The organism is Thioalkalivibrio sp. ALE17, from assembly GCF_000425605.1.
Lineage (GTDB): Bacteria > Pseudomonadota > Gammaproteobacteria > Ectothiorhodospirales > Ectothiorhodospiraceae > Thioalkalivibrio.
In genome coordinates, this window is record NZ_AUDT01000001.1 from 56,754 (window position 1) to 113,274 (window position 56,521).

Below are 56,521 nucleotides of genomic sequence, written 5' to 3' on the forward strand. Positions count from 1 at the left end.
ATTGTGTTCAGTCTGGTGATCACCCGCCGGCTGCGCCTTTTGAATCAGGGCGCGAAGGCCCTGCAGGTCGGCCGCCTGGACCATCGCATCCCGATGCGCTCGAACGACGAATTCGGCGACCTCGCGCGCACCTTCAACGACGTCGCCGCCCATCTCGGCACAACCCAGACCACGCTGGAACAGCAAAACCAGCAACTCAACCGCTCGGTCGCGCGCCTGGAATCCATGCTGGGCGGGGCCAATGCCATCCTGTGGGAGGCCAACCCCGCCACTCACGAATGGGAGTTCGTCGCCGGCGACACCCGCCACCTGCTCGGCTTTCCCGCGCGCAATCTGGGCCGTGGCGAACTGCGGGCCCGCCACATCCATCCAAGCGACCTGCCACGGGTCCAGAACGCCGCCCGCGAGAGCCGCAAGCAGTCGCGCACCGTGGACTACCGCTTTGCCCACCGCGACGGCCAGTGGATCTGGCTGCGCGACATCCTGTCCTGGGCCACGGACGGTGACGGCCGCGAGAGCCTGCGCGGACTGACCCTGGATATCACCGCCCATCGCCGCACCACCGATGCCCTGGCCGAAAGCGAGAATCGCTACCGCGATGTCGTGGACCACATCTCCGAGGTCATCTTCCGGACCGATGCGGACGGTCGCTGGACCCTCCTGAACCCGGCCTGGGAACACCTCACCGGCTTCAGCGTGGAGGAGACCCTGGGCCGCCCGATGTGCGACTTCGTGGCCCCGGAGGACACCGAGGACGCCCGCAGCTTCTGCGCCACCCTGCTGGAGGGCGGGTCCCATGCCCAGTCCGAGGAGATCCGCCTGCGCACCCGCGAAGGCGACATCCGCTGGGTCAGCGTCTATGCCAGTGCCCGGTTCAATGAGCGCGGCGAGGTCACGGCGACCTTCGGCACGATGACCGACATCTCCGACCGCAAGCAGGCCGAGGACGAGATCCGCCGTCTCGCCTTCTTCGACGGCCTGACCCATCTGCCCAACCGTACCCTGCTGCACGATCGACTGAGCCAGACGCTCGGGAACACCGAGCGCAGCCATTTGCACGGCGCGCTCCTGTTCATCGACCTCGACAACTTCAAGGACATCAACGACACCCTGGGGCATGCCGTGGGCGACGACCTGCTGCGGCAGGTCGCCGAGCGCATGCAGGACTCGGTCCGCGAGGCCGATACCCTGGCGCGCCTTGGGGGCGACGAGTTCGTGGTCATCCTCAACGACCTCCACCCCGACCCGGCGCGGGCCGCGACCCAGGCGGAAGCGGTGGGACGCAAACTGATCGACCTCCTGCGCGACCCCTTCGAGCTCGCCGGACAGAAACGCCATGTCACCCCGAGCATCGGCGCCACGCTGTTCAGCGGCCGCAGTCTGGGCGTGGAAGAGATCCTGAAACAGGCGGACCTGGCGATGTATCGGGCGAAGAACGCCGGGCGCAACACCGTCCGCTTCTATGACCCCGACCTGCACCGCGCGGTCGAGGCCCGCTTCGAACTCGAGAGCGAGCTGCGCCATGCGCTCGATCAGGACCACTTCAGCGTGCACTACCAGCCGCAGGTGGATGCCTCCGGCGCGGTCATGGGCGCCGAGATCCTGCTGCGCTGGATGCACGAAACCCGTGGCGCGATCTCCCCCGCCGAGTTCATTCCGGTCGCCGAACAGACCGGCCTGATCGTCCCGATCGGACGCAAGGTCATGCGCGCGGCCAGCGAGCAACTGGCCGCCTGGCAGCACCAGCCGGCCTTCCGTGACCTGACGCTGTCGGTCAACGTCAGCGCCCGCCAGTTCCGCCACCGCCACTTCGTCCGCGACCTGGCGGCGATCCTGGACGAAACCGGCGCCCCCGGGGAACGCCTGAAACTGGAACTGACCGAAAGCATGTTGCTGGAGAACGTGGAAACGGTCATTGCCCACATCGAGGAACTGCGTACGCTCGGGATCGAATTCTCCCTGGACGACTTCGGCACCGGTTACTCGTCGCTGGCCTACCTCAAGCGCCTGCCCCTGGCCCAGCTGAAGATCGATCAGTCCTTCGTGCGCGATGTGCTGGATGACCCGAACGATGCCGCGATTGCCCAGATGGTGGTCAATCTGGCCCACACCCTGGACCTCGACGTGATCGCCGAAGGGGTGGAGAACGACGATCAGCGCGCCTTCCTGTTCGGCCTGGGCTGCCGTCATTTCCAGGGCTACCTGTACGGTCACCCCGACACCCTGGCCGTCCTGGAGGCCCAGGTCCTGCGCCAGGCGGGAAACCACCAACCGGCCGCCCACCGATAACCGTTCGATTTAAACGAACGTTAAGGGGCTTTTTTCGGCATTTTCTTTCGTATAAATCGGATCTAGGCTGACGGATATTCGATTCCCGACAAACGGAGGCCCGTCGACCATGAGCACCAAGATCCTGATCCTGTACTACTCCACCTGGGGCCACATCGAGCAGATGGCGGAGGCCGTGGCCCGGGGGGCCCGCGAAGTCCCGGATACCGAGGTCACGATCAAGCGTGTCCCGGAACTGATGCCGGACGAGGTGGCCCGCAACGCCGGCGCCAAGCTTGACCAGGCCGCACCCATCGCGAAGCCGGAGGAACTGGCGGACTACGACGCCATCATCATCGGCACCCCGACCCGCTTCGGCCGCATGGCCGCCCAGATGGCCAACTTCCTCGACCAGACCGGCGCCCTGTGGTTCGGCGACAAGCTGGTCGGCAAGGTCGGCAGCGTGTTCGGCTCCACGGCATCGCAGCATGGCGGCCAGGAGACGACCCTGGTCTCCACCATCGTCAATCTGCTTCACTACGGCATGACCGTGGTTGGTCTACCCTACACCGAGAAGCGCATGCTCGACGTCAGCGAGGTCTGCGGCGGCACGCCCTACGGTGCCACCACGCTGGCCGCCGGCGACGGCTCGCGCCAGCCGAGCGAGAGCGAACTGGGCATGGCCGCCTCCCAGGGCCGGCACGTTGCGGAGGTCGCCCGCGCCCAGCGCCTTGGGCGCGAGGCCGGCTGACCGAACCGGTCCATTTTCCAGGGCCCCCTCGTTCTGGCGGGGGCCCAGCCGAATCGGGCCCGGCGGCATCGCCCCGGGCCCCAACGCGGGCCACTGCCCGCCCTGCTACAAGGAGAGTATCGACATGGACCACACCCTCGACGACAGCGGCAAGCTGATCCTGCGACTGGCGCTCGGCATCATGATCCTGCTGCACGGCATCGCGAAGATCACCGGTGGCATCAGTGGCATCGAAGGCATGCTGGCCGACGCCGGACTCCCGGCCATCCTGGCCTACGGGGTGTATATCGGCGAGATCCTGGCGCCGATCCTGGTCATCCTCGGACTCTATGCACGCATCGGCGCCGTACTCATCGCGATCAACATGGTCTTTGCCATCGCACTGGCGCATGCCCACGAGGTCTTCCAGCTCACCGGCCACGGCGGCTGGGCCCTGGAACTGCAGGGTATGTTCCTGTTCGCGGCCATCGCGCTGGCCCTGACCGGCCCCGGCCGTTTCGCGATCAACCGCCAGTAGTCCTAAAGGAGACGCTGATTGAATCGCGCGTCCGCGTTGGTGCCCCCTGTTTTCCGAGACAAGGCGCGTCGTGCAGCGGGTAGTGGTTCTACCCGCAAGTGGCGCAACGCTGGCTCGGGGAACAGGGGGCACCAACCCGACAAGTGATTGAAAGAGCGGGCTCGGCCGCCCGTTGTTGATCGAAAACGGGCGCGCACACGGCGTTGCGGCTCCCTTGTGCAGAATGACTGCACGGCGGTCACCGCGCCTTGTTCGCACGCAAAAGCGACTCGAGCGCGGACGCGCGATTCAATCAGCGTCTCCTTACCGCCCCGGGGCGGCGCAACGCCGCCCCTTTCGGGTACCATGCGCGACCCTGTATCCCGCGCAGACCGTGTCCCATGAACCAGAGCCACACGCTGATCCTCGGCGCCCCCCAGATTCTCCCGGTCATCCCCCGCGACACCATCTTGCGGGATCACGCCCTGATCATCCGCGACGGCGTCATCCAGGCGATCGAGCCCACGGAGACCGCCCGCGCCCGATACCCCGATGCGGAGTACCGCGACCATCCCGGGCACGCCCTGATTCCCGGCCTGGTCAATGCCCATACCCACTCGGGCATGAGCCTGCTGCGAGGCATCGGCAGCGACCACACCTTGATGGACTGGCTCAAGCGCTACATCTGGCCGGCCGAAGGCAAGCTCCTCTCGCCCGAGTTCGTGCGGGCCGGCACCCGGCTCTCGGTCGCGGAGATGCTGCGTGGCGGCACCACCTGTTTCAGCGACATGTACCTGTTCGTGGAGGACGCGGCACGAGTGGTCGACGAGACCGGTATCCGCGCCTCCCTGGGCCTGACCGTGTTCGATTTCCCCACCCCCTGGGCGAGCACGGCCGACGAGCACTTCCAGCGCGGCGCCGACGTGGTGACCGCCTGGGGCCGACACGAACGGATCGCCTTCAATGTGGCCCCGCACGCGCCCTATACCGTTGGCGATGCGAGCCTGGAGCGCGTGGCCGATCGCGCGCGCGAACTCGACGCGCCGATTCACATGCATGTCCACGAGACGGCCAGCGAGGTCGCCGACGCCGTCCGTGACCACGGCGAACGGCCCCTGGCGCGCCTCGCCCGACTCGGCATGCTGGACCAGCCCTTCATCGCTGTGCACATGACCCAGGTGGACGAATCCGATCTGGACCAGCTGCGCGACCGGCCGGTGTCCGTCGCCCACTGCCCGGAATCCAACCTGAAGCTAGCGTCCGGGTTCTGCCCCGTCGCGCGTCTGCAGGAAGCCGGGATCACCGTCGGCCTGGGCACCGATGGCACCGCCTCCAACAACGATCTGGACATGATCGGCGAGATGCGCACCGCCGCCCTGCTGGCCAAGGCCGTCAGCGGCGACGCCGCGGCGCTGCCCGCCGCCTCGGCCCTGGAGATGGCGACCCTCGGCAGCGCCCGCGCCCTGGGGCTGGCCGACCGCATCGGCTCGCTGGAGCCCGGCAAGCAGGCCGACGTGGTCGCGGTGGACCTGCAGGCCCTGGAGCTGCAGCCGGCGCACGACCCCAACGCACAAATCGTGTATGCCACCACGCGGGATGCCGTACGCGACGTCTACGTGGCCGGACGCCCGTTGCTGCGCGACCGGGAACTGCTTACGCTGAACGTGCAGGACCTCCGCGCCGAAGCCGATGACTGGCGCATCCGGGTGCTGGAAACCCAGCAGCCCATTGCCTGAGGGAAACGCTGATTAATGTACACGCTCGCGTTGGTACCCCAGGTTTTCCGAGACAAGGCGCGGTGCGCAGCCGGTAGTGGTTCTACCGGCAAGGGCCGCAACGCAGGATCGGGAGACCTGGGGTACCAACCCCACAAACGATTGAAAGCGGGGGCTCGGCCGCCCGTTGTTATCGAAAACGGGCGCGAGAACGGCGTTGCGGCTCCCTTGTGCAGAATGACTGCACGGCGGTCACCGCGCCTTGTTCGCACGCAAAAGCGACTCGAGCGCGAACGTGTACATTAACCAGTGTTTCCCTGAGCGAGACCGATCCCATGAGCCCGCAGACTCAATCCCGTTCGCAGACGCACGCCAACGTCGATAGCGCCGAGATCCACAAGTTCACGCACCGCGCCCGCGAGTGGTGGGACCCCAGCGGCCCCTTCGCCACCCTGCATGCGATCAACCCGCTGCGTCTGGAGTGGATCGACGCCCAGGCCGACCTGACCGGCAAGAAGGTGCTGGACGTCGGCTGCGGTGCCGGCATCCTGTCCGAGGCAATGGCGGTGCGCGGCGCGCACGTCACCGCCTTGGACGCCGGTGCCGAACACCTGGAAGTTGCCCGCGAGCACGCCCACGAGGCCGGGCTGGAGATCCACTACCTGCATACCACCGCCGAGGCCCATGCCGAACACCACGCCGGCGACTACGACGTGGTCACCTGCCTGGAGATGCTGGAACACGTGCCCGACCCCGAAGCGGTCATCGATGCGCTCGTGAAGCTTGTGCGTCCCGGCGGCTGGCTGTTTCTGTCCACGATCAACCGCACGCCGCGGGCCTTCGCCGAGGCGATCGTCGGGGCCGAATACCTGCTGAACATGCTGCCCGCCGGCACCCACGAGTACGGCCGCTTCATCCGGCCCTCGGAACTGGGCGCCGCGCTGCGCCGCCATGGGTTCGAGGTCACCGCAATGACCGGGCTGACCTATTCGCCGCTCAGCGGTCGCTACCGCCTGGTGGGGCGCACCGACGTGAACTACCTCATGGCCGCCCGCCGGGGCGACGACACCACCGCATGACGCGCGATCTGGGTTCGCTCCTGTTCGACCTCGACGGGACGCTGCTGGATACCGCGCCGGACATGCATGCGGCGCTGGTCACCCTGATGGCCGAATACGACCGCGCGCCACTCCCTTTCCAGGCGGTGCGCAACCATGTCTCCCACGGCTCGCAGGCCCTCGTCGCGCTCGCCTTCCCCGACGCCGATGCCGCCTTCACGGAGCACCTGAAGAAGCGCTACCTGGAGATCTACGCCCGCGACCTGTGCCAGGCCACCGCCCTGTTCCCCGGGCTCGCCGAGCTCCTGGACCGCTGCGAGGCCCGGGGCTGGTCCGTCGGCGTGGTCACCAACAAGCCGGGCTGGCTCACCGATCCACTGCTGGAGGCGCTCGGCCTGCGGGCACGCATGGCGGCCGTTGTCAGCGGCGATACCCTGCCCCAGCGCAAGCCTGACCCCGAACCCATGTGGCTGGCGGCGCGGCAAACCGGCCTGCCCCCGGAGCGCCACTGCTACTGGGGCGATGCCGAGCGCGATATCGCGGCCGGACGCGCCGCCGGAATGCCCACCCTGATCGCCAACTGGGGCTACATCGGCGCGGAACAGCAACCGGATCAGTGGGGCGCCGACGGCGCCCTGGAGCAGCCCGACGATTTCTGGGCCTGGTACAACGGCGCCCCCGCCCCGGAGCGCAGCCTTGCCGGCTGATCACGCCCGCCACCCCGCGGGGGCTGATGGTTGATGGAACCCCGGATCCGCCAGGCCTATCGCCACTGCCGTCAGCGTGCCACGGCGCACTACGAGAACTTCCCTGTGGCCTCCTGGTTGCTGCCCGGCCGCCTGCGCGGCCCGGTGGCGGCGATCTACTGCTTTGCCCGCGACGCCGACGACCTGGCCGACGAGGACCCGCGCCCGGTGGAAGAGCGCCGCCTGGCACTGCTGGCCATGCAGGAACGCGTGCAGATCCTGGAGGACCCGGCCGCGGAACACGATCCCGAATGGATCGCCCTGGCGGATGCCCGCGCCCGTTTCCACCTGCCGGCGGCACCGTTCTCCGACCTGATCGATGCCTTCCTGCAGGACCTCGAGCAGACGCGCTACGCGACCTTTGGCGAGGTGATGGACTACTGCCGGCGTTCGGCCAACCCGGTCGGGCGGCTGCTGCTGCATCTGAACGGGAACCCGACCGAGGAAATGCTGGGCCATTCCGACGCCATCTGCTCGGCCCTGCAACTGATCAACTTCTACCAGGACCTGCAGCAGGACCTGGAGGAGAACAACCGCATCTACCTCCCGCAGGAAGAGATGGATCAGTACGGCGTCACCGAGGCCATGCTCGCGGCCGGAAAGACCACCTTCCAGCTACGCAATCTGATGCAGTTCCAGTACGCCCGCGCCGATCGCCTGCTGCGGGCCGGCGCGCCCCTGGGCGGGATGCTGCGCGGGCGCATGGGGCTGGAAATCCGCGCCATCATCAATGGCGGCGCCCGCATCCTCTGGCGCCTGCGCCAGCAGGAGGACGTCTTCGCCCGCCCGCGCCTGCGCACCCGCGATGCCTGGATCATCCTGAGCCACAGCCTGCGCCCGCGTCGGCGCCCCCGAGCCCGCTAAACCACCTTGCTGTACCGCGGCTGGCCTTCGGTCGCCAGATAGGCGTCGAATGCCATGGCCACATTGCGCAGGAGCAGGCGACCGCGCGGCAGCACATCCAGCCGGCCCTGTTCGATCCGCACCAAGCCGTCGTCCTGCATACCCTCGAGGCGCCCCAGCGCATCCGCGAAGACCTCGCCGAACACGATCCCGTGGCGCGCCTCGATCGCGGCAAAGTCGATCCGCGAGTGGCACATCAGCTCGCTGATCACGTCCCGCCGCAGGCGGTCGTCGGCACTCAGTTCCAGCCCCCGAAAGACCGGGAGGCGGCCCGCATCCAGGCGGGCGTAGTAGGCATCCAGCTCGCGCAGGTTCTGGCTGTAGGTCGCGCCGACCTTCCCGATGGCCGTGGGACCCAGCGCCACGAGGTCGTACTCCGCACGGGTGGAATAGCCCTGGAAGTTGCGCTGCAGCGTCCCGGCTCTCTGTGCCTCGGCCAGCTCGTCGTCCGGCAAGGCAAAGTGATCCATCCCGATGTAGACGTAGCCCGCCGCGGTCAGCCGCTCGATGGTCGTCTCCAGGATCGCGAGCTTCTCGGCCGCATCGGGCAGGTCCGCCTCGCGGATCTGGCGCTGCGTCTTGAACATCTGTGGCAGATGGGCGTAGTTGTAGATCGCCAGGCGTTCGGGGCGCAGTTCGAGGGCACGTTCCAGGGTGCGGGTGTAGGTCTCCACCGTCTGCAGCGGAAGCCCGTAGATCAGGTCGAAGTTGGTGGACTCGAACCCATGGGCCCGGGCCTGCTCGACGGCGCGCGCGGTGACCTCGAAGGGCTGGATGCGGTTGACCGCCCGCTGCACATCCGGATCGAAGTCCTGCACCCCGAGGCTGATGCGGTTGAACCCCAGTTCGCCCAGCAGCGGTATCGTCCCGGGTCGCACCGCGCGCGGGTCGATCTCGATGGAGAATTCGCGCGCGGCACTGCCGTCGAGGCGGAAGTGGCGCCCGAGCAACGCCATCACCGATCGCAGGTCCTCGTCCCCGAGATAGGTCGGCGTTCCCCCGCCGAAGTGCAACTGCCCCACCGTGCGCTCCGCGTCAAACAGCTCGCCCTGCAGCGCGGCCTCGCGTTCCAGATACGCGAGATAGCGCTGCGCCCGCTGGTAGTTGCCGGTAATGACCTTGTTGCAGGCGCAATAGAAACAGACCGTGTCGCAGAACGGGACATGCACGTAAAGCGACAGCGGACGCGCCGGGTTCGCCCCATTGGTGGCCTGCGCCGCCTCGGCATACGCGCGGTCGTTGAAACCCTCGTGGAACTGGGGTGCCGTGGGATACGACGTGTAGCGAGGTCCGCTCACGTCATAGCGACGCAGGATCTCCGGATCAAATACCAGGCGCTGCTCCATCGGGTCCCCCTCGAGCGTGTACCGCCCATTTTAGGCATCGGATCATCACAGGCTACGACCACGACCCGGTAGCGGGCTTGATACAGGTCAACAATCCGCCTTCGGGGGCAATCTCCCGCCTCGCGCACTGCCTGTGCTAGCCTTCCCGTCCCTGTTCGACACCCGCCACGCGAGAGCGCATGTCCCCCGACGAGTATTGCGAGGAGAAGGCCGCACAGAGCGGCTCCAGCTTCTACTACGCCTTTCGCTTTCTGGAGCCCGACCGGCGCCGCGCCATCACAGCGCTGTACGCCTTCTGCCGGGAAGTGGACGACATCGTCGACGAGGTCCGCGAGGAGAGCGTCGCCCGGACCAAGCTGGACTGGTGGCGCCAGGAGATCGAACGCCTGTTCGCGGGCGAACCCCGTCATCCCATCTCCCAGGCACTGCAGCCCCACATCGCCGCCTTCGACCTGGGCCGCGAATATTTCGACGAGATCATCGACGGCATGCAGATGGATCTCGACTACGACAGCTACCCGGATTTCACCACCCTGTCGCTGTACTGCTATCGCGCCGCCAGCGTGGTCGGCATCCTCTCCGCCCACATCTTCGGCTACAGCGACCGGCGTACCCTGAAGTACGCCCACGACCTCGGCATGGCCCTGCAGCTCACCAACATCCTGCGCGACGTCCACGAGGACGCCATGCGCGGCCGCGTCTATATCCCGCTCGACGAGCTGCGCAAGCACGGGGTCAAACCCGAGGAGTTCCAGGTCAACATCACCGATGACCGTCATCGCGCCCTGTTCGCGGAACAGGCCGAACGGGCGCGGCGCTACTACGACAGTGCCGAGGAACACCTCCCCGCTGCCGACCGCTATCCCCAGCGCCCGGGCCTGATCATGGCGGCGATCTACCGCACCCTGCTGGACGAGATCGAGGACGACGGCTTCCGTGTTCTGGAACACCGCGTACGCCTGACCCCGATCCGCAAGCTGTGGATCGCCTGGCGCACCGCCCGGCGCCTGAAACGCGAGCATCGCCGCCGCGCGGCCTGACGCCATGGCCTCCAGCCCTCCCGCGAACCCTGTCGCCGTGGTCGGCGCGGGCTGGGCCGGCCTGACCGCAGCCCTTGCCCTGGCGCGCGCCGGACAGCCCGTACACCTGATCGAGGCCGGCCGGATCCCCGGCGGGCGCGCCCGCAGCCTCGAGCTGGACCACACCCCACTGGACAACGGCCAGCACATCCTCGTGGGGGCCTGCCAGCAGACCCTGGAACAGATCCGCGCGGTCGGTATCAACCCCGACTCGGCCTTTCACGCCGTCCCGTTCGGCCTGCGGATGTTCGACCCCGACCGCCGGCCAGCATCCCCGGCCTTCGCGCTCGAGCCCCGCTCGCCCCGGCTGCCGGCCCTGGCCACGGCCCTCTATCGTTCCCTTCCCGGCCACGCCACCGGCATCCGGCTGCGCGCCCTGATCGGCGCGGCGGCCCTGCTGCACCGTCCCCTGCGACACGACCTGCCGGTACTCGACTGGCTGCGGCGCCGCCACCAGCCGGAAGCCCTGATCGAGCGGCTGTGGGACCCCCTGTGCCTGGCGGTGATGAACACTCCGACCCGCCTGGCCTCCGCGCGGATCTTCCAGAACGTGCTGCGACGGGCCCTGAATCACGGGCCGGAGGCCGCCCGCCTGCTGATCCCTGCGCGGCCCCTGGGCGAGGTGTTCCCCGACGCCGCCATCCGCGAGCTTCGGGCCCGGGGTGCGCGCGTGGACCTTGGCCGCCGCATCACGATGATCCAGCGCGACGCGACACGCCCGGATGCCCCTTATCGACTGCACGATCGCCAGGGCGACACCAGCAACGCCCGCGCGCTGATCCTGGCCACCACGCCCACCGCCACCGCCAGCCTGTTGCCAGCGGACGCTCGATGGGGCGCCACGCATCAGGGGCTCAAGGCCATGGGCGCGCGCAGCATCTGCACCGTCTACCTGCGCTACCCGCGGCCGTTGACGGACCGGCCCCCTCTCCAGGGGCTGCTCGGCCAGCATGGCCAGTGGCTGATCCCCCGGCACGTCGCGGGCGCCCCGCACTGGCTGGCTGTCGTGATCTCGGCCGCCGACGACCTCGAACCGTTGACGGCGGATGCCCGATGGCGCACCGTCGCCCGCTCGCTGGCACGGACCTTTCCCGAGCTGGGGGAGCCCGCAGCCGGTCACTGCGTCTGCGAACGCCGCGCGACGGTGGACGCCCGGGTCGATCTGGATCGGCACCGTCCACCGCCCCGCACACCCTGGCCCGACTGCTACCTGTCAGGGGATTACCTGACCCACGCACTGCCGTCGACGCTCGAAGCCGCCGTACAATCTGGACTAGAATCGGCGCACCTGTTCCTGGAGGACCATCCTTGACCGACCTCGATATCCCTCGCCTCCTCGCCTACCGTCCCGAACCGGGCGCCTTTGACCAGCGCGTGATCCTCGTCACCGGCGCCGCCGACGGCATCGGCCGGGCAGTCGCCGAGGCCTGCGCCGCCGCCGGCGCCACGGTGGTCCTGCTGGACAAGGACCTGAAGGGCCTGGAGGCGGTCTACGACCGGATCGAACAGGCCGGCCACCCGCAGCCCGCGATCTACCCGCTGAATCTCGAGGGGGCTACGGTCAAGGATTACGGCGACTTGGCGGAGAACATCCGTGACTCGCTGGGTCGCCTCGACGGCCTGGTGCTGAACGCCGGCTGGGCCGGGGCGCTGATGCCGATGAAGAACTATGACCCGGAGCTGTGGTTCAAGGTCATCAACAGCAACCTGCACGGCCCGTTCTTCCTGACCCAGGCGGTGCTGCCCCTGCTGGAGGCCAGCCCCACCGGCAGCCTGGTGGTCTCCACCCAGAACGCGCGCAAGGCCTTCTGGGGGGCCTTCGGGATGGCCAAGGCAGCGCAGGACGCCCTGATCGACATCCTGTCCCATGAGCATCGCAACGAGCCGCGCTTCATCCACGTCAATGGCGTGGACACCGGTCCCGTGCGCACCCGTTTCCGGGCCGGCCACTATCCGGGTGAGAACGCGGAACTGCTGCCCGAACCCGAGGCGGTGGTGGGCCCCTACCTGTACTTCCTGGACCCCGGCGACCGCACCACCACCGGCCTGAATCTCAGCCTGGAAGGCCAGGTACCGACGCCCGACGCGTCGGCCTGAGCCACTGCGCCGTCAGGCGCGCGGCCGCTTGCCGGCCGGGCGCCCCTTCTTGCGGAGCTTCCCGGCACCAGCCCGCGGCTTGCCACCGTGGGGCGCCGGCGAACGGCCGCCCGCCTTGCCCGCCGACGCGGCCTCGGCCTTTGGTTTCGCCCCCGGACGGGCCGCGGCCTCCACCCCGTTGTGCTGGGTCTGGAAGGTCTGGCCGCGCTTTTTCAGAGCCTTCCCGCCGCGGGTCATCCGCCCGCCCGTGGATGGGCGCGCCGCGCCCTGCCCCGTCCCGGCCGGCTGCCAGGTCGGCACCAGATGGTGCTTCCCGTTCCCGATCAGATCGGCCCGCCCCATGCGCTGCAGGGCATCGCGCAGCAGCGGCCAGTTGTTCGGGTCGTGGTAGCGCAGAAAGGCCTTGTGCAGGCGGCGGGCGCGGAAGCCCCGGGCGACCGGCACCCGTTCGCTCGACTTGCGGCGGATGCCACGCAACGGATCCCGGCCCGAGTGCCACATGGCCGTGGCGAGTGCCATCGGGCTGGGCAGGAACGCCTGCACCTGGTCGGCGCGAAAATCATTGCGCTTGAGCCAGAGCGCCAGTTGCAGCATGTCCTGATCGGTGGTCCCCGGGTGCGCGGCAATGAAATACGGGATCAGGTACTGCTCCTTCCCTGCCGCTTTCGAGTATTTCTCGAACATGGCCTTGAACCGGTCATAGGTGCCCATGCCCGGCTTCATCATCCGGGATAATGGGCCCTTTTCCGTATGTTCCGGCGCAATCTTCAGGTAACCACCCACATGGTGGGTGACCAGCTCCTTCACGTACTCCGGGGACTCGATCGCCAGGTCATAGCGCAGCCCCGAGGCGATCAGGATCTTCTTGATCCCCGGTAGCGCGCGCGCCTTGCGGTAGAGACGGATGAGCGGGGCGTGATCGGTATCCAGGTTGCTGCAGATCCCCGGGTACACACAGGACAGCCGCCGGCAGCTCTGCTCGATCTTCGGGTCCTTGCAGGCCAGGCGGTACATGTTGGCCGTCGGCCCGCCCAGGTCCGAGATCACACCGGTGAACCCGTCCACCTTGTCGCGGATCTCCTCGATCTCGCGCAGCACGCTGTCCTCGGAGCGGCTCTGGATGATCCGCCCCTCGTGTTCGGTGATCGAACAGAAGGTACAGCCACCAAAGCACCCGCGCATGATGTTCACCGAGAAGCGGATCATCTCCCAGGCCGGGATGCGGGCATCGCCATAGGACGGATGCGGGGCCCGTGCATAGGGCAGATCGAACACCGCGTCCATCTCGGGGGTGGAAAGCGGGATCGGCGGCGGGTTGAGCCAGACCTCCTTGTCGCCATGGCGCTGCACGATCGCCCGCGCGTTGCCCGGATTAGTCTCCAGATGCAGCACCCGCGAGGCATGGGCATACAGCACTGCATCCCCCTTCACCTGCTCAAACGCAGGGATGCGGATCACCGTCTGGTCGCGCGGCGTACCCCGCGGGATCTGCCGCTGAAAGCGCACGACCTTTGTGCCCGGCTCGCCCTGTACCGCCGAGCTGTCCTGCCCTTCGGCATCGGCACAGGTTGCCGGCGAGACCATCGCGTAGGGGTCGGGGTTGGCATCCACCGGCCCCGGGGTATCGACCTCGCTGGAGTCCAGTTCGACAAAGCCGGCGGGGACCGCATCCCGCAGGAAGGCCGTGCCCCGCAGATCCGTGATCTCGCGCGGGTGCTCGCCCGCGGCCACGCGATGCGCCAGCTCCACCAGGGCCCGCTCGGCATTGCCGAACAGCAGGATGTCCGCGCGCGAATCCAGCAGCATGGAGCGGCGCACCTTGTCCTGCCAGTAGTCGTAATGCGCGATCCGGCGCAGGCTGGCCTCGATACCGCCGGCCACCACCGGCACATCCTTGTACGCCTCGCGGACCCGCTGGGCGTAGACGATCACCGCCCGGTCGGGGCGCTTGCCGTGCACGTCCCCCGGGGTGTAGGCGTCATTGGAGCGGACCTTCCGCTCCGCGGTGTAGTGATTGACCATCGAGTCCATGTTCCCGGCGGTCACGCCAAAGAACAGGTTGGGCCGCCCCAGGGCGCGGAAGGGCTCGGCCGACGTCCAGTCCGGCTGCGCGAGAATGCCGACCCGGAACCCCTGCGCCTCCAGCAGCCGCCCGATGATCGCCATACCGAAGCTCGGGTGATCGACGTAGGCGTCGCCGGTGACCAGCACGATGTCACAGCTGTCCCAACCGAGCGCGTCCATCTCCTCGCGCGTGGTCGGCAAGAACGGTGCCGTGCCAAAGCGCTTGGCCCAGTAGGGCTTGCGGGCAAACAGGGTCTCGGGGGCTGCGGACATCACCAGGCTTCTTCCGGCGGGCGCCGGCAACGGGAAAACCCCGCATTACACGCCCGGGAGGCACCGAGATCAACAGGGCATGCCCACGGGCGGGGCTTCGTCCTTCAGTCCCCGCCGGGTACGCGCCTGGCGTCAGTAGCGTTCAATGAACAGGTCGATGGCCGGGCTCAGCGCCCCGCGCCAGCGCTGCGCGAGGGATTCGTCCCAGCGCGGGTCCACCTCGCGGGCCGTCTCCACCATGCAGTCCAGCCACACCCCGTACAGCTCCGGCGGGACCGGCACCCGGCCATGGCGGCTGTGCACCTCGGCCATCTTTTCCATGGTCGGTGCCACGAAGCTCTCGCCCTCCGCGTAGCTGATCGCGGTGGAGACGGCCTGCCCCAGGGCCCGCTTCTGCTGCGACCAGTTCGTGGTCGCAAAGGCCTGCGCCACCCGCTCGTCGGCCGCGAGAAAGCGTTCATAGAAGCGGTCCACGAAGTTGCCGGCCCGGCGGCAACGCCCGTAGCTCTGGTGCACATCGGAGTAGCCCATCCAGATCCCCCAGTCCCGAAAATGCGCGAGTGTAACGGGATTGCGCCGGCGGGTGCTGATCCAGATCAAGCTCCGGGCAGTACCATCTGCTATCGACTGCCTTCTAGGGAGACGCTGATTGAATCGCACGTCCGCGTTGGTGCCCCCTGTTTTCCGAGACAAGGCGCGTCGTGCAGCGGGTAGTGGTTCTACCCGCAAGCGGCGCAACGCAGGATCGGGGAACAGGGGGCACCAACCCCACAAGCCATAGAAAGCAGGGGCTCGGCCGCTTTTGCGCGGGAACGGCGTTGCGGTTCCTTTGTGCAGAATGACTGCACGGCAGTCACCGCGCCTTGTTCGCACGCAAAAGCGACTCGAGCGCGGACGTGCGATTCAATCAGCGTCTCCCTAGCACACCCGCGTACTGGATACCGGCCAGCCGCGCCAGGTCGCGATCGAACGTGGTCAGGTCATTGGGCCCGAAGTCCTCCAGGCTGGCATGCCCGCAGGCCCGCGCCAGCACCTTCATCAACTCCGTGGAGCCCTCCAGAAACCGACCCAGACGTTCCGCTCCTTCCTGCGGATCCAGCCGGGCGCGCAGGGCGGGATCCTGCGTGGCCACGCCGCTGGGGCACTGATTGGTGTGGCACATCCGCGCGCCCACGCAGCCCACCGCCTGAATCGCCGAATTGGCCAGGGCGATACCGTCGGCCCCCAGCGCGAGGGCCTTCACGAAGTCCGCCGGGGTGCGCAAGCCGCCCGTCACCAGCAGTGTCACGCGACCGGAGACCCCGTTCGCGTCCAGGAATCGACGCGCGCGGGCCAGCGCCGGGATGGTCGGAACGCTAATGTGGTCGCGCAGCAGGGCCGGTGCCGCGCCCGTGCCACCTCCGCGGCCGTCGAGGATCAGGTAATCGGCCCCGGCCTCCAGGGCAAACGCCAGGTCCGCCTCGATGTGGTTCGCCGAGAGCTTGAAGCCCACCGGCACGCCGCCGGTCTTCTCGCGCACCGCGTCGGCAAAGCGACGGAAATCAGCCGGCGTCTGCAGGTCCGCGCTCGCCGCGGGTGAATGGGCATCCTGGCCGGCCTCGATCCCGCGCACCCGCGCGATCTCGTCGCTCACCTTGCTCCCCGGCAGGACACCCCCAACACCGGTCTTCGCCGCCTGGCCGGCCTTGAAGTGAAACGCCTGGACCTTGTCCAGTACCGCGTCGGAGTAGCCAAACCCGGCGGGACCCAGCTCGAACAGGTAGCGGGAATTCTCCGCCTGCTCCGCATCCAGCATGCCGCCCTCGCCAGAGCAGACGCCCGTCCCTGCGCGCTCGGCCCCGCGCGCCAGGGCGATCTTCGCCTCCCGCGACAGCGCGCCGAAGCTCATGTCGGACACCAGCAACGGGATCTTCAGCTCCAGCGGCCGCTTCGCCTCCGGCCCGATCACCAGCGATGTCCCAATCTCGGCCCCCTCGTCCAGCGGCCGCGTGGCCAGTTGTGCCGCCAGCAACTGCATCCCGTCCCAGCTCGGCAGCCGATCCCGCGGGACCCCCATGGCGACCGTGGTCCCGTGTCGTCCCACACCCTCCAGTCCATCCCGCGCCAGCGCGTGGATCCACTCGACATGCGGCTCAGTCTCACTGTTGTGCGGGCTCGGCGCCCGATCCCCGGGCTCGGCTTCACGTGCTTCGCCCTCGGTGTCAGCATCCGCGGCACTCGCCGGCCCGCCGACTGCATCGGCCTCGAACTGCGCATGGGTCCCGTCACAGTACGGCAGGTTCCCGGACTGCTTGCACTGACACAGGTAGGCCTCGCCATCCTCTTGTGCGGTGAATACCAGAGGCTCGATGCCCGTCCCCTGGTGCGAACCGTCGCAGAACGGCTGATCCTGCGAACGCCCGCAGCGGCAGAAGGCGTACTCCTCGCCCTTTTTCAGCTCCACACCCCGGGGTTCCACTGCGGCGATAATCGGCTCGGCCATCGTATGCTCCTTGCGTTCTGTGATCGTCCCCCAGTGTGACAGCGAAACCGCGACAAATTTCCGAATCCGGCGCGCCGCCGTATGATGGGCGCCTCTCGCTCAAGCACGAGGCCCCTCATGACGACCGCCGACCACCGCCACACCCGCCGCGACTACACCCGCGCGGAACTGCGTCGCAGCGACCTTCAGGCCAACCCGCTCGGCCTGCTCAACGACTGGCTGGAGGCCGCGCGCGAGGCCGGAAACCCCGACCCGACCGCCATGATCCTCGCCACCGCCGATGCCGATGGCCAGCCGTCCGCACGTACGGTCCTCCTGAAGCATGTGGATGCCGACGGACTTGCGTGGTACACCGACTCGCGCAGCCGCAAGGGCCAGGACCTCAACGAGAACCCGCGCGCCGCGCTCCTGTTCTACTGGCCGGAAACGGAACGCCAGATCCGCGTCGAGGGCCCTGTCGCCGCCCTGCCCGCCGATCTCGCCGACGAGTATTTTCACCAGCGTCCACGCGGCAGCCAGCTCGCCGCCGCCGCCTCCACCCAGAGCCACCCGGTCGCGAACCGCGATGAACTGGAGCAGCGCGTACGCGCGCTGGAACAGCAGTATCCGGATGGCGACATCCCGCGCGACCCCGCCTGGATCGGCTATCGCCTGCAACCGGAGCTGTTCGAGTTCTGGCAGGGGCGCGCCAATCGCCTGCACGACCGGTTCCAGTACCACCGCGTAGGGAGCGAGTGGGAGATCACCCGCCTGATGCCATAGACATCCCCGGCAGCCGCTACCGTTCCCCCGGCCGAATCTGCTAGGATTCGCTCCGCCGTGGCGGCTCGACCCCGCCCGGTTCAGCAAATACGGAGAGGTGCCGGAGCGGTCGAACGGGGCGGTCTCGAAAACCGTTGTACTCTCGCGAGTACCGAGGGTTCGAATCCCTCCCTCTCCGCCAGATTCAAGCACAGGGGGCCCGAGTGGCCCCTTTTGCATGTATAGCCCCAACTTGCATGTATAGCCCCAACGTTCTGGGATTCGAACCCGAGGAATTAGAGAAGATGGTTCGACCGGTGGCGCGCAGCGACACCGGAACGCCGCAGCGCAGCGAAGGCGGCCCGGAGGGCGGCGACCACGTCGCCGTAATCCCTCCCTCTCCGCCAGATCAAAGCAAAGGGGCCTGAGTGGCCCCTTTCGCATGTCTGGCCCCTGAGGTTTCAGGATTCGAACCCGAGGAATCGAAAACGATGGTTCGACTGGCAGCGCGCAGCGATGCCAGAACGTCACCGCAGGTGACGACCCGAAGGGCGAGGCACCTCGTGCCGAGTAATCCCTCCCTCTCCGCCAGATTCAAGCAAGGGGGCCCCAAGTGGCCCCTTTCGCGCGTCTGAATACCCCCAATTACGGCGAGAATCGAAACCGACCATCCGACTGGCAGGCCACGGAAATGCCGGAACGTCGCACCGGGGAGACACGGCGCACCGGAGTCACGGCAGGCGCCTGTGCCAGCCCCGGACGATCCGGCCTCGGGCCCTCCACGCGCACAAAAAAAGCGGCCCGGTTTCCCGAGGCCGCTTTCCTTTGATCCGAATCTGGTGGGCGGTACTAGGTTCGAACTAGTGACCCCTGCCGTGTGAAGGCAGTGCTCTACCGCTGAGCTAACCGCCCGGAGCGCGGACAAGATTAGGGTTCGCGCGAGCGAACGTCAAGCATTGTGTGTCGCATTTCCCCGTGATCCTCGGCTCCACCGGGCGGCTCACCCGCCTCCGGGCGTTGCCGCCAGGCAACGCCCGGAGGCTGAGGCCCACAGGGCCGAATCCATCCCTCCCTCTCGTGGCCGCCAGGCCACGCAGCGCGCCCACCGGTTGCCAGCCCGGGCCCTGTACCAGACAATGCCCAACCTCGGAGAGGTGGCAGAGCGGTTGATTGCACCGGTCTTGAAAACCGGCAGGGGTGAAAGCCCCTCGAGGGTTCGACAAGGCGGCGCAGCCGCCGCAGGACGTTGCCGCCAGGCAACGCCCGAAGGGTGAGGCCCGCAGGGCCGAATCCATCCCTCCCTCTCGTGGCCGCCAGGCCACGTAGCGCGCCCACCGGTTGCCAGCCCGGGCCCCGTACCAGACAATGCCCGACCTCGGAGAGGTGGCAGAGCGGTTGATTGCACCGGTCTTGAAAACCGGCAGGGGTGAAAGCCCCTCGAGGGTTCGAATCCCTCCCTCTCCGCCATTCCCCCCGGCCCCGCCATTCCCCCACCCCACTCGCCGCACCCTCCCCGCACCCCACACATAGCCCATCTAACATGTTTCACATAGAACAAGTTAGATAGAAGAAAATGACTGAAGGCACTATAATCGGCGCCGTTTTCCCGCTTGCGCCCGCGAACCTCCAGCGGGCCCAGCTCCGGCTGCCAGTTCTGTGACGACGGCCCTGGCACGCCCTGGCCCGGAATGCCTTCCGGCGCCCCAGCCCTGGTTTGGGCCGTCGTCGTTTCTCACGAACTGGCCAAGCGAGTGACCCGATGAATCCGATCCTGCTGCGAGTGTTTCCCTTTCTCGGCTGGCGCCCGACCAAGCAAACCCTCAACGCGGATCTCATCGCCGGGATCTCGGTCGCCCTGGTCCTGATCCCGCAATCCATGGCCTATGCCCAACTGGCGGGGCTCCCGCCGGTCTACGGCCTGTACGCTTCTCTGCTTCCTGTCATGGTGGCGGCCCTGTGGGGCTCTTCGAATCAGCTGGCGACCGGCCCGGTGGCGGTAGTTTCCCTGCTGACAGCCTCGGCTCTGATACCGCTGGCGGCCGAAGGCTCTTCCGAATTCATCATGCTCGCCATCGCCCTGGCGTTCATCGTTGGCGTGATCCAGTTGATGCTGGGGCTGTTCAAGCTGGGTGCGCTGGTCAGCTTCATATCGCACCCGGTGATCGTAGGATTCACGAATGCGGCCGCGATCATCATCGCCCTGTCCCAGGTAAACAAGATTCTGGGCGTGCCGATCGATACCAGCGGCCATTTCATGCTCGGTCTCTGGGGCGTGCTCATGGAACTGGGCAGCGTGCACTGGCCAACCCTTGCGTTCGGGATAGGCGCGATCGCCCTGATGGTCGCGATGAAGCGTTTCACGCCCAAGATCCCCGGCGTGCTGGTCGCGGTGGTCGTGGCGATCGTCGCCAGCTGGGCGATCGGCTACGAACAAAAGGCCGAGACCTCCATCGAGCAGATCGCCCCGGCCGAGGTCCTGACCCTTGCCCAGAACATCGAGCGCGAAAGTGCCCGCCTGGCCGAACTCGACGACCAGATCCGACGCCTGGAGGCCGAACTGCAACAACAGGAAGGCGCCGAGGCCGTCCGCCTGCGCCACGAGGCCGACCAGCTGCGCCTGGAGCGCGAGGAACTGCGCCCAGAACTGGCGACCATGCGCGACGAGATCCGCGACCTCACCCTGCGACGGGTGCCCGGCACCGATGACGAACCCGCCCGCTTCCTTGCCGACGAACACCTGACCGACGCTGAGCGCGAGCGCGCCGACCGGGCTGCCTGGCGCATCGAGCGGGTGGGCGACGACACCGTGCACCTGAACGGGGGCGGAGCCGTAGTCGGGAATGTGCCTCAGGGCCTTCCCGGCTTCTCGATTCCGGAGATCAGCTTCGGCACGTTCACGACACTCCTGACCACCGCCTTCGTCATTGCCCTGGTGGGCTTTACCGAAGCCATCGCGATTGCCAAGGCCATGGCCGCCCGGACCGGCCAGCGGCTGGACCCCAGCAAGGAACTGATGGGCCAGGGCCTGGCGAATATCGCGGGTGGCTTCACCCAGGGGTACCCGGTCAGCGGCTCGTTCTCCCGCTCGGCCGTGAACCTTAATTCCGGCGCGAAGACCGGACTCTCGTCGGTCTTCACCGCCGTGATCATTGGCCTGGCGCTGCTGTTCCTGACTCCGTTGATCTATCACCTGCCGCAGGCGGTCCTCGCAGCCATCATCATGATGGCGGTGGCCGGCCTGGTGAACTTCAAGGCGATCAAGCACGCGTGGGTGGCCAACAAGCACGACGGCGCCGCCGCGATCGTGACCTTCATCGCCACGCTCGCCATGGCCCCGAACCTGGACTACGGCATCCTGACCGGTGCCGGCCTGGCCATCGTGCTCTACCTGTACCGCACTATGCAGCCGCGCGTATCGGAGCTGGCCCGCTACGAGGACGGCACCCTGCGCGAGGCCCAGCGCTATGGCCTGGAGACCAACGAAAAGGTTGGCATGATGCGCTTCGACGGGTCGCTCTACTTCGCCAACGTGCCGTACTTCGAAGACGCAGTGCTCGACCTGGTCGCACGGCACCCGCAAGCCAAGTACCTGATCGTGGTCGGCAAGGGCATCAACGAGATCGATGCCTCCGGCGAAGAGGTCATCCATCAGCTGGTGCATCGCCTCAAGGCGCGCGGGATCACGCTGGTATTCGCCGGGGTGAAGGCGCAGGTCATGGAGGTGATGCAGCGCACCGGGCTGGACGAGATCATCGGCGAGGACAATATCTTCAAGTCCACCGATCACGCCGTGAAGACGATCTCCGAAAAGGTCGGCGAACCCATCAAGTAGGGGACGCCAGCGCCCGTTGCCCCACGGCCGGCCGGATCTCCCGGACCGGCTGTGGAAACACTGCATCCGGGCGCGCTTGTCGCTACACTGTGGCTCATTCGAATGCATTGAGGAGTTGACCCGTGTCCAGAGACCAGATCGTCCGCTCGAGTCGCAACCCGTCCAGCACTGGCTCCATCAGCGAGACCATCTCCACCAACAAGGTGATCCGGCAGACCTACATGCTGCTGTCGCTCACCCTGGCGTTCAGCGCGGTTACCGCGTTCATCGCCATGGCGGTCAATGCGCCGCCGGTGCACTGGATCATCATGCTGGGCGTGCTGATCGGCGGCCCGTTCGCCATCCACGCCGCGCGCAATTCGGCACTGGGCATCGTCCTGACCTTCGCCTTCACCGGTGTGCTGGGCTTCTTCCTCGGTCCGATCCTGAGCATGTATCTGGGCCTGCCCAACGGCCCGCAGATCGTCGGCAACGCCTTCGCCGCCACGGCCATCGCGTTTGTCACGCTCTCCGGCTACGCCCTCGCCACCAAGAAGGACTTCAGCTTCCTCGGCGGCTTCCTGGTCGTCGGCCTGATCGTGGCCCTGCTGGCCATCGTCGCCAATCTGTTCCTGGCGATCCCGGCGCTCTCGCTGGCCATCTCGGCCGCGGTCGTCCTGCTGCTGTCCGCGGCCATCCTGTTCGACACCAGTCGGATGATTCACGACCCCGAGGCCAACTACATCGTGATGACCGTCTCGCTGTACGCGAACCTCTACGTGATGTTCCTGCACCTGCTGAACCTGTTCCACGCCTTTATGGGTGACAACTAAGGGTCCAGCGCCAACCGCAGGAACTCGTTCAAGGGCCCCGCCGCGCGGGGCCCTTTTCGTTGGACACCGCTTACACAGACTCCCGGGGACTTCGGCCCATGACCCAGCTCCAGCGCGGCGTCTTTCTCGACCTGAACACGGTTGACCGGGACGACCTCGACCTCACCGAACTCCGCGCCTGCCTGCCCGAGTGGACCTTCCACGACCGCACGCGACCCAACCAGTGCGCCGAACGGATCGCGGACGCCGATGTCGTGATCACGAACAAGGTCGAACTGGATGCCGATCTGCTGGCCGCCGCGCCCCGCCTGCGACTGATCTGCGCCGCCGCGACCGGCTTCAACAATATCGACGTGGCCGCCGCCCGCCGACAAGGCATCGTCGTCAGCAACGCGCGCGACTACGCCACAGACTCCGTGGTGCAGCATGTCTTCGCCCTGCTCCTGACGCTGGTCACGCGGCTGGATGACTACCGCGCCGACATCCGCGCCGAACGCTGGAGCGCCTCGGATCAGTTCTGCCTCCTCGACCACCCGATCGGCACCCTGGCCGGGATGCGCATCGGGATCATCGGGTGGGGGGTGCTGGGCCGGGCCACCGCCCGTGTTGCCGAGGCCTTCGGCATGGAGGTGCGGGTTGCGCAGAGTCACGATCCCGCGCAGCAGACGCACGCGGATCGCCAGCCGCTGGAGCGCCTGCTTGCGGAGTGCGATGTGATCAGCCTGCATTGCCCGCTCACGCCCGCCACGCGCCACCTCATCGACGACGACGCACTGCGCCGAATGCGGCCGGGAAGCATTCTGCTGAACACGGCCCGCGGCGGTCTCGTTGACCCCGAGGCCCTGGCGCGTCACCTGCACAGCGGTCATCTCGGCGGCGCGGGCATCGACGTCCTGGAACCGGAACCCCCGCCACCGGGTCATCCGCTGCTGGCAGACGACATCCCGCGCCTCGTGCTGACCCCGCATACCGCCTGGGCGGCGCGCAGCGCCCGTCAGGGGGTGATCGACGAAGTCACGCACAACATCCGCAGCTTCGCATGCGGTTCACCGCGCAACGTGGTGGAATGACGCACATGGACACCGACCCCCTGCAACAGCGAATCGAGGACCTGGAGATCCGCCTGGCCCACCAGGAATACACCCAGGAGGAGCAGGCCCGCATCCAGATGGAACTGCAGCAGGCCAATGCCGACCTGCGCCAGCAGGTCCAGTGGCTGCGCGACCGCCTGCGCGAGCTTGAGGAACGCGGGGGCGGGCCCGAAGGCGCCGAACCACCCCCGCCGCACTACTGACCCCATGGCGCTGACCGTACGCGCGGCTCCGGGCTGCGACAGCGCTGCCGACGCACTGCGCAAGGCCCTCGAGGCGCGCGGCTACCGGCACGGCGGCGCGGCTCGGCTGGTCCTGGAAACGGGCGATCACGGCCTGCAGCTCATCCGCGAGGACGTCCACCCGGCGCTGCGACTGCACCTCGACTTCCCGGCCGGACGCCAGGGCTATCGACTGGCCCATGCCGGCCATCAGCGCGAAGGGCTGATCCGCGCCTTCGGCAAACTCCCGCGCAACGGCCACGTACTGGATGCCTCCGCCGGTCTCGGGCGCGACACCCTGCTGCTGGCCGCGCACGGCTTTCGCGTGACCGCCTGGGAACGTCACCCCGTGGTGTATCGCCTGCTCGCCGATGCCCTGGCGCGCGCTGCAACTCACCCGGATCTGGCCCCGGTCATCCAGCGCATTACCCTGCTCGAGGGCGTCGCCGACCCCACGGCCGTGAGCCCGCCCGCGATGGCCGCGGTCTTCGACCCCATGTTCCCGGAGCGCGCCAAACGCGCCGCGGTCAAGAAGGACATGCAACTGATCCAGGCGCTGATGGCGGATACGGCCGACCCCGACGGCGAACAGACCCTGGCCGCCCTGCGCGGCCACGTGGAACGCCGGGTGATCGTAAAACGCCCGCTGCACGCCCCGGCTCTCGGACCGGACGCCCCGCAGGCCAGCGTCAAGGGCAAGAGCGTGCGCTTCGACCTCTATTCGGCCACGGGGCCCGCCGAAGCGACCGCGGCGTCCGGCTGATATCGCTCCTCGCCCGTTTCAGGGGCTGCCCAGGATCAGCCGGTCCTCCCCCGCGAACCGGTAGTCCGGGATGGGCAGGTTACGGCGGGCGTTCTGATCCGCGTAGACCCGCCCCGCCCCGTCATAGCGTCCGCCCCGGCAACGATCGACGAACCCGCCACTCCAGCCATCGGCTTCGTCCGGGTGCACCAGGTCCAGCTCGCAGCCCAGGTCCGTCCCCTCACCGATCACCACCAGCCATTCGGGGCGAAAGCTGCGCAGCGGCAGGTCCAGCCCGTCCGGCTGCTGACCGCGGCGCGCAGCGGGATCGACCAGTTCCTCGTCGCTCGCCAGCGCGCCCTGCCAGGCCGCATCCCGGTGGACCACCAGGACATGCCGGTTCCCGTGGACAAAGCGTCCCGCCTCGCCCGGCGCGATCTCCGCAAGGTCCACCCGAAGGGTGTCGCCACGGGTGTCCACCGATCCGGAAAATGCATACCGCAGCATAACCCCCACCAGCAGCAAGGCGGCCCCCAGCACCATCAGCTTCATGAGCCCGCGGATCCGCACCCGCGTCAGTGAATCGTTCCCGGTTTGCACCCTGATCTCCGTTTTTCTCGCCCACCGGCGAAAACGCTTTGCCTGAGCCCTAGTCGCCCCTACACTATGCGGCATGAAAGGACCCAACCGTTCCAACCGCACCTACGTCGGCCTGTACAACGACATGTACGGCGGCATGACCCCCATCGGCAATTTCATCCGTGATGCCTGGGTATTCGGCATCCTCCCGGAGACCGAAACCTGCGACGGCTGGGATGTCTCGCGCATACAGATGCTGCACGACCAGGTCAATGCCGAATGGGACAAGTACGACCTGCGTATCAGCAATCTCCCGCCAGAACTTCGTGAACGTCATGAACGCATCCATCAGGAAGCGATCGAGCGCGCCCGGGAACACGGCTGGGTCGCCGGACAGGACATCGACAGCGAGATGGGCGACGACGCCTGATGGTCGCCGGCGAGCCCCTGATTCGCCCCCTGATCGTCATCGCCAGTCTGCTGGGCGGAATCGCGGTCGTGTTCGGTGCCTTCGGCGCCCACGCCCTCCAGGAACGCCTTTCGGAACACGCCCTGACGACCTGGCACACCGGCGTTCAGTACCACTTCATCCATGCCCTGGCTCTGCTGCTGGTCGCCGCGTTGTGGGCGCATCTGGCCAACGGCTGGGCCGCCGCCAGCGCGGTGGCCTTCGTGATCGGCATCCTCCTGTTCTCGGGCAGCCTGTACGCCCTCGCACTCGGGGCGCCCCGCATCCTCGGGGCGATCGCGCCACTGGGCGGGACGGCCTTTATCCTCGGCTGGGCGGGGTTGGCCATTGCCGCCTGGCGCGGCTGACCCAGAGAGACGCTGATTGAATCGCACGTCCGCGTTGGTGCCCCCTGTTTTCCGAGACAAGGCGCGTCGTGCAGCGGGTAGTGGTTCTACCCGCAAGCGGCGCAACGCAGGATCGGGGAACAGGGGGCACCAACCCCACAAGCTATTGAAAAAGCAGGGGCTCGGCCGCCCGTTGTTATCAAAAACGGGCATGCGCACGACGTTGCGGCTCCCTTGTGCAGAATGACTGCACGGCAGTCACCGCGCCTTGTTCGCACGCAAAAGCGACTCGAGCGCGGACGTGCGATTCAATCAGCGTCTCCCTATAATCGCGCCCTGCCTGACCCCAACCTTCACCACCGGACCGAGCGCCCCATGAGCCAGACCTCCTTCGCCGTATTCGCCGAGAAAGCCCTGGACGACATCCAGACCCGCCTGAGCGACCAGAGCGCGCTGGACGACCTGGATATCGACCTGATCGACGGCGTGATGACCATCGAGTTCGACGATGGCGCCCAGCTCATCCTGAACCGTCAGGAGGCCGCCGAACAGATCTGGCTGTCCTCCCCCGAGGGTCCGGCCCACTTCGGCTATTCCGAGGAGGAAGGTGCCTGGATCGATGACCGCAACGGCGAAGACCTGCACGCGACCCTGGTGCGCGTGATCGAGCAGAAACTGGGCGTGCCGGTCGAACTCTGAGGCGCCGCCGCCGGGCGCCCGAACTCGACAGCTCCTAGTCGCCCTTGCCCGACCCCTTGTCCGTATCGTCCTGCCCGGCTGTGGCCCGATCCGCGGGCCGATCAGCGGCGGCGGGCGGCTCATCTTCCAGTGCGCGCAGATGCGCCTCGACCTCGGCCAGCACCGGGTGCGGCTTGTCCTGTTCCAACGCCACGTCGATCGCCCGCAGCGCCTCCACCGCCTGCGGATCGCCCCGCAGCGGCATGCGTGCCACCCCCAGCGCCAGCATCCGGAACTGGCGGAATACCAGATAACTGACGGTCGCCACCACCAGGGCACCCCACATGTTGTCCTGGAACCACAGCCACACCGCTACACCGTAGCCCCCGAAGGTCAGCACGAAGATCCCCAGCGCAACGCGGTGGGAACGGGCCACGATGCCTTCCAGCACCTCGCGGTTGCGGATCACGAAATCACGTTCGAAATGCAAGGGGCAGTTTCCTCGGTTCGGGGTGTCGTCAGGGACGCGCCGGCTGCTGCGCCCGCCAGCGTTCGAAGGTCGCGTATTCCTCGTAGCCCCGCGTCAGCACGTAGTCCATCACGTTGCGCAGTCGATTCAGGTGCACCACGGAGTCGATGCGGATGATCTCCTCACCCTGTTCGTCGAAGAAGATCAGGGTCGGCGCCCAGTGTATATCCAGCGCCGCTGCCCACTCCTTCGGGTTCGTGCGTTCCCCGCCGGGGGTCAGCACCGGGGTATCGGCATCGTCGGCATCCAGCTGCACCGCATCCATCAGCGCGATGCGTTCCAGCACCTCATCCTGTTGCAGTGGCTCGGAATGCAGGATATCGCAGGCATGGCAAGCCTCGCGCTCGAAGAACACCACCAGCGGCCGATCCGCAGGGATCCGGCTGCGATCCAGCGCATACGGCGGGTTCGCGAAAAAGTCGCGCTGGTTCATGTCGTCCAGGTCAAATTTCGGCGGCGGGTCGGCCCGGTCCAGGTAGTCGCGGAAGCTCCCCTCCCGGTCGTGGCGGTCAATCACGTACTCCAGCAGCGCGCGAAAACGATACGGCGGGTAGTAGCCACGCATCTGGTGGATGCGCTCGCCCTCCTCGTCGTAGAAGGCAATCGAAGGGGTGAAGTTGAGCCGCTGTTCGGCCGCGTAGCGCCGCTCGATCCAGGTCTCGCCATCGAGATCGGTAACTTCCCGCGTCCCCAGGGCATCAATCGCGACGACATTGAAATGCGCCGACAGATACTCGCGGATGTCGTCCTGCGCGAAATTCTTGTCGAACAGCGCCTCGCAGTAGGGACAGTCGTCCATGCCGAAGTAGACCGCCAGCCCCATCTTGCCCTGCTCGACCGCATCGTCCAGGTCCTCGCGCAGGTCCAGGAAACTCAGTTCGAACCAGTCCGGCGTATGCAGGCCGATCGGCCGCGGCGTGTCGTCGAAGACCAGTCCTTCGTCCGCCCCGGCCCCGTCGTCCGCCGACACGGGCGACGCCACAAGCGCCCACGCCAACATCATCAGCGCGAGACCGGCCAGCAGGCCGGGATGGCAAATTCGGCAAGACGGGCGTTTCACGTGGGCGGTTTTCCGAAAGGGCCTGCTACTCGGACGGCGGCTCCAGCACCGAGGTTCCCCCGAGATACGGACGCAGCTTTTCCGGGATCCGGATGGAGCCATCCGCCTGCTGATGATTCTCCAGCAACGCGACCAGTGCGCGCCCCACCGCGACCCCCGAGCCATTGATGGTGTGAACCAGCTCGGGACGCTCGCCGGCCTTCGGCCGGAAGCGCGCCTGCATACGCCGGGCCTGGAAGGCCTCGAAGTTCGAGCACGACGAGATCTCGCGGTACGCATCCTGCGCCGGCAACCAGACCTCGAGGTCATAGGTGCGCGCCGCGGCGAAGCCCATGTCACCAGTGCTCAAGAGCATGACGCGATAGGGCAGTTCCAGTGCCTGCAGCACGGCCTCGGCGTGCCCCAGCAGGCTCTCGAGCGCCGCATCGGAGTCTTCGGGCCGAACGATCTGCACCAGCTCCACCTTCTCGAACTGGTGCTGCCGGATCAGGCCGCGCACGTCACGGCCGTAGCTGCCCGCCTCGGAGCGGAAGCACGGGGTATGGGCCACCATCCGCAACGGCAGCTCGTCGGCCTCCAGGATCTGGTCCCGCACCAGGTTGGTCAGCGTGACCTCGGCCGTGGGGATCAGGCGGTAGCGCTGATCACAGTCCACCGAGAACAGATCCGCATCGAATTTCGGCAACTGGCCGGTGCCCTCCAGCGACTCGGGATTCGCCAGGTAGGGCACATAGGTCTCCTGGTAGCCGTGCGAGCCGGTGTGCAGGTCCAGCATGAACTGGGTCAGCGCCCGGTGCAGCCGGGCCATCTCCCCGCGCATGACCACAAACCGCGACCCGGCAACACGAACGGCCGCCTCGAAATCCAGCCAGCCGCCCGGCAGACCCAGATCCACGTGATCCCGCGGCGTGAAGTCAAAATCCGCCGGCGTACCCTCGCGCCGGATTTCCACGTTGGACTTCTCGTCCAGGCCGTCCGGCACATCCGCCTGCGGCAGGTTGGGGATCCCCATCAACAGCGCGTCCAGTTCCTCCTGCACCCCGTGCAGGTCGGTCTCGCACTGCTTGAGCTCGTCGCCCAGACGCCCGACCTCGGCCTTCAGCGGTTCGATGTCCTCGCCCCGGGCCTTGGCCTGGCCAATGCCCTTGGAGCGGGTATTGCGCTCGGCCTGCAGCTCCTGGGTGCGCACCTGCAAGGCCTTGCGCCGCGCCTCCAGGGCCTCGAAACGTTCGCGGTCCAGGGTGTACCCACGACGCTCGAGCGCGGTGGCGGTCGCATCCAGATCCTGACGCAGGCTGCGGATATCAAGCATGGCGGCTTTCCAGTACGGGGTTGCGGGAACGACGGGGAAGTCTACGGTCGCGGCCCCGTGGCGTCCACGGGCGCCGAGCCCGGAGACGCCCCACCCCGCACAGCCCGGCGGCCGCGGCCAGACCGGAAACCCGACCTGTCCACACCACATGCCCGGTTCGCGGAAAAGGCCTACAGTTTATGCGATCACATCGCGTGTACCCAGCAGGTCCCTACCATCGAAGCCATGAGTGCACATCCGTCCATCGACCCGACCGAGACCGCCACGCAGGCACTGGCCACGGTCATCGAGACCCTGGCGAACGCGTTGCCCGCCGACGCCCTGGTCACCGAGACCGCGGAACGCCGCGCCTACGAGTGCGACGGTCTCTCTGCCTACCGCCAGATCCCCGGGGCGGTCGCCCTCCCGCGCACGCGGGAAGAACTCCTGACCTGCCTGCGGGTCTGCCGCGAACACGGGGTGCCGATCATCCCGCGCGGCGCGGGCACGGGGCTGTCCGGCGGCGCACTCCCGAGCGAGACCGGACTGCTGCTCTCCATGGCCCGCTTCAACCGCATTCTCGAGATCGACGCGGACAATCGCTGTGCCGTGGTGCAGCCGGGGGTGCGCAACCTGGCGATCTCCGAAGCCGCCGCACCCCAGGGCCTATACTACGCCCCCGACCCTTCCTCGCAGATCGCCTGCTCCATCGGCGGCAACGTCGCCGAGAACGCGGGGGGCGTGCATTGCCTCAAGTACGGGCTGACCGTGCACAATGTCATCGGGCTGGAGATCGTCACCCTCGACGGCGAGACCATCCGGCTAGGCGGCAAGACCCTGGATACCGCCGGCCTGGACCTCCTCGCCTTCATGGTCGGTTCCGAGGGCATGCTGGGCGTTGTCACCGAGGCCACCGTCCGCCTGCTGCCACGCCCGGAACGCACCCAGGTCCTGCTCGCCAGCTTTGCCGACGTGGAATCGGCCGGGCGTGCCGTGGCCGGGATCATTGCTGCCGGGCTGGTCCCGGCCGGGCTCGAGATGATGGACAACGCCGCCATCCGCGCGGCGGAGGACTTCGTCCATGCCGACTATCCGACCGACGCGGCGGCCATCCTGCTGTGCGAACTCGACGGGACCAATGCCGAGGTCTCGGAGGACATCATGGTCGTGCGCAAGAAACTGCTGGACCTGGGCGCCACCGAGGTGCGCACCGCCCGCGACGATGCCGAGCGTGCCCGCTTCTGGGCCGGGCGCAAGGCGGCGTTCCCCGCCGCCGGCCGCATCTCGCCGGACTACTACTGCATGGACGGCACCATCCCGCGCCACCAGCTCGGTACCGTGCTGGAACGCATCAACCGGCTGTCACAAGAGCACGGCCTGGGGGTGTGCAACGTGTTCCACGCCGGCGACGGCAACCTGCACCCGCTGATCCTGTACGACGCCAATCAGCCCGGACAACTGGAGACCGCGGAGACCTTCGGTCAGCAGATCCTCGAGCTGTGCGTGGAGGTCGGCGGCACCGTCACCGGGGAACACGGCGTCGGTGTGGAAAAGCTGGACGGGATGTGCGTGCAGTTCGCCGCCCCGGAGCTGGAACAGTTTCACCACCTGCGCCGTGCGTTCGACCCGCTGGGCCTGCTCAATCCCGGCAAGGCCGTCCCCACCCTGGCACGCTGTGCCGAGTTCGGGCGCCAGCATGTACACGGCGGCCAGGTGTCGCATCCCGATCTGCCGCGTCTGTAGGATGCCAGCCTCAACCCCACCGCACGCGACCGCTACCATGTCCGCCACGACGCTGGCCACCCCGCTGGCCGACGAGTTCTCCGGTGCCGTCGATGCCACCCTGAACGCGCTGCAGGCCCTGGTCCCACTGGACATCTGGATGCTGACGCGAGTCGAGGCCGACGACTGGATCGTCCTGCACACACGCGGGCGGGCCCCACGCTTCCGCCCGGGTGCCGCCTTCAGCTGGCAGTACTCCTACTGCGTCCACATGCACGCCGGCGAGGGGCCGAACGTGGCCGCCGACGCGCGCAGCGTGCCCGCCTACGCCAGTGCCCCGATCAATGACATCGCGGCCATCGGCTGCTACGTGGGATTCCCCCTGCACGACGCCGAAGGCCAGCTGTTCGGCACCCTGTGCGGTCTGCACCCCGAGCCCGTGGATCCCGCCATCGAACGCCACGAACCGGTCATCCGCGCCCTGGCCGAATCCCTGAGCCACGTGCTGCGCCTGAGCCAGCGCGCCGAGGTCCTGGACCGCCTGCGCCAGCACACGGCCCTGTCCGTGCACAGCGACCCGCTGACCGGGGTCCTCAATCGCCACGGCTGGGAGCTCGCGCTGGAGGCCGAAGAGACCCGATGCCAGCGGCTCGGGCAACCCGCCGGGATCATCGCGCTGGATTTCTTCCCGCGGGGCTTGTCCTCCGAAGGGGCCGAGGGCCACGACGACACCGAACTGGTGCGGGCGATCCTCGCCCTGCAGGAGCGGGCACACCCCACTGACCGGATCGGACGCCTGGGTGGCGGCCGCTTCGCCCTGCTCGCGAGCGAGATGAAGAACCCGTCGCTCGCGGAACGCGCCCGATCACTGCAACAATATCTGGCGGATCAGGGCATCCCGGCCAGTGTCGGGTACGCAGCACGCGAACCGGGCACCGGCAGCCTCGCAAGCGCCCTGCAAAACGCCGCACGCGGGAAACGCAACGCGCCACAACCCACGTCTCCCTGAACCACCCGTCCCGCCCCAGCGCTCGCTCGACAGGACACACCATGGCCCGGACCTTCGACCCAGCCGACCCTTCGCACACCCCGTTCAATCTCGGGGTCGATCACACCCTGAAGCTGCTCCACCGCCTCGCGCCGCTGGATGTCTGGATGCTGACCCGCATCGAGGACAACGAGCAGATCGTGGTGCGCGCCGACGATCACGGCTACGGGATTGAACCGGGCACCGCCTTTGACTGGGGCAACTCCTTCTGCATCCGCATGCTGGCCGAGCGCGGCCCGCGAATCGCTCCGGACGTGACACAGGTGCCCGCCTACCAGGAAGCAGTCGCCGCGCAGACGGATCCACCCGCCATTGGCAGCTACATCGGCTTTCCGGTACACGACCGCGAGTACGGCATGTACGGCGTGCTGTGTGCAATGCATCCCGAGCCCGTCTCCCAGGCGATCGAATCGCGCGCGGGAGAGATCGAGTCCGCGGTTCAGGTGATCGAGGCACTGCTGCGACAACGCCGCCACATCGACGAACGCGAACGCGAAGCGCTGATCCTGGAGGCCTACAACGACAGCCTGACCGGTACCCGCAACCGCCGCGGCTGGCAGATCGCGCTCGATGCCGAGGAACAGCGCTGCGAGGATCACAGCCTTCCGGCGGGCATCATCGCCCTGGATCTCGACCACCTGAAGGCGGTCAACGACCATGAGGGCCACGACGCCGGTGACCGGATGATCCAGGCGGCGGGCCAGGCCCTGCGGGACGCCAGCCGCGAGAACGATGTGGTCGCGCGCCTGGGCGGCGACGAGTTCGGCGTGCTCCTGCCGGAGACCCCGGCGGACTACCTGCCCGAGATCGCCGACCGGCTGCGCGCGGCGCTCCTGGCGGCAGGTGTCGAGGCCTCCATTGGCTACGCCTGCCGCACCGTCAGCGGCTCGCTGGCCGCCGCCCAGAGCAACGCCGACGCCGCCATGTACGCCGACAAGCGCCAGCGCCGCGGCCCGTCGGCCCACTGATCGCCGCCAGGGAAGCACTGACTCATGGTTACGCGCGTTGCGGCCCGCCTGCGCCCCGAAGTCGCGCAGGTGCCGAGCGGCGGGTATCCAGAACCGGCGGCCCGTCTCGCTCCGCCCCGCCCGAAACCCGCTGCCGCAGGCCCGCCTTTGGTTTACCATTGAGGCCTTCGCATCCGGGCGACCCCAATTCTACGAGGCCGTTTCATGAGCAAAACCGTCACGCTGACCGACAACACCACGGGCAAGAGCATCGAGCTGCCGATCCAGGAGGGCTCGCACGGCCCCAACTGCCTCGATATCCGCGCCCTGTACAAGGAGCTTGGCTACTTCACCTACGACCCGGGCTTCATGTCCACGGCCAGCTGTCGTTCGGACGTCACCTTCATCGACGGCGACGAAGGCACCCTGCTCTATCGCGGCTACCCCATCGAGCAACTCGCCTCCGAGAGCACCTACCTCGAGGTCTGCTACCTGCTGCTGAACGGCGAACTTCCCTCCTCCGACGATCTCCACGACTTCTCGCGCATCATCAAGGAACACTCGATGCTGCACGAGGCGGTGCGCCGCTTCTTCGACGGCTTCCGCCACGATGCGCACCCGATGGCGATCATGGTCGGCGTAGTCGGCGCCCTGTCGGCCTTCTATCACGACAACGTCGACGTGCATAACCCGGAGCACCGCCGCATCGCCGCGCACCGGCTGATCTCCAAGATGCCGACCATCGCCGCCTGGTCGTACAAATACGCCCACGGCCAGCCGTTCATGTACCCGGATAACAACCTGTCCTACACGGCCAACTTCCTGTCGATGATGTTCGGGGTCCCCAGCGAGCCCTACCAGCCGAACCCGGTGTTCGTGCGCGCCCTGGACCTGATCCTGATCCTGCACGCCGACCACGAGCAGAACGCCTCGACCTCCACCGTGCGCCTGTCCGGCTCCTCGGAGGCCAACCCGTTCGCGGCCATCTCCGCCGGCATCGCCTCGCTGTGGGGCCCGCTCCACGGCGGCGCGAACGAGAAGGTCATCCGCATGCTCGAGGAGATCGTGAACTCCGACAAGAGCGTCGAGGACTTCGTCGCCCGGGCCAAGGACAAGAACGATCCCTTCCGCCTGATGGGCTTCGGTCACCGGGTCTACAAGAACTACGACCCGCGCGCCAAGATCATCCGCAAGATGTGCCACGAGCTACTGGAAGAGATGGGCGACATGGGCGCCGACAACCAGCCGCTGTTCGACGTAGCGATGGAGCTCGAACGCATCGCGATGGAGGACGACTACTTCATCGAGCGCAAGCTCTACCCGAATGTCGACTTCTACTCCGGCATCATCCTGCGCGCGATGGGCATCCCGCTGAACATGTTCACCGTGATCTTTGCGCTGGCCCGCACCGTCGGCTGGATCTCGCACTGGAACGAGATGATGATGGACCCCGAATCCCGCATCGGCCGTCCACGCCAGCTCTACACCGGCTACCCCTCCCGCGAATACGTCGCCATCGAGCAGCGCTGACCGGGACAGCAAAAAGACTGGTCCGGCCCGCACGGCCGTACCGACCAAAGACCAGCCGACAGGCTCCTAGCGTCGGGCGCGAAAGAAGCGGCGCAGCTGCTCGGCGGCTTCCTCCCCGAGAATCCCGCCGGTCACCTCGAGCCGATGGTTGTGCGCCGGATGCTCGATCAGATCCAGCGCGCTCCCTGCGGCGCCGGTTCGCGGGTCGGGCGCGCCGTATACCAGGCGGGCCACGCGGGCGTGGATCATGGCGCCGGCACACATGCTGCATGGCTCCAGGGTCACGTAGAGGGTGGTGCCGGGCAGCCGATAGTTCTGCAAGCGCTCGCCGGCTTCGCGCAGCGCCCGGATCTCGGCATGCGCCGTCGGGTCGTGGAGCGCGATCGGTGCATTGTGGCAGGCGGCCAGACAGGTGCCATCGGCGTCCACCAGGACCGCGCCGACCGGGACCTCGCCGACTGCGGCCGCCCGATCCGCCAGGGACAGGGCGCGCTCCATCCAGTAGTCCGCCGCTCCCGGCGCGTCGGGCGCCGGGCCGGTCTCGCCCGGCGCGACGCTATGCGCCACTGGGGGGCCCCGGGGGCGGCTCGTCCAGCGCGACCTCGATCGCCTGGACCAGCTCCGACGGCTTCTTCTGCGGCGCGAACCGCCGGATCACCCGGCCATCGCGCCCGACCAGGAACTTGGTAAAGTTCCACTTGATGCCCTGTGTGCCCAGGGCCCCCGGCGCCTGTTCCTTGAGGTGTCGAAACAGCGGATGGGCCTCGGTACCGTTCACCTCGACCTTGGCGAACACCGGGAACGACACCCCGAATCGCGTGCCGCAGGCGCGGATCTGCCCGGCATCCCCCGGCTCCTGACCTCCGAACTGGTTGCACGGAAAGCCCAGCACGCGGAACCCCCGTTCGCCGTAGCGTTCCGCCAGGGCCTGCAGACCCTCATACTGCGGCGTGAAACCGCACTCGCTGGCCACGTTCACGATCAGCAGGACATCCCCACGCCAGGCGGCCAGCGGCTGCTCGCCGCCGGCGAGCAGCGGGGCGGAAAAATCGAACACATCGGTCATTCGTCCATCCCGTGCCCGGTCTCGCGCAGCGCTTCGTCTTCCAGTTCCGCCAGCACGTCGGCGGCGGCTTGCGACAGTGCGGCCACCAGGCGTGAGGCCGACCGCCGGTCGAGCGTGTGGGCCGCCTCCAGGTGTACCAGGCGCGCCTGCGTGTCCGTGCGCAGCTGGGCCCGCAGTCCGACTCGGCCCGTGCCCTGTACGGCCTCACCGGTGTCCACAGCGCTCAGTGCCTCCAGATGGGCGGCATCCAGATCGCCGTACAACGCCGTAACGAGGATGTGCAACTGCACCGCCGGTCGCCCTTCGGCCCAGGCGTCCGCCGCGTTATCCACCAGTTCGATGGCGGTATCGTTGCGGGTCCAGCGTTCGCGCAGCAGCTGCTCGAACTGCTCGGCCGGCCGCAGGAACCACTCGTTGTAGTAGTCCGACTCGTAGCGATGTTCCCCCAGGCGGTAGACCAGTCCCTTGCCCGAATAGGCCGGCGCCACGCGCACCGATCCCAGTTCGACCGCCAGGGGCTCGGCGTCTCCGGCCATGCGCGGCGCCGGCTCGGCAGGCAACTCCAGCAGGAACCACGAGCGGTCAACGGCCTCGCGTTCGGGGATCAGCGTGCAGCCGCCCAGTGTCCAGGCGATCAGCAGCAGTGCGGCAACGCTCCATCGGGTCATCCATCTACTCCTTGTCCATGGTGCTGCGGGGCGGCGGGGCACCGAACAGCGCGCCCCCCGGGTTGCGGCGTACGTCATCGGACAGGCTGCGCAGTCCGGCAATCGCGGCCTGCAGTTCGTCCAGGGTCTCCAGCAGTTTGGCCTCGCTTACATCCATGCCCCGGTCGAGGCGTTCCACCATCGAATCCATCCGGTCGACCAGCCGTCCGACATCCGCCGCTTCGGCCGTCTCGCGCAGTTCCCGCAGCGCGGCCCGCGTCTCGCTGGGCAATGCCTGGGTATCCGGGTGCTCGATCAGGCGCTCGACCGACTCCATCACCCGGGTGGCCGTGCGGGTCGTCGTCTGGAGCTCCTCGATCATTTGATCCGCCTGGTCCGCCAGGCGGGCCGTATCGAGTTCCGCGATCGTGGTCTCCACCGTGACCAGCAGGCTCGTCAGGTTGTCCACCACACCCTCGATGTCCAGCTCGTCGATACGCTTGAGGAGGTTCTCGGCATACTCCAGGAACTGCATGGCGGTGCTGGGCGAGGACGGGATGTAGATCCCCGCCGGGTCCCAGTCATGCGCCAGTGGCGGGTGGGCCTCGGGGTCCGCGAAGTCCGCTTCCAGATAGTTCATACCAGTGATCCCCTGAGCGGCCATGCGGACCCGAAGCCCGGCATCGATCAGGTTTTCGAAGACCTCCACGCGGAACTCGCCCTCCTGGGCGCTCGCCGCGAAGCGATCCGGGTACAGCCGCGCCCGCACCATCACGTAGCGTTTGCGATCACGCGGCGGGATATCCGCCTCGTACACCACCGAGGTAAACGTCATGTCGGTCACCTCGCCAATGGTCACCCCGCGGAACTTCACGGGCGCCCCCACCTCCAGGCCCTGGATCGACGCGTCCATGTACGTCTCGATCTGGATCGACGGGCGCAGGAGATTGCCCGCCGTCAGGATCAGCAGCGCCGCGACCAGCGCGGCCAGCCCCCCGAGGATGAACAGCCCCAGCCGGAAATGATGTCGGGCACTCATGCGGGCCTCTCCTCGTCGGAATCCGTCCGCCGCAGGAAACGCTGTACCCACGGGTGGTTCGATGTATCGCGCAGGGTGGCCGGGTCGCCCTCGGCCGCAATCCCCTGACTCTCCTTGTCGAGCATAATCACCCGGTCGGCGATCGCAAAAATGCTGGCCAGTTCGTGACTGACGATCACGATCGTCATGTCCAGGGTGCGGGCCAGACGCTGGATCAGGCGGTCCAGATCGGCCGAGGTAATCGGGTCGAGTCCTGCCGAGGGCTCGTCCAGGAACAGCACCTCCGGGTCCAGCACCATGGCCCGCGCGATCGCTGCCCGCTTCTGCATCCCCCCGCTGATCTCGGAGGGCATGAAATCGGCAAACGCCCCCAGCCCCACCAATTGCAGACGCGCCCGCGCGATCGCGTCCATCGCCTCGCGCGGCAGATCGGTATGGACCTCCAGCGGCAGGCGCACATTCTCCAGCAAGGTCATCGAGCCGAACAGCGCGCCCATCTGGTACATCACCCCCACGCGCCGCAGGATCGCCTCCCGCTGCGCCTCGTCGGCCTCGGCGATATCCGCGCCGGCCACCCAGATATGCCCGGCCAGCGGCTGGTAGAGCCCGATCATGTGCTTGAGCAGCGTGCTCTTGCCACTGCCGGAGCCGCCCAGGATCACGAAGATCTCGCCCCGACGCACGTCGAAGTTCAGATCACGCATCAGCACCAGATCGTCAAAGCCCATGGTCAGTCCACGGACGCGGATCACCACGTCGCGGTCGTCGTCAGGGTCCGTCGTGTTCGTGTGCGTCTGGTTCATGTGTCAGACCCCGAGATGGTAGAACAGCACGGCAAACACGCCGTCCAGCACCACGATCAGGATGATCGACGTCACCACCGCGCTGGTGGTGGACAGCCCCACCGAGGCCGCCCCGCTCCCGGTCTGCAGCCCGCGCAGGCACCCCACGCCGGCCACCACCAGGCCGAATACCACGGCCTTGACCAGCCCGGAAAACAGATCCGACGGGCTCAATGCGGATGTCACCTGGTTGAAGTACGCCACCCAGGGGATGCCGAAGCCCTGCATCACCACCGCGCCACCAATCAGCCCGATCATGTTGGCGTACAGCGCCAGCAGTGGCGCCACCAGCAAACCGGCCAGCACCTTCGGCAAAACGAGAAAGTGCACCGGATCCAGCCCCATCGTCTTCAGGGCATTGACCTCCTCGTTCACCTTCATGGTCCCGATCTCGGCCGCGAATGCCGCCCCGGAACGGCCGGCGAGCAGGATGGCCATCATCAACGGCCCCAGTTCGCGGAACAGCGAAACCGCCACCAGGTTCGCCACAAAGATCTCGCCGCCGAACTGGCGCATGGCGATCGCCGACTGAAACGCCAGGATCACCCCCAGCAGGAATGCAATCAGCGAGACAATGGGCAATGCCTGAAAGCCCGCGGCCTCCGCCACGCGCAGGGTGTCGCCCCAGCGCACCTGGCGCGGGCGCCGCAGAGAGCTGCCGATGGCCCGGGCCAGCTCGCCCACGAAGGTGAACTGCGAGTGGGCGGCGCGCCCCACGCGGTCGATCCCGTCCAGCAACCCCGGCCACCAGCCACGGCCCCGGGCGGCCCGCGCCGGCTCGACCGTCTCCAGCTCGCGGTATGGCGCCAGCTGGTCCCGGACCATCGACCCCATCCCTTCGAACCGGACCTCGGCCCCTGCCCTCCCGAGGTCCTGCTCCAGCGCATGCAGCAGTGCGGCCCCCGCGCCATCGCAGTACTCGACGCCCTCCATGTCGACGACCACATCCTGCGCCCCCGCCTGCTGCGCCAGATCGCGCACACGCCGCCGCAGTGTGCCCCAGTGACGTTCCACCGCATGCACATCCAGCCGCCCGGTCAGGCGCAGGCGGGGCGCCGGGTCGGCTGTGGCATCATATTCAAATGACTGTCGCCCACCGGCGGCCGTGGAATCCATCGCGCAACTCGCGTAGAACGTGCGGCCATGGTAGCCGCAACACGGCCCCGGGAACCATTCGCCCACCCGGAACATTCCAAGGCCTGTCCGCCATCACCAATCACGAGGCTCGCATGCCATCGGCTCAGGAAGCCCTGCAACAGATTGAACACGCACTCAACGAAGTGCTCCTCGGCAAACCCGAGCCGGTGCGACTGGCCCTGGCCTGTCTGCTGGCCAACGGGCACCTGCTGATCGAGGATCAGCCCGGTGTCGGCAAGACCACTCTGGCCCACGCCCTTGCCCGGGCGATGGCCCTCGACTACCAGCGGGTACAGTTCACCAGCGACCTGCTGCCCGGCGACGTACTGGGCGTCTCCATCTTCGAGCAGGGGAGCGGCGAGTTTCGCTTCCATCCCGGCCCCGTCTTCACCCAGGTGCTCCTGGCGGACGAGATCAACCGTGCGCCCCCCAAGACGCAAAGCGCATTGCTGGAGGCCATGGAGGAGCGCCAGGCCAGTGTCGAGGGCGCGACCCGCGCCTTGCCGGTACCGTTCTTCGTGATCGCCACCCAGAACCCGGAGGAGCAGGTTGGCACGCACCCGCTGCCGGAGTCCCAGCTTGACCGCTTTCTGATGCGCATCCAGCTGGGCTACCCGGATGCCGGAGCCGAACGCGCCCTGCTCGAGCGCAGCGGCCCGGCCCCAACAGCCGCGCCGGTCGCGGAGACCCACCCGACACCCCCGAGCCTGGCGGCCCCGCACCAGCTGCGCGAATGGCAGGACCAGGTGGCTGGCGTCCACGCGGATGCCGCAGTCCTCGATTACCTGCAGGGCCTGTTGAGTGCGAGCCGCGACCGGGCGCGCTTCGCCCACGGACTGTCGCCCCGCGCCGGGCTGGGCCTCCTGCGCGCGGCCCGGGCCCATGCCTTTCTCGACGGCCGCAACTACACCACGCCCGACGACGTCGCCCGTGTACTGCCCTCGGTCGCCGGCCACCGCCTGCGGTCACGCGAGCCGGAGAGCCCCGAACGCACGGTCGCACGCCTGATGGAATGCGTCCCGACTCCATGACCCGTTCCCCCCGCGCGCGAGGCCGCATGGCGCGACTGCGGGACGACGCGATCCGCTGGATCACCCGCCGCCACGCGCACGACGGTCAGGCGGCCCGCCTGGGCCGAGACCGCATCTACATCCTGCCCACGCGGGCCGGCTACACCCTGCTCGGGATCCTCCTGGTGATGCTCCTGGGTTCGATCAACTACTCCAACAACATGGCGTTCCTGCTGACCTTCCTGCTGGTCGGCATCGGCCACAACGCCATGTGGTACACCCACCGCAACCTGCTCGGCCTGCAGGTGGCCACCCTGCCCGTGCCGCCGGTCTTTGCCGGCCAGCCACTCGGTATCCCGCTGCGCCTGAGCGAGACAGACGGGCGCGCCCGCGAGGCTCTGGTGCTGCGTGTCGGCAACCGGGCGACGGGCCCGTTTCCGGTACCGGGCCGGGGCGCCGAAACCGCCCGCCTGGAACTGTCCGGTCAGCCGCGAGGGCTCTACCGTCTGCCGCGCCAGCGGCTCGACACCCGCTACCCGCTGGGCATCCTCGAGGCCTGGACCTGGCTGACGCTGACCCCGGAGATCGTGGTCTATCCGGACCCCATCGACCCGGGCGCCACACTCGGCGGGACCGGAGAAGACGAGGCGCCCGCCTCCACCGGCCACGCGGGGGATGCCCCGGACCAGATTCGCCCCTACCGACCCGGGGACCCGCCCGGACGCATTATCTGGAAGGCCTTTGCCCGCAGCGGAAAACTCCACGTGCGCGAGGCCGCCAGTGGTCAGGGCGATCGCCTGTGGCTGGAGTGGGACGCGATGCCCGCCCCGGATACCGAGACACGCCTGTCCATGCTGTGCCATCAGGTGCTGGCGGCCCATGCCGAGGGTCGTTTCTTCGGCCTGCGCCTGCCCGACCAGACCCTGGAACCGGGCCAGGGTGTCAGCCACCGGGATTCCTGCCTCCGGGCGCTTGCCGGGTTTCGGACCAAGCCCATCGAACTCGACCCGGAGCCCCGCTCATGACACCCGCGCCCACCCCGGCGGACCCGCGGGCCGAGCTGCGCGGCCTGGACCTGGCCCTGGTCGCGTTGCCGGTGGCCGCCCTGCCGCACGTCTGGCATCAGCCCCCGTGGATCACCGCGCTGGTGGTGCTCGCGATCGCCACCCGGGCGTGGCTGCTGGCCACCGGACGCGCTGCCCCCTCGCTGGCCGCCATGAGCCTGCTGGCCCTGATCGCCGGCGGACTGACCTTTGCCCAGTTCGGCACCGTGTTCGGCCAGGAGGCCGGCACCGCCCTGCTGCTCGTCATGATCGCCTTCAAGCTGCTGGAGACCCGCAACCGACGCGACATCGTGATCGCCCTGTTCCTCGGCTATTTTGTGGTCGTCACCACCTATTTCTTCGATCAGTCCATCCTGATCGCCGGCTACTCTCTCCTGGCGACCGCCCTGCTCACCGCCGCGCTGATCCAGGTCCACGCCGGGCGTCCGCTCCCGCGCCAGCAACTGGCGCGACAGGCCGGGACCATGCTGCTGCATGCCCTGCCCTTCATGCTGATCCTGTTCTTCGTCTTCCCGCGCGTGGAAGGTCCGCTCTGGGGAGACCCGCAGCGCGAGGAGAGCGCCCGCACCGGGTTGTCCGGCGAGCTCAATCCCGGTGACATCGCCAGTCTGCTGCAGGACGACTCCACCGCCCTGCGGGTCGAATTCGCCGACGCGGTGCCCCCTCCGCGCGCGCAGTACTGGCGCGCCCTGGTGATGACCGATTTCGACGGTCGGCGCTGGTCCGCCGACGAAAACCGGTCCGTGATCGAGGCCCCCGCACCGGGTGATGACGAGCGTGTTACCCGCTACACCGCCACCCTCGAGCCGACCCGCGCCCGCTATCTACCCGTGCTGGACTACCCCGTCGCCCTGCCAGAGGACGCCGAACTGCGCGCGAACCACCAGGTCCTGCGCGATCGCCGCATCACCAGCCGCATCCAGTACAGCGCCGGGGCGGATCTTGTCACCCCGCCCGGCGCCGGCGAGCCATCACTGGACCCACAGGAACGCGCCCGCGCCCTGCACCTGCCCCCCTCCGCCGCGCCCCGCTCGCGTGCCGAGGTCGCATTGTGGCGCGCGACCCACGGCGACGACGACCGCGCGATCATCCAGGAGGCGCTACGCCGTTTCGCCGGCGAACCCTATCGCTACACCCTCCAGCCCCCGCGCCTGCAGGACGACACCACCGACCAGTTCCTGTTCGAGACCCAGGCCGGCTACTGCGAGCACTACGCCTCCGCATTCGCCGTGCTGATGCGGGCGGCCGGCATCCCCACCCGCGTCGTCACGGGGTATCAGGGGGGTGCCTGGCAAACGCGCGGGGAATACCTGCGCCTGCGCAATGCCGACGCGCATGCCTGGAACGAGGTGTGGCTGGATGGCGAAGGCTGGGTACGCGTGGACCCCACCGCCGCCATCGCGCCCGAGCGGATCGAGCAGGGGCTGACCGGCCTCGCCCGCGACACCGGGGAGGAAATACCGGGCTTTCTCCTGCGCGGAGAGGGACTGTCGTGGCTGCAGCGGGCGCGCTTCGGTCTCGAGGACTGGGGCGATTTCGTGCGCTTTCGCTGGGAGAGCTGGGTGCTGGCGTTCGACCCCGAGCGCCAGCGCGAGCTCTTCGCCCGCCTCGGACTGGATCCGCGGGACTGGCGCTCGGTCCTGATCGCACTGGGCGTCGGATTCGGCAGCCTGGCGCTGATCGCCTTTGTCTGGATCTGGCTGCGCCGACCGCGCCAGCGGCGCTCCCCAGCCGATCGCCTGCTGCAAAGGCTATCCGACCGTATCGCACGGCATGACCGCAGCCTGGCGCGCCAGGCTCACGAACCGGTGGATGCGTGGACCCGGCGCGTCGGCCGGGCGCGTCCGGACCTCGCGCAACCGCTGACAACCTTCGCCCGCGTCTACAACCGCCAGCGCTTCGCGCCGCTGACCCCGGAGCAGCGCAAGGACCAACTTGATCACCTGCGTGACCTGCTGCGACAGGTTCCACGCGGAAAGCCCGCCGCGCCGCCAGCCCGGGAGCACGCATAACCGTCGCGCTCACTCCCAAGGGGGGCGCCAAAAAAACGGGGCCGACCGGTGCAGTTGGACCGGTCAGCCCCGTTGGCCGTTCGCGACCCGTTTCACCGGGTCGCTCCGCGTGGCGCGTTACGCCGCGTCGTTGCGGAAGATGAAGTGGTGCCGTGCACCGCGGCGCTCGTCCTGGCGACGTGCCACCTTCTGCACCTCCGGACGATTGGCGAACTGCGCCAGGGTAATCCCGTCCAGGAAATCGTACAGTTGCTGGCTCAGATCATCCCACAGCTCGTGGGTCAGGCAGCGGTCGCCGTCCTGGCAGTCCTTGTGACCCTTGCAACGAGTGACATCCACTGATTCGTCCACCGCGGTAATGATATTCGCGATGCTGATCTGGTCGGCACGCTTGGCCAGGCGATACCCACCGCCCGGGCCACGCACACCTTCCACCAGGTCGGCCTTGCGCAGCTTGGCGAACAGCTGTTCCAGATAGGACAGCGAAATGCCCTGGCACTGCGAGATGTCGGCAAGCGTCACGGGCCCGATCCGGTCGTGAATCGCCAGATCCATCATGGCCGTCACCGCGTAGCGGCCCTTGGTTGAGAGTTTCATGATTTCTGCCTCCGAATAACCTTGAGTATGTGTCCTGCTCGACATCCGTTCGCAGGCGTGCATCCGTTCTTAATTCCTGACCATGTTCGTCAAGAATAATTCCCGTCTTACCTGACAGCAACAGTCGGGAATAATTCCCTTATTCTAGCAGGCGAATGAACAAAGATCACGGAATGCTAACGTAGGTATTCAGAACCCCCCGGGGCGCGGGAGTTCCCGGGGAGGATGCCGGGGACGAACATACACGGGTTAACCCGACGCGGCGGGGTTGCGCAGAGGGCTGCCGCAGGCCATTACAGGACAGACCTGCACGGGGACGCACCGGCGCGCCGCTAAGGTTCTACCCGAGGCGAGGAACCTCGGGGCCGTCCAGGATCATGACCAGCGTCCCCGTGGGCAGACGAGGGAACAATTCGATCACGTCGTCGTTGCGCATGCGCACACAGCCTTCCGAGGCCGGCTCGCCAATGCGCCCCTCCTCGTCGGTGCCATGGATGTAGATGTATCGGCGCAGCGAATCGACGTTGCCGCCCCGGTTGATCCCCGGCTCCAGGCCCTCCAGCCACAGGATGCGCGAAGTGATGTTGTCGCGCGGGCTGCGGGCACCCGGCTCGGTCAGGATATCGGCGATCTGGCCGGTGTTGCCCCGGGCCCGGAAGATCGTCCCGCGCGGTGCGCCCTCGCCGAAGCGCTCGGCGATCCGATGCAGCCCCAGCGGTGTGGTGTAGGTTCCCTCCTCGAAACCAACCCCGCGCGCGGACGTGGACACGTCGAAGATGTCGGTGACCCGGTCGCCGTCCCAGACGTAGAGGCGTTGCTGGTCCACCCGCACCACCACGACAGGCACATTGCCAGCATCCGGGGCCCGTTCCCGGGCATCCCGTACCACGGGTTCGATCCAGCGGAGACTCGGCACAAGCACCTCGCATCTACTTCTTGTTGGCGAGATCCAGCACCTCGCCCGCCACCGGCGTGTTCACCAGTCCGTCGCCGCGCAAGGCCGCCAGGTGCTCCAGATAGTCCGGGGGCAACCCGGTCACGTACTCCCCGGTAAACACCGAACAATCGAACGCCTCGATATTCCGGTTTCCCCGGCGCACGGCCTTTTGCAGATCTTCCAGGTCCTGGTAGATCAGGCGGTCGGCCGCGATCGCCTCGCACACCTGCTCTTCGTCGCGGCCGTGGGCGATCAGTTCCTCGGCCGCCGGCATGTCGATCCCGTACACATTGGGATAGCGCACCGGTGGCGCGGCCGAGGCGAAATAGACCTTCTTCGCACCCGCCTCGCGGGCCATCATCACGATCTCGCGCGACGTGGTGCCACGCACGATCGAGTCGTCCACCAGCATCACGTTCTTGCCCCGGAACTCCAGCGAGATCGCGTTCAGCTTCTGGCGCACGGATTTCCGCCGCTTGGTCTGGCCCGGCATGATGAACGTGCGTCCGATATAGCGATTCTTGATGAAGCCCTCGCGATACTTGATGTTCAGCTCGTGCGCCATCTCCAGTGCCACGGTGCGGCCCGTGTCCGGAATCGGCACGATCACGTCAATGTCATGGTCCGGCCAGATGCGCCGGATCTTCTCGCCGAGAGCGGTGCCCATGCGCATGCGCGCGCGGTGCACGAACACATTGTCGATCACCGAGTCCGGGCGGGCGAAGTACACATGCTCGAAGATGCAGGGGTTCAGGCGGGTCTCGGCGGCGCATACCCGCGTGCTGACCTCGCCCTCCGGCGTGATGAACACCGCCTCGCCCGGCGCCAGGTCGCGCTCCAGATCGAAGCCCTGGGACTCCAGTGCCGCGCTTTCCGAGGCGACCATCCATTCGCGTCCGCCCTCCTCGGACTCGCGCGAGCCGTAGACAATGGGCCGGATGCCGTGCGGATCGCGAAACGCCAGCAGGCCACGCCCGGCGATCATCGCGACCACCGCATAGGCCCCCTCCGCGCGCTGGTGCACCCGCTCCACCGCATCGAACACCGCATCCGGGGTCAGCCCGTTCTCGAGGAAGCGCAGCAGCTCCTGCGCAAAGACATTCAGCAGGATCTCGGAGTCCGAATCCGTATTGATGTGCCGACGATCGGTCGCGAACAGTGCCTGCTTCAGCTCGCGCGCGTTGGTCAGGTTGCCGTTGTGCCCCAGCGTGATCCCGAACGGCGAGTTCACATAAAACGGCTGCGCCTCGGCCGAACTGGACGAGCCCGCGGTCGGATACCGCACGTGCCCGATGCCCATATTCCCGGTCAGGCTCTGCATGTGCTGGTTGTTGAAGACGTCGCGGACCAGTCCGTTGTCCTTGCGCAGGTGCAGGCGGCCGTCATCATCACAAGTCACGATGCCCGCGGCGTCCTGCCCGCGGTGCTGCAGCACCAGAAGGGCATCATAAAGGGGCTGGTTCACCGGGCTGCGCCCGACGATTCCGACAACTCCACACATACGGCTACAGGCTCCAGGTCTACGGCTAGGGAAACACTGAATAATGGACACGCTCGCGCTCGAGTCGCTTTTGCGTGCGAACAAGGCGCGGTGACTGCCGTGCAGTCATTCTGCACAAGGGAGCCGCAACGCTGTGCGCGCACAAAAGCGGCCGAGCCCCTGCATTGAATGATTTGTGGGGTTGGCACCCCAGGTTCCCCGATCCTGCGTTGCGCCACTTGCCGGTAGAACCACTACCCGCTGCGCACCGCGCCTTGTCTCGGAAAACCTGGGGTGCCAACGCGAGCGTGTCCATTACTCAGTGTTTCCCTGTTTACCGTCGGGGATCACTTCTTCGACCGGTTCGTCGCTCGCCAGCAGGTCATGGATCTGCTCCTGCCAGCCTTCCGGCAACTGGGCGATCAGCCAGTCCACCACGCGTTCGAACTCGGGGATCAGGCGGCTGTTCTCCCACCAGGGTTCGTCCGGCATCAGCGTCAACGAGGCCAGGAAGACGAGGACCGCCACCAGCAGCACCCCGCGCAGCAGGCCAAAGATCACGCCCAGCGAGCGGTCGGTACCGGTCAGGCCGCTTCCCTTGACCAGCCGATTCGCCAGCACACCGAGGATGCCGCCCACGATCAGGACGGCAATAAAGATCAGTGCGAAACCAATGCCCAGGCGCAGCGTCGCGTCGGAGACCGCCTGCGGCAATTGCTCCGCGACCTCCGCCGCATAGCGGATGCCCAGCCACACCCCGATGATCCACGTGGCAAGCGAGAACGACTCGCGCACGAAGCCGCGAAAAAGGCTGATCAGCCCGGATACGACGATCAGGGCGATGATGACGAGGTCGATCCAGTTCACGGGGCCGGCGTCACGTGCTGAAAGGGCGCGTAGTTTACCGCAGCCATCCGTTCCTCGCAGGGACGCCCTGGAATAGACATCAGGGGTGGGCCACCACGATGCCGGAGAGCTCCAGCTCGTCCTGCAGGCGTTCCCCCAGGGTGACCGCATCCTCGCGCTGCGCCAGCGGCCCAACTTTCACGCGGTAAATCGGACGCCCATCCGCGGTGGAGTCATCGATAAACGCCGGCCAGCCGGCCTCGCGCAGGCGGGCGGACTGTTCGCGTGCGTTGTCCTCGTCGCGGAAACTCCCGACCTGGACCGCCCAGCCCGCCTGCACCGGCTCGTCCGCTTCCGCCAGGCGGCGCGCGTCTGACGATTGTGGCTCCGCAGCATCCTCGCGGGCTTCTCCGCCGTTCTCCAGGCTGTGCAGTTCCGCCACCGGTCCCTCGCGTTCCCCCGTCGGGGCGGCCGGGGCCACGTCCCGACGCGGCGTCGGCCGCTCCGACGGCAGGGCGATGTCCGGTTCGGCAAACGTCGGTGCCGGCGGCACCGGGTCCTCGATCCCGCTCATGTATTCGTAACCGGCCCCGTCGAAAAGCCAGGGCAGAAAGATCACCGCCAGCACGATCAGGATGACCGCGCCCACCAGGCGAAAACGAATGGGGTTGTCGCGGGTCATGCGCTCATCCGACGGCGGGGGCTGGAAAATACGGGAATCCGGGGAACATCACGAACCAATGACAGTACGCCCGCTGGCGCTGCCGTCGCAAGCCGATGCCAGATGGCGACATGGCCTTCAGACCGCATGCACGGCCTCGCCATCCGGCCAGTCAGGCTCCACCCGACCGGACAACGCCGCCGGGGCCAGCGCCGGCGCGTGTTCCAGGACGGCCGCCACGGTGTGGAAGGATCCGAACACCACCACCCTGCCCCGTGGCCCGGCGCGGCGCGCGGCCTCGCTGAGCGCACCATCGACGCCGCCCACGCGACATACCGGCCCCTGCCCGGCCGCTTCCAGCTCGTCGGCGAGCAAGCCAGCCGGCAACGCCCGCGGCAGATCCAGCGGCACCGGGACCCAGGCATCGACAAGGCCTTCCAGCAGGGGCCACATGGCCGTCCGCTCCTTGTCCGCCATCACCGCCACGAGCGCGACCACCGGGCCATCGACCGGGTGTGCCTCCAGCCAGCGCGCCAGTTCCCCAACCGCATGGAGGTTATGGGCCACGTCCAGCAGCCATTCCGGCGTGCCCCGTAGCCGTTGCAGGCGGCCCGGCGCCGAAATCTCCAGCGCCTGGCGGACCACGGCTTCGGTCAGGCCCGCGCCCCGCCCCAGGCTCTCGACCACCGCCAGCGCGGTGGCCGTGTTCAGCAATGCCGCCCCGTCGATCCGGGCGCCCACGCCCGCGAGCCGCCATTCGCGAGGCTGCCCCCGCCAGACCCACTGCAGCGCCGCCCCGGACCGCGTCAGGGTGAAGTCACGCCCGCTGCGAACGGCCCGCGCCCCCAGGTGGTCGGCATGCGCCAGCACGCTGGCGGGCGGCTCCGGTTCGCCCAGCACCACCGGCCGTCCGGCGCGCATCACGCCGGCCTTCTCGCGCCCGATCGCCTCGCGGCTGTCACCCAGCCAGGTCTGATGATCCAGGTCCACCGCGGTGATCGCGGCGACATCGGCATCCCAGATATTGACCGCATCCAGGCGCCCGCCCAGTCCGACCTCCAGTACCTGCACGGCGACCCCGGCATCGCGGAACAGCCAGGCCGCCGCCAGCGCGCCAAACTCGAAATAGGTCAGGGAATCATCGCCACGGGCCTGGTCGACGGCCTCGAACGCCCGGCACAGGGCGCTGTCGGAGAGGGGTTCCCCGTCGATGCGGATGCGTTCGTTGTAGCGCAGCAGGTGCGGAGAGGTGAAGAGGCCGACCTTCAGGCCCTGGGCCTGCAGCAGGGCCGCGGTACGCGTGGCGACCGTGCCCTTGCCATTGGTGCCGGCCACGATCACCGTGCGCGGCCCATCGGCATCGCGCAGGCCGAGGCGGTCGGCCACCAGCGCAATGCGCTCGAGTGTGAGGTCCATGCCCACGGGGTGGAGCTGCTCCTGGAAGGAGAGCCACTCCGCCAGGGTCGCGAAACGCATCGGCCGCCTCAGGAGGAACGCGGCGGGTCGACGCGTTCCACATCCGCCCCGTTCTCGGGGCTGATCACCTCGACGGCCCCCTCGGCATCCTCTTCACCCGCATCGGACCCGGGTGCCGGCCCGTGCGTCAGCATGCCCAGCACCGTCGCCAGGCGGCTGCGCATGTCGCGGCGATCCACGATCATGTCGATCGCACCGTGCTCCAGCAGAAACTCCGATCGCTGAAAGCCTTCCGGAAGGGTCTCCCTCACGGTCTGCTGGATCACGCGCGGTCCGGCAAAGCCGATCAGGGCGTTCGGCTCGGCCACGTTGAGATCGCCCAGCATCGCCAGGCTGGCCGAAACGCCACCCATGGTCGGGTCCGTCATCACCGAGATGAACGGGATGCGCTCTTCCTGCAGGCGCGCCAGCACCGCACTGGTCTTGGCCATCTGCAACAACGAGAACAGCGCCTCCTGCATACGCGCCCCGCCAGAGGCGCTGAAGCACACCAGCGGGATGCCCTGCTCCAGGGAGCGATTGGCCCCGCGCACGAACCGCTCACCCACCGCGGAGCCCATGGACCCCCCCATGAAGCGGAAATCGAAGGCGGAGACCACCAGCGGGCGACCCAGCAACTGGCCCTGCATGACCACCAGGGCGTCACGCTCGCCGGTGGCCTTTTGGGCGGCCACCAGGCGATCCTTGTACTTCTTGGAATCGCGGAACTTCAGCACATCCGAGGATTCAACATCGGCCGCGATCTCCTCGCGACCCTCGGCATCCAGGAAGGTCTCGAGGCGCCGACGGGCGCTCATCCGGCGGTGATGGCCGCACTTCGGGCAGACGTCGAGATTGCGCTCCACCTCGGGGCGGTACAGCGTCGCGTCACAGCCCTCGCAGCGGACCCACAGGCCCTCCGGGACCCCGCGCTTGGTCGCGTTGTCGGTGCGGATGCGCGAAGGCATCAACTTCTCGAACCAGCTCATGCCGTCTCCCCGTCGTCCGAATCGGCGCCGCGCATTCTACACCGTGGCCGGCGCGCCCGGGGAGCGCGCTGCATCCATGGCACTGCGCATCTCCCGGACCACGGCCGCCGCGGCCCGGGCGAAACCGTCGCCGTCCCCGTCGTGCTCCTCGGCCAGGCGCACGATCGCGCTGCCCACCACCACGGCATCGGCGACCCGCGCCACCTGTGCGGCGGTCTCGGCATCGCGGATGCCGAAGCCCACCCCCAGCGGCAGCCCGGTGTGCCGTCGCAGACCGTCCAGACGCGCGGACAGGGCCGAGACATCCAGGCTCTGCGAGCCGGTCACGCCCTTCAGGGACACGTAGTACACGAAGCCGCGGGCGGCCCGCGCCACATGGTCGATACGCGTCTCCGAGGTGGTCGGCGCGATCAGGAAGATCGGATCGATCCCGGACTGTTCCAGCAACCCGACCACGTCCTCGCTTTCCTCCGGCGGCAGGTCCACCGTCAGAAGCCCGTCGAGCCCGGCCGCCTGTGCGGTCTCGGCAAAGGCGTCGTAACCCATGCGTTCCACCGGGTTCAGATACCCCATCAGCACCACGGGCGTGGTGGTGTCGGACTTGCGAAACTCGGCCACCATCGCCAGCACGTCGCGCAAGCCAGTGCCGAAGCGTAGCGCGCGTTCGCAGGCCTTCTGGATCACCGGACCATCGGCCATCGGATCCGAGAACGGCACCCCCAGCTCGATCAGGTCGGCCCCGGCCTCCACCAGCGCGTGCATCAGGGGCACGGTCGCGCCCGGCTCCGGGTCGCCGGCCGTCACATAGGGAATCAACGCGGCGCGATTCTGTTCGCGCAGTTCGGCAAAGCGCTGCTCGATTCGGCTCATAGCGTAATCCCCTCGCGTTCGGCCACGGTGTTCAGGTCCTTGTCGCCGCGCCCGGACAGATTGATGATGATGCTCTGGTCCGGGCGCATCTCGGGGGCCAGGTCCAGCACATGGGCAATCGCGTGACTGGTCTCCAGCGCCGGGATGATCCCCTCGGTGCGGGTCAGGCGGTGGAACCCGGCCAGCGCCTGATCATCGGTCACCGACACGTAATCGACCCGGCCGATGTCCTTGAGCCACGCATGCTCCGGCCCCACGCCCGGGTAGTCGAGCCCCGCCGAGACCGAATGCGTGCCGATGATCTGGCCGTTCTCGTCCTCCATCAGATAGGTCCGGTTGCCATGCAGCACGCCCGGCTGGCCCGCGCACAATGGCGCGGAATGCCGGCCCGTCTCGACCCCGTCCCCGCCGGCCTCAACCCCGATCATCGCCACCGACTCATCGCCCAGGAACGGATGGAACAGCCCGATCGCATTGGATCCCCCGCCCACGCAGGCCACCAGGGTATCCGGCAGCTTGCCGGTCATTGCCAGGTGCTGCTCGCGCGCCTCGCGGCCGATCACCGCCTGAAAGTCGCGCACCATCGCCGGGTAGGGGTGCGGGCCCGCCACCGTGCCGATGATGTAGAAGGTGTCGTCGACGTTGGTCACCCAGTCACGCATCGCCTCGTTCAGGGCATCCTTCAGCGTGCGCGTGCCGGATTTGACCCCCACCACCTCGGCGCCCAGCAGGCGCATGCGATAGACGTTCTGGGACTGCCGCCGGGTATCCTCCTCGCCCATGTAGATCACGCATTCCAGCCCCAGACGCGCGGCCACGGTCGCGGTCGCCACTCCGTGCTGACCGGCGCCGGTCTCGGCAATGATCCGCTTCTTGCCCAGCTTCTTCGCCAGCAGCGCCTGCCCGATGGTGTTGTTCACCTTGTGCGCACCGGTGTGGTTCAGGTCCTCGCGCTTCAGGTAGATCTGCGCGCCGCCGAGCTCCCGCGACAGGCGCTCGGCGTGATACAGCGGGTTCGGCCGGCCGACAAACTGCTTCAGGTCATGGTCCAGTTCTGCCATGAACTCCGGATCGCCGATATAGCGCTCGTAGACCTGCTGCAGTTCATCGAGCGCGCCCATCAGCGTCTCGGACACAAAGCGCCCGCCATACGGACCGAAATGCCCGCGGGCATCCGGGAATGCCGCCCAGTCAATCTTGTTCATCAGTCTCCACCTCGCATTGGCGCACGGCCCGCACGAAGGCCCGCATGCGCCGTGCATCCTTGACCCCGGGCGCGGATTCCACCCCGGAACTCACATCGACCCCGTACGGGCGCAGGTGTTCCAGCGCCTCCCGCACCGAGTCTGCATCCAGTCCCCCGGCCAGCAGCCACGGCCGCTCCAGGGCATCGGGCACACGCTGCCAGTCGAAGCGATGCCCCGAGCCGCCGCTGCGCCCGCCACCGTGGCTGTCCAGGAGAAACCCCTGGGCATCGGGATGCGCGTCCATTGCCGAGCGCGGATCGTCCCCGTCCCCCATCGCGATCGCCTTCAGGTAGGGCCGCCCGAAACGCGCGCAGGCCGTCGCGCTCTCGTGCCCGTGAAACTGCAGGCAGTCCAGTCCTGCCGTCCGCAGGACCTGTTCCACACGCGCAGGCTCGGGGTCCACGAACAACCCCACCGTAGTCACGAACGGCGGCAGCGCGGCCGCAATCGCCGCCGCCTGCGCCGGCTCCACGGCCCGCCGGCTCGGGGCGTGAAACACCAGCCCGATCGCATCCGCCCCGGCCCGAGCCGCGGCAAGCGCCTGCTCCACCGTGGTGATTCCGCAGATCTTGACCCTGTAGCGCATGCCCGCCATCCCGAAAAACGCAGTCGCAAGCCTACCAGAACCCGGGCGCAGGCCCGGCTTTCCCGTAATCACCCCGCCCCATTCCCCGGAACGCCATCGACGACCGGTCCGGCGGCCAGCGGCAGCGCAAACTCCGAGGGGTAGTCGACATGCACGAAATAAAGCCCGCCCGCCGGGGCCGTGATACCAGAAGCCCGGCGATCCCGCGCCGCCAGCACCTCCAGGGGCCAGTCCGGATCGGCCCGGCCGTCCCCGACCGCCAGCAGCACACCCGCGATGTTCCGCACCATATGGTGCAGAAAGGCATTCGCATGAACATCGAGGACCACGTAATGCCCCTGGCGGCGTACCGACAGCGAATGCACACAGCGCACCGGCGATTTCGCCTGGCACGCCGCCGCCCGAAGACTGCTGAAGTCCTGCTCGCCAACGAAGGCCTGGCCGGCCTGATGCATCCGTTCGGCGTCCAGTGGTCGGCGCCACCAGGACACCCGCCCCGCTTCCAGCGCCGGTCGAATCTCGCGGTTCGCGATCACATAGCGATAGCGCCGCCCGAACGCGCTGAACCGCGCATGGAAGGTCGCGGGCACCGCCTGCGCCCAGGTCACCGCAATCGCGTCCGGGAGGCGGCTGTTGGCTCCGAGAATCCACGCGTGGGGCTCGCGCCGGGCCGGCGTATCGAAATGCACCACCTGTGCCGTGGCATGCACCCCCGCATCCGTCCGCCCGGCACAGACCAGTTCCACCGAATGATTCGCCACGAACCCCAGCGCCGCCTCCAGATGCCCCTGGACACTGGGGCCATCCTTCTGGCGCTGCCAGCCCAGCAGCCCGCGTCCGTCGTATTCCACGCCAAGCGCCCAGCGCTGGGGTGCCATCGCGTCCGCATCGGCCCCGGGCGTCGCGACTCCGCCATGCACGCGTTCTCGCTCGCTATTCAATCCAGCCCCCCAACAAAGCCGCCCAGACCAACATCACGCCCCCCCAGAGCCAGGCCAGGCCCCACCAGGGCACGCCTCCCTCCGCATTTCCCGCGTCTGCCTTCCAGGCCTCCGGTTGCAGCTCCGCCCCCCCCGCCAGCGCCTGGTCCAGCCGCTCAACCAGCCACTCCCGGACCGCCAGCAGCCGCGCGCCGCGGGATCCACGCAGGCCTGCGCGACGCTGCTCGACGGCGGCCTTCTCGTCCTCGAACAAGGCCAGTGCCAGGAACAGCCGCCGAGCGAAACGCTCGCCCCAGCCCCCCAGTACCTGGCGCGGCCCGCCCAGGAGCGCACCAAGCGCGCCCACCAGCGCCGATCGCGAGAACCGCCCCGTCAACCACACGACCAGCACGACCACGAGCATCAGCGCGACAATCCGCCAGCCCGCCTCCTGCAGCCCCTGGAACGCGTCTCCCGCTTGTGCCGGCCAAAGCCCGTAAAACACGGCAAGCGACAGATAAAACCACTTCAGCCGCAGCATCAGTCGACCCGCGCGCCGCCACTCCACGCCACCCGTCAGCCCCAGCCCGGCGCACAGGCCGGCCACCAGGACGACCACCAGCGGATCCGCCGGCACCAGAGCGGCCGAGGCGGCCACAACACCCAGGATCGCCAAACCGGCGGCTGAAACCTCCCGGGAAGCAGATCGCACGATGTTGGATCGTTCGGCAGGGGTCACACGCCAGCCTCCTCGAAACCAAAAGGCCCCGCCCGGAGCGCCTCCGAGCGGGGCCGTACACTGCAAGCCGGTAGATGCAATCCGTTGCTGGAGGGCCGGCTCTACCCCGAGGATCAGGAGCCCTGGATCTGGCTCCGGATCGCCTCGGCCTCCTGCTTCTGCTCGTCCGTGCCGGAGGCGAGGACCTCGTCGATCAGCTCCTGCGCCCCTTCCGCATCGCCCATATCGGCATAGGCCTGCGCCAGGCTCAGGCGGGTCACGTTTTCGTCGTCTCCGGTCCCTGCCTCATCCCCGGCCGCCGCCGACGGTTCACCCGGAACCTGCAGATCCTCGTCCATCGACAAACCGCTGTCCTCGGTTTCGCCGCTGTCCCCGCCGCTGGCCGGCGCATCCAGATCCGGCAGTTCACTGTCGTCCAGGTCGAACGACAGATTATTCAGGTCGTCTCCGGACGCGGCTTCATCGCGATCGGCCTCTGCCGCCGAGGCCAGGTCGTCCTCAAGGTTCTCGTCAATGTCGAACGACAGGCCCTCATCGTCGCCCGCCGGGGTGCCTTCGGTAGCCTCCGAAGTGTCCGACGTCTCGACGTCCGGGAGGTCCAGGCCTGAAAAGTCGATCTCGTTGCTGTCCGCGTCGGCATCGGCGGAGCCCGAGTCGTCGCCCGCAACCGCGTCGTCCAGCGAATCGGCCGCAGCATCTCCCGCCGAACCCGCGGAACTCCCGAGACGGGATTCCAGCTCCGAAAGACGATCGCGCATCTCGTCGTCGTCCGGCCCCAGACGCTCGCGCAGGGCATTCGCGGCCTCGCGCGCACCCGCCTCGTCTTCCAGCGCGACATGTGCCTCGACCAGCTTCAGCCGGTACTGCTTGTTGTCCGGACTGGTTTCGAGCGCCGCGTTCAGCGTCTCGACGGCCTGATCATTCATGCCGTAGGCCAGGCATACATCCACCTCGGCCAGGACGTCGTCCATGCCTGCCGCACCCTCGCTGGTGCTGGCAACCACGACTTCCCCGACCTCTTCCTCCGGTTCGGCCGGCGGATGCGCGGATTCCTCCTGCGTGGTTTCGGTCTCGTCGTCGGATCGGGCCGCGGCAGCCCCCATGATGGTCCCGGCCGCGGCGCCGGTCGCCGCACCGGCCATCGCCGAATGCGAACCTTCGGTGTGGTCGACTTCCTTCGCCTCATAGCCGGCCGATTCGACGCCGGACGCCTGAACCTTGCTGTTGTCGGCGCGCGGCTTCAAGCCGGCACCCCGTTCGTCCACCATCACCTCGCGGCGGCCGCCACGTGCAAAGGCCAGCAGCACCAGCAGCAGCAGGACCACCAGTGCGATCGCCATCATCAGCAACAGCGGGTCATTCATGATGCGCTCGTGCAGCGGTGCGTTCCGCTCCGCATCGGCGCGATCCAGGCGGGTACGCAGCTGTTCGCGCTCGGCGCGCAGCTGGCTCAGCTGCTCCTCGAGTTCGGCCATGTTCTC

The 56,521-nt window shown here is 67.8% G+C and carries 53 protein-coding genes, 4 tRNA genes and 1 other RNA gene (2 of these 58 only partly in view); 30 read left to right on the forward strand and 28 right to left on the reverse strand.

Annotated elements, in window-relative coordinates; genetic code table 11:
• The 7 genes from H609_RS0100280 to hpnC form a co-directional block, all read left to right on the forward strand.
• On the forward strand, positions 1–2,289 hold the 3' portion of the coding sequence (locus H609_RS0100280) for an EAL domain-containing protein (protein WP_028484005.1). 504 nt of this gene lie to the left of the window's left edge; 2,289 of the gene's 2,793 nt are visible here — the last part of the coding sequence; its start codon lies off the left edge, out of view; it ends in the stop codon at positions 2,287–2,289.
• A 109-nt stretch (positions 2,290–2,398) separates the two neighbouring features.
• Entirely contained in the window at positions 2,399–3,019 is a 621-nt protein-coding gene (wrbA, locus tag H609_RS0100285) for an NAD(P)H:quinone oxidoreductase (RefSeq protein ID WP_018867003.1), read from the forward strand.
• Positions 3,020–3,143: 124 nt separating this feature from the next.
• Entirely contained in the window at positions 3,144–3,536 is a 393-nt protein-coding gene (locus H609_RS0100290) for a DoxX family protein (RefSeq protein ID WP_028484006.1), read from the forward strand.
• A gap of 380 nt (positions 3,537–3,916) precedes the next feature.
• Complete coding sequence (locus H609_RS0100295) at positions 3,917–5,251, forward strand: TRZ/ATZ family hydrolase (RefSeq protein ID WP_028484007.1); 1,335 nt, start codon at positions 3,917–3,919, stop codon at positions 5,249–5,251.
• Between the two features lie 314 nt (positions 5,252–5,565).
• Positions 5,566–6,309 carry a bifunctional 2-polyprenyl-6-hydroxyphenol methylase/3-demethylubiquinol 3-O-methyltransferase UbiG gene (gene ubiG / locus H609_RS0100300; RefSeq protein WP_018880229.1) on the forward strand — a complete coding sequence of 248 codons (744 nt, stop codon included), beginning with the start codon at positions 5,566–5,568 and terminating at the stop codon, positions 6,307–6,309.
• On the forward strand, positions 6,306–6,995 hold the full coding sequence (gene gph, locus H609_RS0100305; protein ID WP_028484008.1) for a phosphoglycolate phosphatase: 690 nt from the start codon (positions 6,306–6,308) through the stop codon (positions 6,993–6,995). Before ubiG ends, gph begins: the two co-directional genes overlap by 4 nt.
• 33 nt (positions 6,996–7,028) lie before the next feature.
• Complete coding sequence (hpnC, locus tag H609_RS0100310; protein WP_028484009.1) at positions 7,029–7,898, forward strand: squalene synthase HpnC; 870 nt, start codon at positions 7,029–7,031, stop codon at positions 7,896–7,898.
• On the opposite strand, the gene hemN is transcribed toward hpnC, so the two are convergent.
• Positions 7,895–9,283, reverse strand: coding sequence for an oxygen-independent coproporphyrinogen III oxidase (gene hemN, locus H609_RS0100315; RefSeq protein WP_028484010.1), 1,389 nt, complete (start codon positions 9,281–9,283; stop codon positions 7,895–7,897). The two genes, hpnC and hemN, sit on opposite strands and share 4 nt — an antisense overlap.
• 179 nt (positions 9,284–9,462) lie before the next feature.
• Here hemN and hpnD point away from each other — a divergent pair, with 179 nt between their 5' ends.
• The 3 genes from hpnD to H609_RS0100330 are packed head-to-tail and all read left to right on the forward strand — an operon-like array spanning position 9,463 to position 12,459.
• The gene (gene hpnD / locus H609_RS0100320) at positions 9,463–10,323 is read left to right on the forward strand and encodes a presqualene diphosphate synthase HpnD (protein ID WP_018880324.1); all 861 of its coding nucleotides are present in this window, start codon (positions 9,463–9,465) and stop codon (positions 10,321–10,323) included.
• 4 nt (positions 10,324–10,327) lie between these two features.
• Positions 10,328–11,674, forward strand: coding sequence for a hydroxysqualene dehydroxylase HpnE (gene hpnE / locus H609_RS0100325; RefSeq protein ID WP_028484011.1), 1,347 nt, complete (start codon positions 10,328–10,330; stop codon positions 11,672–11,674).
• Positions 11,671–12,459, forward strand: a complete 789-nt coding sequence (locus tag H609_RS0100330; RefSeq protein WP_018875606.1) for an SDR family NAD(P)-dependent oxidoreductase — start codon at positions 11,671–11,673, stop codon at positions 12,457–12,459. Before hpnE ends, H609_RS0100330 begins: the two co-directional genes overlap by 4 nt.
• Before the next feature lie 12 nt (positions 12,460–12,471).
• Here H609_RS0100330 and H609_RS0100335 read toward each other — a convergent pair whose 3' ends face one another.
• From H609_RS0100335 to H609_RS0100345, 3 genes are all read right to left on the reverse strand, one after another.
• Positions 12,472–14,796, reverse strand: a complete 2,325-nt coding sequence (locus tag H609_RS0100335) for a YgiQ family radical SAM protein (RefSeq protein ID WP_028484012.1) — start codon at positions 14,794–14,796, stop codon at positions 12,472–12,474.
• Between the two features lie 132 nt (positions 14,797–14,928).
• On the reverse strand, positions 14,929–15,327 hold the full coding sequence (locus H609_RS0100340) for a globin (protein WP_028484013.1): 399 nt from the start codon (positions 15,325–15,327) through the stop codon (positions 14,929–14,931).
• Positions 15,328–15,703: 376 nt separating this feature from the next.
• On the reverse strand, positions 15,704–17,278 hold the full coding sequence (locus H609_RS0100345) for a glutamate synthase-related protein (protein WP_028484014.1): 1,575 nt from the start codon (positions 17,276–17,278) through the stop codon (positions 15,704–15,706).
• Positions 17,279–17,395: 117 nt separating this feature from the next.
• Here H609_RS0100345 and pdxH point away from each other — a divergent pair, with 117 nt between their 5' ends.
• The 3 genes from pdxH (at position 17,396) to H609_RS13520 (ending at position 18,610) form a co-directional block, all read left to right on the forward strand.
• Complete coding sequence (gene pdxH, locus H609_RS0100350; RefSeq protein WP_018880319.1) at positions 17,396–18,040, forward strand: pyridoxamine 5'-phosphate oxidase; 645 nt, start codon at positions 17,396–17,398, stop codon at positions 18,038–18,040.
• 91 nt (positions 18,041–18,131) lie between these two features.
• A tRNA-Ser gene (locus H609_RS0100355) sits at positions 18,132–18,221 on the forward strand.
• Between the two features lie 258 nt (positions 18,222–18,479).
• A non-coding RNA gene (locus H609_RS13520) (RtT sRNA) lies at positions 18,480–18,610 on the forward strand.
• Positions 18,611–18,856: 246 nt separating this feature from the next.
• Here H609_RS13520 and H609_RS0100360 read toward each other — a convergent pair.
• Positions 18,857–18,931: transfer RNA gene (locus H609_RS0100360), tRNA-Val, on the reverse strand.
• 236 nt (positions 18,932–19,167) lie between these two features.
• Here H609_RS0100360 and H609_RS14130 point away from each other — a divergent pair.
• From H609_RS14130 to H609_RS0100390, 7 genes are all read left to right on the forward strand, one after another.
• Positions 19,168–19,327: transfer RNA gene (locus tag H609_RS14130), tRNA-Ser, on the forward strand.
• A 69-nt stretch (positions 19,328–19,396) separates the two neighbouring features.
• Positions 19,397–19,486, forward strand: a tRNA-Ser gene (locus H609_RS0100365).
• Between the two features lie 292 nt (positions 19,487–19,778).
• Positions 19,779–21,851, forward strand: a complete 2,073-nt coding sequence (locus tag H609_RS0100370; protein ID WP_028484015.1) for a SulP family inorganic anion transporter — start codon at positions 19,779–19,781, stop codon at positions 21,849–21,851.
• A 122-nt stretch (positions 21,852–21,973) separates the two neighbouring features.
• Entirely contained in the window at positions 21,974–22,663 is a 690-nt protein-coding gene (locus tag H609_RS0100375; RefSeq protein ID WP_017941768.1) for a Bax inhibitor-1/YccA family protein, read from the forward strand.
• A gap of 98 nt (positions 22,664–22,761) precedes the next feature.
• Positions 22,762–23,733: a D-2-hydroxyacid dehydrogenase gene (locus H609_RS0100380; protein WP_028484016.1), complete on the forward strand. Its 972-nt coding sequence runs from the start codon at positions 22,762–22,764 to the stop codon at positions 23,731–23,733.
• A gap of 5 nt (positions 23,734–23,738) precedes the next feature.
• The gene (locus H609_RS0100385; RefSeq protein WP_019558105.1) at positions 23,739–23,957 is read left to right on the forward strand and encodes a SlyX family protein; all 219 of its coding nucleotides are present in this window, start codon (positions 23,739–23,741) and stop codon (positions 23,955–23,957) included.
• A gap of 4 nt (positions 23,958–23,961) precedes the next feature.
• Positions 23,962–24,738: a class I SAM-dependent methyltransferase gene (locus H609_RS0100390; RefSeq protein ID WP_028484017.1), complete on the forward strand. Its 777-nt coding sequence runs from the start codon at positions 23,962–23,964 to the stop codon at positions 24,736–24,738.
• An 18-nt stretch (positions 24,739–24,756) separates the two neighbouring features.
• Here H609_RS0100390 and H609_RS0100395 read toward each other — a convergent pair whose 3' ends face one another.
• Positions 24,757–25,317: a hypothetical protein gene (locus tag H609_RS0100395; protein ID WP_018875614.1), complete on the reverse strand. Its 561-nt coding sequence runs from the start codon at positions 25,315–25,317 to the stop codon at positions 24,757–24,759.
• 73 nt (positions 25,318–25,390) lie between these two features.
• Here H609_RS0100395 and H609_RS0100400 point away from each other — a divergent pair, with 73 nt between their 5' ends.
• The 3 genes from H609_RS0100400 to cyaY all read left to right on the forward strand — a co-directional run bounded on the left by H609_RS0100400 (position 25,391) and on the right by cyaY (position 26,790).
• The gene (locus H609_RS0100400; protein ID WP_018875615.1) at positions 25,391–25,726 is read left to right on the forward strand and encodes a hypothetical protein; all 336 of its coding nucleotides are present in this window, start codon (positions 25,391–25,393) and stop codon (positions 25,724–25,726) included.
• Positions 25,726–26,112 carry a DUF423 domain-containing protein gene (locus H609_RS0100405; RefSeq protein WP_028484018.1) on the forward strand — a complete coding sequence of 129 codons (387 nt, stop codon included), beginning with the start codon at positions 25,726–25,728 and terminating at the stop codon, positions 26,110–26,112. Before H609_RS0100400 ends, H609_RS0100405 begins: the two co-directional genes overlap by 1 nt.
• Before the next feature lie 354 nt (positions 26,113–26,466).
• A complete protein-coding gene (gene cyaY / locus H609_RS0100410) occupies positions 26,467–26,790 on the forward strand; it encodes an iron donor protein CyaY (RefSeq protein ID WP_018867024.1) in 324 nt (107 codons plus the stop codon).
• A 34-nt stretch (positions 26,791–26,824) separates the two neighbouring features.
• Here the strand turns inward: cyaY and H609_RS0100415 are convergent, their stop codons facing one another.
• The 3 genes from H609_RS0100415 to serS all read right to left on the reverse strand — a co-directional run bounded on the left by H609_RS0100415 (position 26,825) and on the right by serS (position 29,670).
• Positions 26,825–27,259, reverse strand: coding sequence for a hypothetical protein (locus H609_RS0100415; protein ID WP_018880309.1), 435 nt, complete (start codon positions 27,257–27,259; stop codon positions 26,825–26,827).
• A 28-nt stretch (positions 27,260–27,287) separates the two neighbouring features.
• Positions 27,288–28,301 carry a thioredoxin fold domain-containing protein gene (locus H609_RS0100420; RefSeq protein ID WP_026280681.1) on the reverse strand — a complete coding sequence of 338 codons (1,014 nt, stop codon included), beginning with the start codon at positions 28,299–28,301 and terminating at the stop codon, positions 27,288–27,290.
• Between the two features lie 82 nt (positions 28,302–28,383).
• On the reverse strand, positions 28,384–29,670 hold the full coding sequence (gene serS, locus H609_RS0100425) for a serine--tRNA ligase (protein WP_028484019.1): 1,287 nt from the start codon (positions 29,668–29,670) through the stop codon (positions 28,384–28,386).
• A gap of 225 nt (positions 29,671–29,895) precedes the next feature.
• On the opposite strand from serS, the gene H609_RS0100430 reads away from it, so the two are divergent.
• From H609_RS0100430 to H609_RS0100445, 4 genes are all read left to right on the forward strand, one after another.
• A complete protein-coding gene (locus tag H609_RS0100430) occupies positions 29,896–31,392 on the forward strand; it encodes an FAD-linked oxidase C-terminal domain-containing protein (RefSeq protein ID WP_028484020.1) in 1,497 nt (498 codons plus the stop codon).
• 37 nt (positions 31,393–31,429) lie between these two features.
• Positions 31,430–32,380, forward strand: a complete 951-nt coding sequence (locus H609_RS0100435; RefSeq protein ID WP_028484021.1) for a diguanylate cyclase domain-containing protein — start codon at positions 31,430–31,432, stop codon at positions 32,378–32,380.
• 41 nt (positions 32,381–32,421) lie between these two features.
• Positions 32,422–33,387: a sensor domain-containing diguanylate cyclase gene (locus H609_RS0100440; protein ID WP_028484022.1), complete on the forward strand. Its 966-nt coding sequence runs from the start codon at positions 32,422–32,424 to the stop codon at positions 33,385–33,387.
• Between the two features lie 204 nt (positions 33,388–33,591).
• On the forward strand, positions 33,592–34,896 hold the full coding sequence (locus H609_RS0100445; protein ID WP_018867031.1) for a citrate synthase: 1,305 nt from the start codon (positions 33,592–33,594) through the stop codon (positions 34,894–34,896).
• 66 nt (positions 34,897–34,962) lie between these two features.
• Here H609_RS0100445 and tadA read toward each other — a convergent pair whose 3' ends face one another.
• The 6 genes from tadA to H609_RS0100475 are packed head-to-tail and all read right to left on the reverse strand — an operon-like array spanning position 34,963 to position 39,606.
• A complete protein-coding gene (tadA, locus tag H609_RS0100450) occupies positions 34,963–35,463 on the reverse strand; it encodes a tRNA adenosine(34) deaminase TadA (protein ID WP_028484023.1) in 501 nt (166 codons plus the stop codon).
• A complete protein-coding gene (locus H609_RS0100455; RefSeq protein ID WP_028484024.1) occupies positions 35,453–35,962 on the reverse strand; it encodes a glutathione peroxidase in 510 nt (169 codons plus the stop codon). The genes tadA and H609_RS0100455 overlap by 11 nt, the downstream gene beginning before the upstream one ends.
• The gene (locus H609_RS0100460) at positions 35,959–36,630 is read right to left on the reverse strand and encodes a membrane integrity-associated transporter subunit PqiC (RefSeq protein WP_019583876.1); all 672 of its coding nucleotides are present in this window, start codon (positions 36,628–36,630) and stop codon (positions 35,959–35,961) included. Before H609_RS0100460 ends, H609_RS0100455 begins: the two co-directional genes overlap by 4 nt.
• Before the next feature lie 4 nt (positions 36,631–36,634).
• A complete protein-coding gene (locus H609_RS0100465; RefSeq protein WP_028484025.1) occupies positions 36,635–37,648 on the reverse strand; it encodes an MlaD family protein in 1,014 nt (337 codons plus the stop codon).
• A complete protein-coding gene (locus H609_RS0100470; RefSeq protein WP_018877501.1) occupies positions 37,645–38,451 on the reverse strand; it encodes an ABC transporter ATP-binding protein in 807 nt (268 codons plus the stop codon). Before H609_RS0100470 ends, H609_RS0100465 begins: the two co-directional genes overlap by 4 nt.
• Positions 38,452–38,454: 3 nt before the next feature.
• Entirely contained in the window at positions 38,455–39,606 is a 1,152-nt protein-coding gene (locus H609_RS0100475; RefSeq protein WP_018877502.1) for an MlaE family lipid ABC transporter permease subunit, read from the reverse strand.
• A gap of 113 nt (positions 39,607–39,719) precedes the next feature.
• Here H609_RS0100475 and H609_RS0100480 point away from each other — a divergent pair, with 113 nt between their 5' ends.
• From H609_RS0100480 to H609_RS0100490, 3 genes are read left to right on the forward strand one after another with little or no spacing between them, the layout of a single operon-like run.
• Positions 39,720–40,658, forward strand: coding sequence for a MoxR family ATPase (locus tag H609_RS0100480; RefSeq protein WP_018880550.1), 939 nt, complete (start codon positions 39,720–39,722; stop codon positions 40,656–40,658).
• A complete protein-coding gene (locus H609_RS0100485) occupies positions 40,640–41,662 on the forward strand; it encodes a DUF58 domain-containing protein (protein WP_038035968.1) in 1,023 nt (340 codons plus the stop codon). The genes H609_RS0100480 and H609_RS0100485 overlap by 19 nt, the downstream gene beginning before the upstream one ends.
• A complete protein-coding gene (locus H609_RS0100490; protein WP_028484027.1) occupies positions 41,659–43,713 on the forward strand; it encodes a DUF3488 and transglutaminase-like domain-containing protein in 2,055 nt (684 codons plus the stop codon). Before H609_RS0100485 ends, H609_RS0100490 begins: the two co-directional genes overlap by 4 nt.
• A gap of 117 nt (positions 43,714–43,830) precedes the next feature.
• On the opposite strand, the gene iscR is transcribed toward H609_RS0100490, so the two are convergent.
• From iscR to H609_RS0100555, 13 genes are all read right to left on the reverse strand, one after another.
• A complete protein-coding gene (iscR, locus tag H609_RS0100495) occupies positions 43,831–44,310 on the reverse strand; it encodes a Fe-S cluster assembly transcriptional regulator IscR (RefSeq protein WP_018145846.1) in 480 nt (159 codons plus the stop codon).
• 340 nt (positions 44,311–44,650) lie between these two features.
• Positions 44,651–45,226, reverse strand: coding sequence for a L,D-transpeptidase (locus H609_RS0100500; RefSeq protein WP_028484028.1), 576 nt, complete (start codon positions 45,224–45,226; stop codon positions 44,651–44,653).
• 13 nt (positions 45,227–45,239) lie between these two features.
• Positions 45,240–46,748: an amidophosphoribosyltransferase gene (gene purF / locus H609_RS0100505; RefSeq protein WP_019583872.1), complete on the reverse strand. Its 1,509-nt coding sequence runs from the start codon at positions 46,746–46,748 to the stop codon at positions 45,240–45,242.
• Positions 46,749–47,042: 294 nt separating this feature from the next.
• Positions 47,043–47,594 (reverse strand): CvpA family protein, encoded by a 552-nt coding sequence (locus H609_RS0100510; protein ID WP_018867052.1) that lies wholly within the window; start codon positions 47,592–47,594, stop codon positions 47,043–47,045.
• Positions 47,595–47,673: 79 nt separating this feature from the next.
• Positions 47,674–48,255: an SPOR domain-containing protein gene (locus H609_RS0100515; protein ID WP_018867053.1), complete on the reverse strand. Its 582-nt coding sequence runs from the start codon at positions 48,253–48,255 to the stop codon at positions 47,674–47,676.
• A 117-nt stretch (positions 48,256–48,372) separates the two neighbouring features.
• The gene (folC, locus tag H609_RS0100520; protein ID WP_018867054.1) at positions 48,373–49,710 is read right to left on the reverse strand and encodes a bifunctional tetrahydrofolate synthase/dihydrofolate synthase; all 1,338 of its coding nucleotides are present in this window, start codon (positions 49,708–49,710) and stop codon (positions 48,373–48,375) included.
• An 8-nt stretch (positions 49,711–49,718) separates the two neighbouring features.
• Entirely contained in the window at positions 49,719–50,678 is a 960-nt protein-coding gene (accD, locus tag H609_RS0100525; RefSeq protein WP_028484029.1) for an acetyl-CoA carboxylase, carboxyltransferase subunit beta, read from the reverse strand.
• Positions 50,679–50,714: 36 nt separating this feature from the next.
• Positions 50,715–51,548 (reverse strand): tryptophan synthase subunit alpha, encoded by an 834-nt coding sequence (gene trpA / locus H609_RS0100530; protein ID WP_018875635.1) that lies wholly within the window; start codon positions 51,546–51,548, stop codon positions 50,715–50,717.
• Positions 51,545–52,753 carry a tryptophan synthase subunit beta gene (gene trpB, locus H609_RS0100535; RefSeq protein WP_018875636.1) on the reverse strand — a complete coding sequence of 403 codons (1,209 nt, stop codon included), beginning with the start codon at positions 52,751–52,753 and terminating at the stop codon, positions 51,545–51,547. The genes trpA and trpB overlap by 4 nt, the downstream gene beginning before the upstream one ends.
• Entirely contained in the window at positions 52,740–53,381 is a 642-nt protein-coding gene (locus H609_RS0100540; protein WP_018875637.1) for a phosphoribosylanthranilate isomerase, read from the reverse strand. Before H609_RS0100540 ends, trpB begins: the two co-directional genes overlap by 14 nt.
• Before the next feature lie 68 nt (positions 53,382–53,449).
• Entirely contained in the window at positions 53,450–54,259 is an 810-nt protein-coding gene (truA, locus tag H609_RS0100545; protein ID WP_018875638.1) for a tRNA pseudouridine(38-40) synthase TruA, read from the reverse strand.
• Positions 54,260–54,314: 55 nt separating this feature from the next.
• The gene (locus H609_RS0100550; protein WP_018875639.1) at positions 54,315–54,977 is read right to left on the reverse strand and encodes a hypothetical protein; all 663 of its coding nucleotides are present in this window, start codon (positions 54,975–54,977) and stop codon (positions 54,315–54,317) included.
• 176 nt (positions 54,978–55,153) lie between these two features.
• Positions 55,154–56,521: the 3' portion of a FimV/HubP family polar landmark protein gene (locus tag H609_RS0100555; protein ID WP_028484030.1), read on the reverse strand. The gene runs 1,128 nt beyond the window's last position; 1,368 of the gene's 2,496 nt are visible here — the last part of the coding sequence; its start codon lies off the right edge, out of view; it ends in the stop codon at positions 55,154–55,156.

What these genes read in the sequence shown, in the direction of transcription:
- H609_RS0100515 (WP_018867053.1), bottom strand. Translation starts at nt 48,255, where the DNA reads ATGACCCGCGACAACCCCATTCGTTTTCGCCTGGTGGGCGCGGTCATC.
- H609_RS0100435 (WP_028484021.1), top strand. Translation starts at nt 31,430, where the DNA reads ATGTCCGCCACGACGCTGGCCACCCCGCTGGCCGACGAGTTCTCCGGT.
- H609_RS0100405 (WP_028484018.1), top strand. Translation starts at nt 25,726, where the DNA reads ATGGTCGCCGGCGAGCCCCTGATTCGCCCCCTGATCGTCATCGCCAGT.
- hemN (WP_028484010.1), bottom strand. Translation starts at nt 9,283, where the DNA reads ATGGAGCAGCGCCTGGTATTTGATCCGGAGATCCTGCGTCGCTATGAC.
- H609_RS0100340 (WP_028484013.1), bottom strand. Translation starts at nt 15,327, where the DNA reads ATGGGCTACTCCGATGTGCACCAGAGCTACGGGCGTTGCCGCCGGGCC.
- H609_RS0100345 (WP_028484014.1), bottom strand. Translation starts at nt 17,278, where the DNA reads ATGGCCGAGCCGATTATCGCCGCAGTGGAACCCCGGGGTGTGGAGCTG.
- hpnC (WP_028484009.1), top strand. Translation starts at nt 7,029, where the DNA reads ATGGAACCCCGGATCCGCCAGGCCTATCGCCACTGCCGTCAGCGTGCC.
- wrbA (WP_018867003.1), top strand. Translation starts at nt 2,399, where the DNA reads ATGAGCACCAAGATCCTGATCCTGTACTACTCCACCTGGGGCCACATC.
- trpB (WP_018875636.1), bottom strand. Translation starts at nt 52,753, where the DNA reads ATGAACAAGATTGACTGGGCGGCATTCCCGGATGCCCGCGGGCATTTC.
- cyaY (WP_018867024.1), top strand. Translation starts at nt 26,467, where the DNA reads ATGAGCCAGACCTCCTTCGCCGTATTCGCCGAGAAAGCCCTGGACGAC.
- H609_RS0100480 (WP_018880550.1), top strand. Translation starts at nt 39,720, where the DNA reads ATGCCATCGGCTCAGGAAGCCCTGCAACAGATTGAACACGCACTCAAC.
- ubiG (WP_018880229.1), top strand. Translation starts at nt 5,566, where the DNA reads ATGAGCCCGCAGACTCAATCCCGTTCGCAGACGCACGCCAACGTCGAT.
- serS (WP_028484019.1), bottom strand. Translation starts at nt 29,670, where the DNA reads ATGCTTGATATCCGCAGCCTGCGTCAGGATCTGGATGCGACCGCCACC.
- H609_RS0100400 (WP_018875615.1), top strand. Translation starts at nt 25,391, where the DNA reads ATGAAAGGACCCAACCGTTCCAACCGCACCTACGTCGGCCTGTACAAC.
- H609_RS0100430 (WP_028484020.1), top strand. Translation starts at nt 29,896, where the DNA reads ATGAGTGCACATCCGTCCATCGACCCGACCGAGACCGCCACGCAGGCA.
- H609_RS0100295 (WP_028484007.1), top strand. Translation starts at nt 3,917, where the DNA reads ATGAACCAGAGCCACACGCTGATCCTCGGCGCCCCCCAGATTCTCCCG.
- H609_RS0100460 (WP_019583876.1), bottom strand. Translation starts at nt 36,630, where the DNA reads ATGACCCGATGGAGCGTTGCCGCACTGCTGCTGATCGCCTGGACACTG.
- purF (WP_019583872.1), bottom strand. Translation starts at nt 46,748, where the DNA reads ATGTGTGGAGTTGTCGGAATCGTCGGGCGCAGCCCGGTGAACCAGCCC.
- iscR (WP_018145846.1), bottom strand. Translation starts at nt 44,310, where the DNA reads ATGAAACTCTCAACCAAGGGCCGCTACGCGGTGACGGCCATGATGGAT.
- H609_RS0100390 (WP_028484017.1), top strand. Translation starts at nt 23,962, where the DNA reads ATGGCGCTGACCGTACGCGCGGCTCCGGGCTGCGACAGCGCTGCCGAC.
- H609_RS0100420 (WP_026280681.1), bottom strand. Translation starts at nt 28,301, where the DNA reads ATGATGTTGGCGTGGGCGCTTGTGGCGTCGCCCGTGTCGGCGGACGAC.
- truA (WP_018875638.1), bottom strand. Translation starts at nt 54,259, where the DNA reads ATGGCACCCCAGCGCTGGGCGCTTGGCGTGGAATACGACGGACGCGGG.
- pdxH (WP_018880319.1), top strand. Translation starts at nt 17,396, where the DNA reads ATGACGACCGCCGACCACCGCCACACCCGCCGCGACTACACCCGCGCG.
- gph (WP_028484008.1), top strand. Translation starts at nt 6,306, where the DNA reads ATGACGCGCGATCTGGGTTCGCTCCTGTTCGACCTCGACGGGACGCTG.
- H609_RS0100290 (WP_028484006.1), top strand. Translation starts at nt 3,144, where the DNA reads ATGGACCACACCCTCGACGACAGCGGCAAGCTGATCCTGCGACTGGCG.
- H609_RS0100455 (WP_028484024.1), bottom strand. Translation starts at nt 35,962, where the DNA reads ATGACCGATGTGTTCGATTTTTCCGCCCCGCTGCTCGCCGGCGGCGAG.
- H609_RS0100445 (WP_018867031.1), top strand. Translation starts at nt 33,592, where the DNA reads ATGAGCAAAACCGTCACGCTGACCGACAACACCACGGGCAAGAGCATC.
- H609_RS0100485 (WP_038035968.1), top strand. Translation starts at nt 40,640, where the DNA reads ATGCGTCCCGACTCCATGACCCGTTCCCCCCGCGCGCGAGGCCGCATG.
- H609_RS0100465 (WP_028484025.1), bottom strand. Translation starts at nt 37,648, where the DNA reads ATGAGTGCCCGACATCATTTCCGGCTGGGGCTGTTCATCCTCGGGGGG.
- H609_RS0100335 (WP_028484012.1), bottom strand. Translation starts at nt 14,796, where the DNA reads ATGTCCGCAGCCCCCGAGACCCTGTTTGCCCGCAAGCCCTACTGGGCC.
- accD (WP_028484029.1), bottom strand. Translation starts at nt 50,678, where the DNA reads ATGAGCTGGTTCGAGAAGTTGATGCCTTCGCGCATCCGCACCGACAAC.
- H609_RS0100540 (WP_018875637.1), bottom strand. Translation starts at nt 53,381, where the DNA reads ATGCGCTACAGGGTCAAGATCTGCGGAATCACCACGGTGGAGCAGGCG.
- H609_RS0100490 (WP_028484027.1), top strand. Translation starts at nt 41,659, where the DNA reads ATGACACCCGCGCCCACCCCGGCGGACCCGCGGGCCGAGCTGCGCGGC.
- H609_RS0100470 (WP_018877501.1), bottom strand. Translation starts at nt 38,451, where the DNA reads ATGAACCAGACGCACACGAACACGACGGACCCTGACGACGACCGCGAC.
- folC (WP_018867054.1), bottom strand. Translation starts at nt 49,710, where the DNA reads ATGCGTTTCGCGACCCTGGCGGAGTGGCTCTCCTTCCAGGAGCAGCTC.
- trpA (WP_018875635.1), bottom strand. Translation starts at nt 51,548, where the DNA reads ATGAGCCGAATCGAGCAGCGCTTTGCCGAACTGCGCGAACAGAATCGC.
- H609_RS0100385 (WP_019558105.1), top strand. Translation starts at nt 23,739, where the DNA reads ATGGACACCGACCCCCTGCAACAGCGAATCGAGGACCTGGAGATCCGC.
- hpnE (WP_028484011.1), top strand. Translation starts at nt 10,328, where the DNA reads ATGGCCTCCAGCCCTCCCGCGAACCCTGTCGCCGTGGTCGGCGCGGGC.
- hpnD (WP_018880324.1), top strand. Translation starts at nt 9,463, where the DNA reads ATGTCCCCCGACGAGTATTGCGAGGAGAAGGCCGCACAGAGCGGCTCC.
- H609_RS0100370 (WP_028484015.1), top strand. Translation starts at nt 19,779, where the DNA reads ATGAATCCGATCCTGCTGCGAGTGTTTCCCTTTCTCGGCTGGCGCCCG.
- H609_RS0100440 (WP_028484022.1), top strand. Translation starts at nt 32,422, where the DNA reads ATGGCCCGGACCTTCGACCCAGCCGACCCTTCGCACACCCCGTTCAAT.
- H609_RS0100475 (WP_018877502.1), bottom strand. Translation starts at nt 39,606, where the DNA reads ATGGATTCCACGGCCGCCGGTGGGCGACAGTCATTTGAATATGATGCC.
- H609_RS0100380 (WP_028484016.1), top strand. Translation starts at nt 22,762, where the DNA reads ATGACCCAGCTCCAGCGCGGCGTCTTTCTCGACCTGAACACGGTTGAC.